54 protein-coding genes and 3 tRNA genes (2 of these 57 running past the window's edge) are annotated in these 55,836 nt (G+C 69.6%); 40 read left to right on the plus strand and 17 right to left on the minus strand.

Annotated features, from left to right (window positions below):
* The 6 genes from ABD658_RS10195 to ABD658_RS10220 form a co-directional block, all read left to right on the plus strand.
* Positions 1-3, plus strand: partial view of a tetratricopeptide repeat protein gene (locus tag ABD658_RS10195; RefSeq protein WP_311024855.1) — the end only. 984 nt of this gene lie to the left of the window's left edge; only the last 3 of its 987 coding nucleotides appear in the window; its start codon lies off the left edge, out of view; its stop codon occupies positions 1-3.
* Between the two features lie 83 nt (positions 4-86).
* Complete coding sequence (locus ABD658_RS10200) at positions 87-899, plus strand: ABC transporter ATP-binding protein (RefSeq protein WP_344681836.1); 813 nt, start codon at positions 87-89, stop codon at positions 897-899.
* Positions 884-2,473, plus strand: a complete 1,590-nt coding sequence (locus tag ABD658_RS10205) for a hypothetical protein (protein WP_344681834.1) — start codon at positions 884-886, stop codon at positions 2,471-2,473. Before ABD658_RS10200 ends, ABD658_RS10205 begins: the two co-directional genes overlap by 16 nt.
* A complete protein-coding gene (locus ABD658_RS10210; RefSeq protein ID WP_344681832.1) occupies positions 2,466-3,254 on the plus strand; it encodes a tyrosine-protein phosphatase in 789 nt (262 codons plus the stop codon). Before ABD658_RS10205 ends, ABD658_RS10210 begins: the two co-directional genes overlap by 8 nt.
* 56 nt (positions 3,255-3,310) lie before the next feature.
* Positions 3,311-3,718 (plus strand): DUF3039 domain-containing protein, encoded by a 408-nt coding sequence (locus ABD658_RS10215; RefSeq protein WP_396954347.1) that lies wholly within the window; start codon positions 3,311-3,313, stop codon positions 3,716-3,718.
* Between the two features lie 285 nt (positions 3,719-4,003).
* Positions 4,004-5,740 carry a DEAD/DEAH box helicase gene (locus ABD658_RS10220; protein WP_344681918.1) on the plus strand — a complete coding sequence of 579 codons (1,737 nt, stop codon included), beginning with the start codon at positions 4,004-4,006 and terminating at the stop codon, positions 5,738-5,740.
* A 55-nt stretch (positions 5,741-5,795) separates the two neighbouring features.
* On the opposite strand, the gene ABD658_RS10225 is transcribed toward ABD658_RS10220, so the two are convergent.
* Positions 5,796-6,440 carry an isochorismatase family protein gene (locus ABD658_RS10225; RefSeq protein ID WP_070162094.1) on the minus strand — a complete coding sequence of 215 codons (645 nt, stop codon included), beginning with the start codon at positions 6,438-6,440 and terminating at the stop codon, positions 5,796-5,798.
* A gap of 73 nt (positions 6,441-6,513) precedes the next feature.
* Positions 6,514-7,566, minus strand: coding sequence for an NAD(P)/FAD-dependent oxidoreductase (locus ABD658_RS10230; protein WP_344681828.1), 1,053 nt, complete (start codon positions 7,564-7,566; stop codon positions 6,514-6,516).
* A 109-nt stretch (positions 7,567-7,675) separates the two neighbouring features.
* Between ABD658_RS10230 and ABD658_RS10235 the strand changes: the two genes are divergently transcribed.
* Positions 7,676-8,236, plus strand: coding sequence for a helix-turn-helix domain-containing protein (locus ABD658_RS10235; RefSeq protein WP_344681826.1), 561 nt, complete (start codon positions 7,676-7,678; stop codon positions 8,234-8,236).
* Between the two features lie 72 nt (positions 8,237-8,308).
* Here the strand turns inward: ABD658_RS10235 and ABD658_RS10240 are convergent, their stop codons facing one another.
* On the minus strand, positions 8,309-9,568 hold the full coding sequence (locus ABD658_RS10240) for a nicotinate phosphoribosyltransferase (RefSeq protein WP_425574504.1): 1,260 nt from the start codon (positions 9,566-9,568) through the stop codon (positions 8,309-8,311).
* Positions 9,569-9,682: 114 nt separating this feature from the next.
* On the opposite strand from ABD658_RS10240, the gene clpS reads away from it, so the two are divergent.
* Genes clpS through ABD658_RS10275 form a run of 7 tightly spaced genes read left to right on the plus strand, consistent with a single transcriptional unit; the run spans position 9,683 to position 14,974 of the window.
* The gene (gene clpS, locus ABD658_RS10245; protein ID WP_070162090.1) at positions 9,683-9,991 is read left to right on the plus strand and encodes an ATP-dependent Clp protease adapter ClpS; all 309 of its coding nucleotides are present in this window, start codon (positions 9,683-9,685) and stop codon (positions 9,989-9,991) included.
* A gap of 3 nt (positions 9,992-9,994) precedes the next feature.
* The gene (locus ABD658_RS10250) at positions 9,995-10,702 is read left to right on the plus strand and encodes a DUF2017 domain-containing protein (RefSeq protein WP_344681821.1); all 708 of its coding nucleotides are present in this window, start codon (positions 9,995-9,997) and stop codon (positions 10,700-10,702) included.
* Positions 10,699-11,646, plus strand: coding sequence for a glutamate racemase (gene murI / locus ABD658_RS10255; protein ID WP_070162086.1), 948 nt, complete (start codon positions 10,699-10,701; stop codon positions 11,644-11,646). The genes ABD658_RS10250 and murI overlap by 4 nt, the downstream gene beginning before the upstream one ends.
* A 16-nt stretch (positions 11,647-11,662) precedes the next feature.
* Entirely contained in the window at positions 11,663-12,514 is an 852-nt protein-coding gene (locus tag ABD658_RS10260; protein WP_344681819.1) for an MBL fold metallo-hydrolase, read from the plus strand.
* Positions 12,511-13,251 carry a ribonuclease PH gene (gene rph, locus ABD658_RS10265; RefSeq protein WP_344681817.1) on the plus strand — a complete coding sequence of 247 codons (741 nt, stop codon included), beginning with the start codon at positions 12,511-12,513 and terminating at the stop codon, positions 13,249-13,251. The genes ABD658_RS10260 and rph overlap by 4 nt, the downstream gene beginning before the upstream one ends.
* Complete coding sequence (rdgB, locus tag ABD658_RS10270) at positions 13,248-13,904, plus strand: RdgB/HAM1 family non-canonical purine NTP pyrophosphatase (RefSeq protein ID WP_344681815.1); 657 nt, start codon at positions 13,248-13,250, stop codon at positions 13,902-13,904. Before rph ends, rdgB begins: the two co-directional genes overlap by 4 nt.
* Positions 13,901-14,974, plus strand: coding sequence for a 3'-5' exonuclease (locus ABD658_RS10275; protein WP_344681813.1), 1,074 nt, complete (start codon positions 13,901-13,903; stop codon positions 14,972-14,974). The genes rdgB and ABD658_RS10275 overlap by 4 nt, the downstream gene beginning before the upstream one ends.
* On the opposite strand, the gene ABD658_RS10280 is transcribed toward ABD658_RS10275, so the two are convergent.
* Positions 14,958-15,917 carry an ADP-ribosylglycohydrolase family protein gene (locus tag ABD658_RS10280; protein WP_344681811.1) on the minus strand — a complete coding sequence of 320 codons (960 nt, stop codon included), beginning with the start codon at positions 15,915-15,917 and terminating at the stop codon, positions 14,958-14,960. The two genes, ABD658_RS10275 and ABD658_RS10280, sit on opposite strands and share 17 nt — an antisense overlap.
* Before the next feature lie 139 nt (positions 15,918-16,056).
* Here ABD658_RS10280 and ABD658_RS10285 point away from each other — a divergent pair, with 139 nt between their 5' ends.
* Genes ABD658_RS10285 through ABD658_RS10295 form a run of 3 tightly spaced genes read left to right on the plus strand, consistent with a single transcriptional unit; the run spans position 16,057 to position 22,095 of the window.
* Positions 16,057-17,298, plus strand: coding sequence for an exonuclease SbcCD subunit D (locus ABD658_RS10285; RefSeq protein WP_344681809.1), 1,242 nt, complete (start codon positions 16,057-16,059; stop codon positions 17,296-17,298).
* Complete coding sequence (locus tag ABD658_RS10290) at positions 17,295-20,621, plus strand: AAA family ATPase (protein WP_344681807.1); 3,327 nt, start codon at positions 17,295-17,297, stop codon at positions 20,619-20,621. Before ABD658_RS10285 ends, ABD658_RS10290 begins: the two co-directional genes overlap by 4 nt.
* Complete coding sequence (locus tag ABD658_RS10295; protein WP_344681805.1) at positions 20,614-22,095, plus strand: hypothetical protein; 1,482 nt, start codon at positions 20,614-20,616, stop codon at positions 22,093-22,095. Before ABD658_RS10290 ends, ABD658_RS10295 begins: the two co-directional genes overlap by 8 nt.
* Here the strand turns inward: ABD658_RS10295 and ABD658_RS10300 are convergent.
* The 4 genes from ABD658_RS10300 to ABD658_RS10315 form a co-directional block, all read right to left on the minus strand.
* Positions 22,062-22,859, minus strand: coding sequence for an alpha/beta fold hydrolase (locus tag ABD658_RS10300; RefSeq protein ID WP_344681803.1), 798 nt, complete (start codon positions 22,857-22,859; stop codon positions 22,062-22,064). The two genes, ABD658_RS10295 and ABD658_RS10300, sit on opposite strands and share 34 nt — an antisense overlap.
* 60 nt (positions 22,860-22,919) lie before the next feature.
* Entirely contained in the window at positions 22,920-24,416 is a 1,497-nt protein-coding gene (locus ABD658_RS10305) for a malate:quinone oxidoreductase (protein ID WP_344681916.1), read from the minus strand.
* A 171-nt stretch (positions 24,417-24,587) separates the two neighbouring features.
* The gene (locus ABD658_RS10310; RefSeq protein WP_344744474.1) at positions 24,588-26,276 is read right to left on the minus strand and encodes an ABC transporter substrate-binding protein; all 1,689 of its coding nucleotides are present in this window, start codon (positions 26,274-26,276) and stop codon (positions 24,588-24,590) included.
* A gap of 156 nt (positions 26,277-26,432) precedes the next feature.
* Positions 26,433-27,329 (minus strand): LysR family transcriptional regulator, encoded by an 897-nt coding sequence (locus ABD658_RS10315; protein WP_344681801.1) that lies wholly within the window; start codon positions 27,327-27,329, stop codon positions 26,433-26,435.
* Between the two features lie 71 nt (positions 27,330-27,400).
* On the opposite strand from ABD658_RS10315, the gene ABD658_RS10320 reads away from it, so the two are divergent.
* Entirely contained in the window at positions 27,401-28,279 is an 879-nt protein-coding gene (locus tag ABD658_RS10320; RefSeq protein ID WP_344681799.1) for an EamA family transporter, read from the plus strand.
* Between the two features lies 1 nt (position 28,280).
* Here ABD658_RS10320 and ABD658_RS10325 read toward each other — a convergent pair.
* Together ABD658_RS10325 and bcp are read right to left on the minus strand one after the other, a co-directional pair.
* Positions 28,281-28,361, minus strand: a tRNA-Leu gene (locus ABD658_RS10325).
* A 106-nt stretch (positions 28,362-28,467) separates the two neighbouring features.
* Complete coding sequence (bcp, locus tag ABD658_RS10330; RefSeq protein ID WP_311024839.1) at positions 28,468-28,935, minus strand: thioredoxin-dependent thiol peroxidase; 468 nt, start codon at positions 28,933-28,935, stop codon at positions 28,468-28,470.
* A 211-nt stretch (positions 28,936-29,146) separates the two neighbouring features.
* On the opposite strand from bcp, the gene ABD658_RS10335 reads away from it, so the two are divergent.
* The gene (locus ABD658_RS10335) at positions 29,147-29,701 is read left to right on the plus strand and encodes a hypothetical protein (RefSeq protein ID WP_344681796.1); all 555 of its coding nucleotides are present in this window, start codon (positions 29,147-29,149) and stop codon (positions 29,699-29,701) included.
* A gap of 120 nt (positions 29,702-29,821) precedes the next feature.
* On the opposite strand, the gene ABD658_RS10340 is transcribed toward ABD658_RS10335, so the two are convergent.
* Positions 29,822-29,894: transfer RNA gene (locus tag ABD658_RS10340), tRNA-Lys, on the minus strand.
* Positions 29,895-30,084: 190 nt separating this feature from the next.
* The gene (locus ABD658_RS10345) at positions 30,085-30,564 is read right to left on the minus strand and encodes a hypothetical protein (protein WP_344681794.1); all 480 of its coding nucleotides are present in this window, start codon (positions 30,562-30,564) and stop codon (positions 30,085-30,087) included.
* A gap of 120 nt (positions 30,565-30,684) precedes the next feature.
* Here ABD658_RS10345 and ABD658_RS10350 point away from each other — a divergent pair, with 120 nt between their 5' ends.
* Entirely contained in the window at positions 30,685-31,440 is a 756-nt protein-coding gene (locus ABD658_RS10350) for a Crp/Fnr family transcriptional regulator (protein ID WP_344681792.1), read from the plus strand.
* A 17-nt stretch (positions 31,441-31,457) separates the two neighbouring features.
* On the opposite strand, the gene ABD658_RS10355 is transcribed toward ABD658_RS10350, so the two are convergent.
* Complete coding sequence (locus ABD658_RS10355; protein ID WP_070160476.1) at positions 31,458-31,694, minus strand: NINE protein; 237 nt, start codon at positions 31,692-31,694, stop codon at positions 31,458-31,460.
* A gap of 222 nt (positions 31,695-31,916) precedes the next feature.
* Between ABD658_RS10355 and ligD the strand changes: the two genes are divergently transcribed.
* Both ligD and ABD658_RS10365 read left to right on the plus strand, forming a co-directional pair.
* Positions 31,917-32,792, plus strand: a complete 876-nt coding sequence (gene ligD, locus ABD658_RS10360) for a non-homologous end-joining DNA ligase (protein WP_344681789.1) — start codon at positions 31,917-31,919, stop codon at positions 32,790-32,792.
* A gap of 299 nt (positions 32,793-33,091) precedes the next feature.
* The gene (locus ABD658_RS10365; protein ID WP_344681787.1) at positions 33,092-33,922 is read left to right on the plus strand and encodes a hypothetical protein; all 831 of its coding nucleotides are present in this window, start codon (positions 33,092-33,094) and stop codon (positions 33,920-33,922) included.
* Between the two features lie 29 nt (positions 33,923-33,951).
* On the opposite strand, the gene ABD658_RS10370 is transcribed toward ABD658_RS10365, so the two are convergent.
* Entirely contained in the window at positions 33,952-34,233 is a 282-nt protein-coding gene (locus ABD658_RS10370; RefSeq protein WP_085437085.1) for a DUF1540 domain-containing protein, read from the minus strand.
* Positions 34,234-34,811: 578 nt separating this feature from the next.
* Between ABD658_RS10370 and ABD658_RS10375 the strand changes: the two genes are divergently transcribed.
* Positions 34,812-36,434: an AbgT family transporter gene (locus tag ABD658_RS10375; protein ID WP_344681783.1), complete on the plus strand. Its 1,623-nt coding sequence runs from the start codon at positions 34,812-34,814 to the stop codon at positions 36,432-36,434.
* A gap of 45 nt (positions 36,435-36,479) precedes the next feature.
* Here the strand turns inward: ABD658_RS10375 and ABD658_RS10380 are convergent, their stop codons facing one another.
* Entirely contained in the window at positions 36,480-37,145 is a 666-nt protein-coding gene (locus ABD658_RS10380) for a TetR/AcrR family transcriptional regulator (RefSeq protein ID WP_344681781.1), read from the minus strand.
* Positions 37,146-37,367: 222 nt separating this feature from the next.
* Between ABD658_RS10380 and ABD658_RS10385 the strand changes: the two genes are divergently transcribed.
* The 11 genes from ABD658_RS10385 to ABD658_RS10435 all read left to right on the plus strand — a co-directional run bounded on the left by ABD658_RS10385 (position 37,368) and on the right by ABD658_RS10435 (position 49,708).
* Positions 37,368-38,822, plus strand: coding sequence for a purine-cytosine permease family protein (locus ABD658_RS10385; RefSeq protein WP_344681779.1), 1,455 nt, complete (start codon positions 37,368-37,370; stop codon positions 38,820-38,822).
* Positions 38,819-40,042, plus strand: coding sequence for a serine hydrolase domain-containing protein (locus ABD658_RS10390; RefSeq protein ID WP_344681777.1), 1,224 nt, complete (start codon positions 38,819-38,821; stop codon positions 40,040-40,042). Before ABD658_RS10385 ends, ABD658_RS10390 begins: the two co-directional genes overlap by 4 nt.
* 96 nt (positions 40,043-40,138) lie before the next feature.
* Positions 40,139-40,212 (plus strand) — tRNA-Pro (locus ABD658_RS10395).
* A gap of 122 nt (positions 40,213-40,334) precedes the next feature.
* Positions 40,335-41,744, plus strand: a complete 1,410-nt coding sequence (tig, locus tag ABD658_RS10400) for a trigger factor (protein WP_344681775.1) — start codon at positions 40,335-40,337, stop codon at positions 41,742-41,744.
* Between the two features lie 333 nt (positions 41,745-42,077).
* Positions 42,078-42,665: a ClpP family protease gene (locus ABD658_RS10405; protein ID WP_070160513.1), complete on the plus strand. Its 588-nt coding sequence runs from the start codon at positions 42,078-42,080 to the stop codon at positions 42,663-42,665.
* A 62-nt stretch (positions 42,666-42,727) separates the two neighbouring features.
* Positions 42,728-43,384 (plus strand): ATP-dependent Clp protease proteolytic subunit, encoded by a 657-nt coding sequence (locus tag ABD658_RS10410; protein WP_070160464.1) that lies wholly within the window; start codon positions 42,728-42,730, stop codon positions 43,382-43,384.
* 189 nt (positions 43,385-43,573) lie between these two features.
* Complete coding sequence (gene clpX / locus ABD658_RS10415; protein WP_070160462.1) at positions 43,574-44,866, plus strand: ATP-dependent Clp protease ATP-binding subunit ClpX; 1,293 nt, start codon at positions 43,574-43,576, stop codon at positions 44,864-44,866.
* A 274-nt stretch (positions 44,867-45,140) separates the two neighbouring features.
* Positions 45,141-46,511, plus strand: coding sequence for an extracellular solute-binding protein (locus ABD658_RS10420; RefSeq protein WP_344681770.1), 1,371 nt, complete (start codon positions 45,141-45,143; stop codon positions 46,509-46,511).
* A complete protein-coding gene (locus ABD658_RS10425) occupies positions 46,508-47,491 on the plus strand; it encodes a carbohydrate ABC transporter permease (protein WP_344681768.1) in 984 nt (327 codons plus the stop codon). The genes ABD658_RS10420 and ABD658_RS10425 overlap by 4 nt, the downstream gene beginning before the upstream one ends.
* On the plus strand, positions 47,491-48,342 hold the full coding sequence (locus ABD658_RS10430) for a carbohydrate ABC transporter permease (RefSeq protein ID WP_070160512.1): 852 nt from the start codon (positions 47,491-47,493) through the stop codon (positions 48,340-48,342). The genes ABD658_RS10425 and ABD658_RS10430 overlap by 1 nt, the downstream gene beginning before the upstream one ends.
* Before the next feature lie 115 nt (positions 48,343-48,457).
* Positions 48,458-49,708 (plus strand): ABC transporter ATP-binding protein, encoded by a 1,251-nt coding sequence (locus ABD658_RS10435; RefSeq protein ID WP_070160460.1) that lies wholly within the window; start codon positions 48,458-48,460, stop codon positions 49,706-49,708.
* An 88-nt stretch (positions 49,709-49,796) separates the two neighbouring features.
* Here ABD658_RS10435 and ABD658_RS10440 read toward each other — a convergent pair whose 3' ends face one another.
* A complete protein-coding gene (locus ABD658_RS10440) occupies positions 49,797-50,600 on the minus strand; it encodes an ABC transporter permease (protein ID WP_344681762.1) in 804 nt (267 codons plus the stop codon).
* A complete protein-coding gene (locus tag ABD658_RS10445; RefSeq protein ID WP_344681760.1) occupies positions 50,597-51,352 on the minus strand; it encodes an ABC transporter ATP-binding protein in 756 nt (251 codons plus the stop codon). The genes ABD658_RS10440 and ABD658_RS10445 overlap by 4 nt, the downstream gene beginning before the upstream one ends.
* Before the next feature lie 110 nt (positions 51,353-51,462).
* On the opposite strand from ABD658_RS10445, the gene ABD658_RS10450 reads away from it, so the two are divergent.
* From ABD658_RS10450 to ABD658_RS10475, 6 genes are all read left to right on the plus strand, one after another.
* The gene (locus ABD658_RS10450) at positions 51,463-52,641 is read left to right on the plus strand and encodes a sensor histidine kinase (RefSeq protein WP_344681758.1); all 1,179 of its coding nucleotides are present in this window, start codon (positions 51,463-51,465) and stop codon (positions 52,639-52,641) included.
* On the plus strand, positions 52,638-53,342 hold the full coding sequence (locus ABD658_RS10455; RefSeq protein ID WP_344681756.1) for a response regulator: 705 nt from the start codon (positions 52,638-52,640) through the stop codon (positions 53,340-53,342). The genes ABD658_RS10450 and ABD658_RS10455 overlap by 4 nt, the downstream gene beginning before the upstream one ends.
* A gap of 94 nt (positions 53,343-53,436) precedes the next feature.
* Complete coding sequence (gcvH, locus tag ABD658_RS10460) at positions 53,437-53,823, plus strand: glycine cleavage system protein GcvH (protein ID WP_070160450.1); 387 nt, start codon at positions 53,437-53,439, stop codon at positions 53,821-53,823.
* Between the two features lie 31 nt (positions 53,824-53,854).
* Positions 53,855-54,292 (plus strand): FHA domain-containing protein, encoded by a 438-nt coding sequence (locus ABD658_RS10465; protein ID WP_070160448.1) that lies wholly within the window; start codon positions 53,855-53,857, stop codon positions 54,290-54,292.
* A gap of 92 nt (positions 54,293-54,384) precedes the next feature.
* Positions 54,385-55,128 carry a transcriptional regulator FtsR gene (gene ftsR, locus ABD658_RS10470; protein WP_070160446.1) on the plus strand — a complete coding sequence of 248 codons (744 nt, stop codon included), beginning with the start codon at positions 54,385-54,387 and terminating at the stop codon, positions 55,126-55,128.
* A 154-nt stretch (positions 55,129-55,282) separates the two neighbouring features.
* A protein-coding gene (locus ABD658_RS10475; RefSeq protein ID WP_344681754.1) for a bifunctional nuclease family protein crosses the window boundary here: on the plus strand, positions 55,283-55,836 show its 5' portion. The gene runs 46 nt beyond the window's last position; only the first 554 of its 600 coding nucleotides appear in the window; it begins with the start codon at positions 55,283-55,285; its stop codon lies beyond the right edge, outside the window.

A 55,836-nucleotide genomic window follows, 5' to 3' on the forward strand; every position in this document is an offset into this window, starting at 1 on the left:
TGAGCCCGTCGCCGGCGGACACCGACCTCCTGGATCATCCCGAGGGTGGATGCTCGACATCCGATCGGGCCAGTAGCCTGTGGCCCATGGCAGACATCGCTGAGACACCGTTCCCCGCTCCGGCCGGCTCGCCCCGCCAGGACGCCGGCGTCGCGGCCCTGCGGCTGCGAGGCCTCACCAAGCGTTTCGGCGAGAAGCTCGCGGTGGCCGGCCTGGACCTGGAGGTCCCCCGCGGATCCTTCTACGGCTTCGTGGGTCCCAACGGCGCCGGCAAAACGACGTCGCTCTCCATGGCGACCGGGCTGCTGCGCCCGGACCAGGGCGCGGCGGAGGTCGGCGGCATCGACGTCTGGGAGCGACCTCTGGCGGCCAAGAGGCGCATGGGCGTGCTGGCCGACGGCGTCGTGCTGTTCAATCGGCTCACCGGTGAGCAGCTGGTGACCTATGCGGGGCTGCTGCGCGGCATGGATCGGGAGACCGTGGCTCAGCGCTCCGCTGACCTGCTGCGCGTGCTGGGCCTCGCCGACGCCGCGGACACGCTGGTCGCCGACTACTCGGCAGGCATGACCAAGAAGATCGCCCTGGCCTCCGCGATGATCCACGCCCCGGAGCTTCTGGTGCTCGACGAACCGTTCGAAGCGGTCGACCCGGTCTCCGCCCGCACCATTCGAGGGCTGCTCGACAGCTATGTGGCCTCCGGCGGCACCGTGATCCTCTCCAGCCACGTGATGGACCTGGTCGAGCGCATGTGCACGCATGTGGGCGTCATCGCCGAGGGACGGCTTCTGGCCTCCGGCACGGTCGAGCAGGTCCGCGACGGCCAGGACCTGGAGAGCCGCTTCGTGGAGCTCGTCGGGCTCGAAGGTGGCGAACAGGAGCTGTCATGGTTGCGACTCTGATCCGGCTCAAGCTCACGCTGTCCGCCAACAGCTTCAAGCGATCCGCCTGGCAGGTGGTCGGCACCCTCTTCGCCCTGCTCTACGGGGTGGGCATCACGGGACTGGTGGTCGCCGGGATGGTGGCCGGCGGGTCACCTCTGGTGGGCCTGGAGCCGGAGCTGCGCCAGACGTACTCGGTGCTGCTCGGTGCGGGCGTGATGCTCCTCTGGCTGCTGGTCCCGCTCTTCCTGACCGGCGGAGACACGGTGATGGATCCGAAGCAGCTGGTGACCTACGGGCTGCCGCGGCGCACCCTGGTGGTGGGTCTGCTGCTGTGCGGGCTGGTCTCGATCGGGTCGGTCCTGACGCTGCTGTGGCTGATCGGCTACATCCTCTACTGGCGGGCGGAGCCTGCCGCCCTGGTCGTCGCGTTGGTCAGCGCGCCCGTGCTGCTGCTGACGTTCTCCCTGGTCAGCCAGGCCGCGGTGACGGCGGCCAGCGCCTGGCTCGACGGGCGCCGGTTCCGGGACCTCATGGCGATCCTGGGCCTGGGGCTCGCCATGCTCATCTGGCCGGCGATCACCATGGTGCAGAACACCGCCGGAGGTCTCGCCGAGGCGATGCCGACGATCGCCGGTGTGGTGTCCTACACCCCGCTCGGCGCAGGGGCGGCGCTGCCCGGGGACGTCGCCGCCGGTCGCTGGGGAGCCCTCGCGCTGCACCTGTTGGTGCTCGCTGCGACGATCGCGGCGGCCCTGCTGGTGGTCCGGGCCGGTCTCGTCACGCTCACCGAACGACCGCCGGCACCGAAGACACGACGACGATCCGCTCAGCAGGGCAGGCTGGGTCTCTTCGCGATCTTCCCCGACCGCCCGTGGGGCGCAGTCGCGGCCCGGTCGCTGACGTACTGGCTCAAGGACCCGCGGTATGGGGGATCGCTGGTGGTGGTCCCCGGGCTGGTGATCCTGGCGATCTTCCTGCATCTGCAGACCGGCCAGACGGTCTTCCTCTACGGCCTTGGACCGTTCCTCGCCTTCACCCTCGGCTATGCGATCTCCGCGGACGTCTCCTATGACCACACGGCCTTCAGCCTGCATGTGACCGCCGGGATCCGCGGCATCGACGATCGCGCGGGTCGGGCTGTCGCCCTGCTGACCTTCGCCCTTCCGGCGACGCTGCTCGCCGCGATGGTCCCTTCCTGGATCGCCGGTGGGCCGATGCCGATGGTGCTGACGGCGACGGTCAGCGTCGGGATGCTGCTGACCGCTGTGGGCGTCTCCTCCCTGGTCTCGGCGCGCTTCACCTACCCGGTGCCCAAGCCGGGGGACAGCCCGTTCAAACAGCCGCAGGGCGCGCTGGGGCGGGTCATGGTGATCCAGCTCCTCTCCATGGCGGCCATCGGACTGCTCATGGTCCCGGAGCTGGTGGGCTGGATCGTCTGGACGTTCACCGGCATCGGCTGGGTGGGCGCGGTGACGGCGACGGTCGCCGTGCTCAAGGGAGCTGGCCTCCTGGGGGCGGGACTCCTCCTGGGCGCACGGGTCTTCGACCGCAGCCAGCCGGAGCTGTTCCAGCAGGTGCAGGCCCATGCCTGAGTCCTCACCCGCGCAGTCGGGCTCCCGGCCCCGTCTGCGGCTGTCCCGGCTCGAGAACCTGCGGGACCTCGGGGGGCTGCCCGTCCGTGGAGGGAGACTGCGTCCGGCGCGGCTGTGGCGCGCCGACGACGTCGCCCTCGCCTCGGCGGACCAGCTGGCAGAGCTGACCGCCACTGGTCTGCGGAGGATCATCGACCTGCGCTCGGACCAGGAGCTGCGGGCCACGGGCCCGGGTCTGGCGGCCGACTATGGCATGCGCAGGCATCATCTTCCGCTGACCCAGGAGGTGGCCGACCCCGAGGTGATGGCGGCGGTGTTCGAGCAGACGACGAGCCCTGAGGGCGCCGGCCGCTGGTACGCCTCGCTGGTGGACGGACGGGCCGCCGATCTGGTGCAGGCGGTGCGGCACGTCGCGGAGCATCCGGGAGGTGCCCTGGTCCACTGCGCGGCGGGCAAGGACCGCACCGGTGTGGTGGTGGCCGCCGTGCTGGCAGCTCTGGGGGCCCGGACCGAGGACATCGTCGCCGACTACACCGCCACCGATGCCAGAGTTCCCGCCGTGCTGACCCGGCTGAGGTCGGCAGGCCATGTCGCGGCCCCTGACGGGCGCATGCGGGACGTCGACCGGAACCACGCGATGCTGCGGGCCCCGGCGGCCACGATGCAGGCGATGCTGGAGCAGCTGGGCGGCCCGGAGGGACTGCGTGACCGACTGGAACGCGCCGGCCTCGACGTCGCCCTGCACCGGCGACTGCGCGCCCACCTTGTGGATCCGGGGTGAGCGACGCCGACGTCGCCTGCTCCCCTCTGTCAGGGTGGACCGGTAGAATGGCGGCCATGATGGTTCACCAGCACAGCCTCCGCCCGTCCCGTGAGGAGGACCTCGCCGCTGCCGCGGCCCGGGTCCCCTTCGGCATGCACACTGCGGACCCGTCCTCGGCTCCGTCGCCCGGCGGCGCGGCGACGATCGAGCGGGAGCACCAGGAGCAGCTGTCCGAGCCGGGCGACCACGAGCGCTTCTCCCACTACGTGAAGAAGGACCGGATCATGGAGTCCGCCCTGGAGGGCGGCGCCGTCGTGGCCCTCTGTGGGAAGGTGTGGGTTCCGTCCCGGGACCCTAAGAAGTTCCCGGTCTGCCCCGAGTGCCAGGAGATCTACGAAGGACTTCAGGGCGGCGGCGACGGCGACGGTGAGTCCGGCGGTCGTCGAGGCGGCGGCTTCTTCGGCTTCGGCCGGAATCGCTGAGCCTGCCCCATCAGCGCGGCTCCTGGTGCACTGATCCGATCTCGCCCCGGTGTGCGTGCCTGTCGGGGCATCGTCAGCGTGTGGCCTTCACCGGGCCGCCGGGTGCGCAGTGCGCCGGCGCCATGAGCAGATCCTTCGCGGCGCAGACCCGCGCCTGCGGCCGTCCTAGCCGCCTCTCGTCATCACCGGAACTCGACCATCAAGGGTGCAAGTACAGCCGTGACTGATTCCTCAGGCGTTCAGACCGAGTCGCTGTTCGACGTCGGCACCGACGTCGGGGCCTCGATGCCGCCGGTCTATCCGCACCGTGCCGCCCGCGGCACCGCGCCGAAGCTGCGACAATGGCAGCAGGAGGCCCTCGACCTCTACATCCAGAAGTCTCCGCAGGACTTCATGGCGGTCGCCACGCCCGGGGCCGGCAAGACGACCTTCGCTCTGCGTGTGGCGAAGCTGCTGGTGGACTCCGGGGAGATCAATCGCATCTGTGTGGTGGCGCCCACCGAGCACCTCAAGCATCAGTGGGCCGATGCTGCCTCCCGCATCGGCCTGGCCATCGACCCGAACTTCAAGAACTCCGACGGCCGTCACGGCCGGCAGTACATCGGAGTCGCGGTGACGTATGCCCAGGTGGCGAACAAGCCGGCCCTGCATCGGAACAAGACCGAAGCAGGACGCACCCTGGTGATCCTGGACGAGATCCACCATGCCGGGGACGCACTCTCCTGGGGCGACGGCATCCGCGAGGCCTTCATCCCCGCCAGGCGCCGGCTCGCCCTGACCGGCACACCGTTCCGCTCGGACACCTCACCCATCCCGTTCGTCGACTACGTGGAGGATGCCGATGGTGTGCGACGCTCGAAGGCGGACTACTCGTACGGCTACGGACCTGCGCTGAAGGACAAGGTCGTGCGGCCCGTGGTCTTCATGGCCTACTCGGGCAACATGCGCTGGCGCACCTCCGCCGGTGAGGAGATGGAGGCCCAGCTCGGGGCGGCCGCCACCAAGGACATCACCAATCACGCCTGGCGCACGGCGCTGAATCCCGAGGGTGAGTGGATCCCCGCTGTGCTCTCGGCCGCCCATCGGCGGCTGCTGAACGTGCGGGAGAAGGTGGAGGACGCTGGGGGGCTGGTCATCGCGACCGACCACGAGACGGCACGTGCCTATGCCGCCCAGTTGGACCAGCTCACCGGTCTGAAGACGACGATCGTCCTCTCGGATGACAAGGAGGCCTCGCAACGCATCGAGGACTTCTCCGCGGACGGCTCGCGGATGTGGATGGTCGCGGTCCGGATGGTCTCCGAAGGCGTGGACGTGCCTCGGCTGTGCGTGGGAGTCTATGCGACCTCGACGTCGACGCCGCTGTTCTTCGCCCAGGCGATCGGTCGCTTCGTGCGTCGCCGCCAGGCCAACGAGGTCGCCAGCGTCTTCCTGCCCTCCGTGCCGGTGCTCACCGAGCTGGCCAACGAGATGGAGGAGGAGCGGGACCACGCCCTGGAGGTGCCGCAGGCCCACGATGAGGAGGGCGAGATCCCGGAGCAGGACCTCCTGGACGAGGCGGAGAAGGAGGACCGCGCCTCCGAGGAGCTGACCAAGGGGAAGTTCGCCGCGCTCCACTCGAACGCCGCCTTCGACAAGGTCCTCTTCGACGGTGACGAGTTCGGCCTCGGAGGGGCCGTGGGCTCCGAGGAGGAGATGGACTTCCTGGGCATCCCCGGGCTTCTCGAGCCGGAGCAGGTCTCCACCCTGCTGAAGCAGCACCAGGCCCAGCAGCTCAAGCGCCGACCGGAGGCGGCCCGGGAGCGGCCGGCCGACGTGGTGGACCACCGGCAGCTCAAGAAGCTGCGCAGCCAGCTCAACTCCTCGGTCTCGGCCTACTCGGCCAAGACGGGCATGCACCAGGGCACGGTGCACAACAAGCTCCGGGAGGCCTGCGGCGGGCCTCAGGTGGGCCAGGCCACCCAGGCGCAGCTGGAGGCTCGGCTGAAGAAGCTGCAGAACTGGTTCGTCGGCCGGAGATGAGCAGACTGCGGCACCGTGCATCCCGCCGGTGCCGGCAGGGCCGGCCGTGCGGGGCTCACAGGTCGTCGAGGCTGAGGATCTCCACGTCCGCCTCGGCGAACTCCTCCCAGGCCTCTGCGGTCCTGTCCGGGTCCACCCCTGCGGTCAGCTCACGGATCACCCGGACCTGATACCCGTTCTCCACGGCGTCCAGGACCGTGGCGCGCACACAGTGGTCGGTGGCCAGCCCCACCACGGTGACGGTGTCGATCTCCTGCTCCGTCAGCCAGGCGTGCAGGTCCGGCGCGTCCTCGGCCACGGCGTCGCCCGGGGTGACCTTGACGCCCTTCTCGCCCTCCAGGGTGCCGACCCGCTCCGGGTCTCCCAACATCCCTTCGAAGCCCGAGTAGCCGTCGGAGTACAGCCCCTTGAGGAAGCGGGCCCCGACGTGCTCGGTGTCCAGGTCGTCGTGCAGCTCGGCTCCGCGCTCGCCCGCCACACAGTGGACCGGCCAGCTGGTCCGGAAGTCCGGGTCGGCGGAGAAGTGGCCGCCCGGGTCGATGTGCCAGTCCTGAGTGGTGGCCACGGCGTCATAGTCCGCGTGGGCGACTTCCAGGTGCTCGCTGATCTCGCCGGCCACCTGGGCGCCGCCCTGCACGGCGAGCGCGCCGCCTTCACAGAAATCTTGCTGGACGTCGACGATGATCAGAGCGTCGGCCATGGAACTCCTCCTTCGACGGTGGGCGTGGGATCGTCCACGTGGTGACCACGCTACTGCACCGCCGAGGGAGGGGTCACGTGCGCGATGCGAGGGCTCCTGGCGTGCCGTCGAGCGCGGCGCCCTGCTGCTGGGCGGTCTGCTGGGCGAGGTCGAAGTCTTCGGTCACCAGCGCCATGTTGGCCCCGGCGCCGGCCATGGTGCCCCCGCTCATCGACACCACCACATTGGCTGCCGGGCTGGCCACGTTCCCGGCGGCCCAGATGCGTGGGTGGCTGGTGCGGCCGGTGGCGTCGACGGCGAGGACGTCACCCATGGGGCTCGGGGTTCGGTCCAGCTCGAAGCCGGCGAGGAAGCCGTCATGGGGGCGCGGCGCCCCGAGGGTGAACAGCGCGTCCACCGGCACGTGGCGCCCGTCGGCCAGGATCACCCCGGAGAGCGCATCACCTGCCCCCTCGACCTCCGTGACCTCGACAGGCTCGATCCTCACGCCCCGTGAGCTCAGGCGGGCGGCGGTCTCCTCGGAGAGCTCTCCGGCGCCGGCGCTGAAAAAGGTGATCCGGTCGGTCCACTGGCGCAGCAGCTCGGCGTGGTGGAGGGCGAACGGGCTCGTGGCCAGCACGCCGATGCGCTGTCCCCGGACCTCCCAGCCGTGGCAGTAGGGGCAGTGGAGCACGGAACGGCCCCAGCGCTCGGCCAGGCCGGGAATCTCCGGGAGCTGGTCGGCCAGGCCTGCGGCGGCGATGACGACGCGGCCGAAGACGGTCCGGCCGTCCTCCAGGGCGGCGACCATGGACGCGGGGCCGGCACCGGTGGCCTCGGCCAGCCGGGTGACGCGCCCGGAGATGATGTCGGCCCCGTAGCTCAGCGCCTCCTGGCGGCCGCGACGCAGCAGCTCGGCGGGATCGATCCCTTCGTGGCCGAGCACCGTGTGCATATGGGAGGCGAAGCGATTGCGCGGGGCTCCGGCGTCGATGATCAGCACCCGCCGCAGGGAGCGTCCCAGGGAGACGGCGGCGCTGAGCCCGGCGGGGCCGCCGCCGATGACGAGGGCGTCATACTGCTCTCCCTCGGCGGTGGAGGGGGAGTGGTCGGTGGACGGAGTGATGTGAGGAGTGTCTGTGGTCATGGCTCCATGGTCCTCCTGCGACACGTTCTCAGAAAGACATCTTGCAGAAACGGCAAAAACGGGGCAGGATCGAGGGGACAGGACGTGTCGTCGGAGAGGATGGCCGCAGATGAAGGAACTCGCCCAGGTCGGCATCAGGCTGCGGGCCGCCCGGACGGGACGCGGCTGGACCCTGGACCGACTGGCCCGTGCCTCGGGGATCTCCGCCTCGACGATCTCGCGGCTGGAGTCCGGAAAGCGGCAGGCCAGCCTCGAGCTGCTGCTGCCTCTGACGCGTGAGCTCGGGATCGCCGTCGACGACCTGCTGGTCCTCCAGACGCCGGACCCACGGGTATGTCGCCCCGGCTGGCGCACCGAGGACATGGTCGTCCAGCCGCTGTCCGAGGAGCGGTCCCCGGTCAACGCGTTCCGGATCACCTACGCGGAACGTCCCCGGCAGGAGCAGCTGCACACCCATCCGGGCTATGAGTGGTTCTATGTGGCCTCCGGCCGACTGCGGCTGCAGCTCGGCGACGAGGAGCTGATCCTCGGCCGCGGAGAGGCCGCCGAGTTCGACACGCTCATCCCGCACAACCTCAGCGCGGCCGGCCCGGGAGAGGCCGAGATCATCAGCCTCTTCAGCGAAGAGGGTGTGGCACCGCACACGGCCGCCGAGGGGGCCGACCAGTGACGGCTCCGGGCCGGTCAGCTGCGGGCCGGTCAGCTGCGGGCCGGTCAGCTGCGGGTCGGTGAGCCCCGGGCCTCACGAGAAGATCGTGGGCAGGACCGGCTCGCCGTCCTGCAGCCGGGCGGCCGCGGGCGGCAGCTCCGCCACCGAAGCCCGGTGACGCTCGCGGGCGCGCTCGACCCCCGGCGCGCCGGTGTGCTCAGTGCGGATCTTGCCGTCGACGACCAGCGGCACCATCAGCTCGCGGAACGAGTCCGTCTCCAGCTGCGGGGCGTGGCCCACGCCGATCACCTCGGCGTCGGCCACACCGTCGCCGTCATAGGTCCGCACCGGATGCTTCGTGCCGCCCACACTGCGTTTGCCCACCGCCGTCTTGGCGACCGGAACCGGGGCGCCGTCGTCGTCGGTGCGCTCCACCAGCTTGTAGACCATCGAGGCGGTGGGAGCCCCCGATCCGGTCACCAGCTGGGTGCCCACCCCGTAGGAGTCCACCGGAGCGGACTGCAGACGGGCGATCGCGTACTCGTCGAGATCCGAGGTGACGATGATGCGGGTCTCGGTGTTGCCCAGCGAGTCCAGCAGGGCGCGGACCTGATGGGCCTGCTCCACGAGGTCGCCCGAGTCCAGGCGGACCGCGCCCAGCTCCCGGCCGGCGATCTCCACCGCCCGCCGCACCGCCGCCTCGACGTCATAGGTGTCCACCAGCAGCGAGGTGCCCGCGCCGAAGGCCTCCACCTGGGCGGCGAAGGCCTGCTCCTCGGAATCATGCAGCAGGGTGAAGGCGTGCGCCGCGGTGCCCAATGTGGGCAGCTGCCACCGGCGTCCGGCCTCCAGGTTCGAGGTCGCGGAGAATCCGGTGATCACGGCTGCGCGCGCCGCGGCGACCGCTGAGGACTCCTGGGTGCGGCGGGAACCCATCTCCACACAGGGTCGATCGCCCGCGGCCATGGTCATGCGGGACGCGGCCGAGGCCACCGCCGAGTCATGGTTGAGCACCGAGAGCACATAGGTCTCCAGCAGGGTCGCCTCGGCGAAGGTGGACTCCACGCGCAGCACCGGCGAATGCGGCAGGAAGATCTCACCCTCGGCGTAGCCGTGGATGCTGCCGCTGAAGCGGTAGCCGCGCAGGAAGTCCAGCGTCGCGTCGTCGACGATCCGATGGTCCGCCAGGAAGCCCAGCTCCTCGTCCCCGAAGCGGAAGTCCGCCAGTCCCTCGAGCAGACGACCCGTGCCGGCGACGACGCCGTAGCGGCGCCCGGCAGGCAGGCTGCGGGTGAAGACCTCGAAGGTGCAGCGCCGGTGCGCCGCGCCCGAGTGCAGCGCGGCCTGGAGCATGGTCAGCTCGTACTGGTCGGTCAGCAGGGCGGTGGACGAGCTCGGGGCCGGGGACGGGCCGGAGGCCTCGCGGCGGAATGAATCTGTCACGCCCTCCAGCGTAGAATACTCGCCATGAGCTCCGTGGAAGGGTCGACGCTCACCCGTGAGGAGACCGATCTCGAGGCCGAGTTCTCGTCGCTCCCTGAGGTGCAGCGTCCGTATCAGGTCGTCGTCTGGAACGACCCCGTCAATCTCATGTCCTACGTCGCCTGGGTGTTCCGCACCTACTTCGGCCATCCGCGGGAGCGGGCCCACCAGCTGATGCTGCAGGTCCACGAGCAGGGGCGCGCCGTGGTGGCCACCGGAACCCGCGAGCAGGCCGAACGGGACGTCACTGCCATGCATCACTACGGCCTGCAGGCCACCCTCGAGGAGTCCTGACCCGTGGCCACCGCATTCCGCGCCTCATCCCGCGGCTACCGCGCCGATCTGGACGCCCATGAGCGACGCCTGCTCAGCTCGCTGTGCGCCGACGTCATCGAGCTCCTGGAGGCGCGCACCGCCGAGCTCGCCGACGCCTCCGATCCAGCCGGTTCGGGACCCCCGCTCAGCGAGGACCGGGCTGAGAGCACCGAGGAGGCCTCCGTCTTCGCGCACTTCCGCGCCGAGCTGGCCGGACTCGACTCCTCCGAGAGCCTGGAGGCGCCCCAGGACGAGGTCCTGGCCAGACTCCTGCCGGACGCCTCCGGCGACCCCGAGCAGGCCGCGCAGCTGCGCCGGCTCTCCGAGGGCTCGCTGCGGGAGTCGAAGATCTCCGACCTGCGCACCGCCCGCATGCTGCTGGAGACCTCCCCGGTCCACGTGACCGAGGAGCAGGCCCCGCCGTTCGGACGGGCACTCAACGACGTCCGGCTCACCCTGGCCACCCGCCTCGGGATCCGCACCGAAGCCGACGCCGAGACCGTCCACCAGTCCGCCGTCTCCTCCCGGGCCAAGACCACCGAGACGTTCATGGCCGAGATCTACACCTTCATCACCTGGCTGCAGGAGACGCTCTTCACCGCCATGGTCGAGCTCCTCCCCGAGGAAGATGAGCAGGACGAGCAGGACCCCGGCGGGACCCCCGACGCCGACGGCGGGGACCGACGGTGACGGCCCCGCCGCGACCGGAGGCTCCCATCGGCATCTTCGACTCGGGTGTCGGAGGGCTCACCGTGGCGCGCGCCGTGCTCGACCAGCTGCCCGGCGAGTCTGTGCTCTACATCGGCGACACCGCCCGCGGGCCCTATGGCCCCCTGCCCATCGCCAAGGTGCGGGCGCAGTCGCTGGGCGTGATGGACGAACTCGTCGACTCCGGCGTCAAAGCCCTGGTCATCGCGTGCAACTCCGCCTCGTCGGCGGTGCTGCGGGACGCCCGCGAACGGTACACCGCGCGGTACGGCATCCCGGTGGTGGAGGTCATCCAGCCGGCGGTCCGCCGGGCGGTGGCCGCCACTCGGACCGGACGCATCGGTGTCATCGGCACCGAAGCGACCATCGGATCCCGGGCCTACGAGGACACCTTCGCCGCGGCCCCGCACCTGCAGATCACCTCGGCGGCCTGCCCCCGGTTCGTGGAGTTCGTCGAAGGAGGCATCACCGCCTCGCCCGAACTGATCACCCTCGCCGAGGGCTACACGGCACCGTTGCGTGAAGCTCACGTTGACACGCTCGTCCTGGGCTGCACGCACTACCCGCTGCTCACCGGCGTGCTGTCCTATGTGATGGGAGACGCCGTGACCTTGGTCTCCTCGGCGGAGGAGACCGCCAAGGATCTGTTCCGGGCGCTGACCCGCCACGGCCTGCTCAGAGACGACTCCGCCGGCGCGGGGGAGCACGTCTTCCTCTCCACCGGGTCGGCGGCGTCCTTCCACCGGCTGGCCCGCCGCTTCCTGGGGCCCGAGGTCGGGGACGTCCGTCAGCTCGACGACGTGACGGAGACCTATCCGACCGGTGTGATTCCGCAGGTCACCGACGCTATGCTGGCCCGTGCGGCCGCGCAGGCCGGTCCATCGACACCGGCCGCGTCGCCCACCGTCGGCGGAGACACGACCTGAGGGGACGGGGCAGGACATGGAACTGACGATCATCGGATGCAGCGGCTCATTCCCCGGGCCGGAGTCCCCGGCGTCGTGCTATCTGCTCAGCGCCGAGCACGACGGGCGCACGTGGCGGATCATCCTGGACCTCGGCAACGGCGCCCTGGGCAAGCCGCAGCAGCACATCGCCCTGGAGGACCTGGATGCGGTGTGCCTGAGCCACCTGCACCCGGACCACTACATGGACCTGTGCGGCCTCCACGTGGCCATCCGCTGGCGCCCCGGGGGCTGGCCGGGCCCCCACCTTCCGGTGTTCGGGCCGCTGAACACCGATCAGCGCATCGCCAACGCCTACGGCATGGAGCCCGACCCTGGCATGCACCCGGACTTCGACTTCCACAGCTGGAACCCGTGGCAAGTCGAGCAGATCGGGCCCTTCCGCATCACGGCGATCCCGGTGCGGCATCCCATCGACGAGGCCTATGCCCTGCGCGTCGAGGCTCCGGGAGCCGATGGTCGCCTGAGGACGCTGACCTATTCCGGCGACACCGACGCCTGCGACAACCTCGTAGAGGCTGCGCGCGGCACGGACCTGTTCCTGTGCGAGGCCGCCTTCGAGGACGGCCGTGACGACCACATCGAGGGCGTCCACCTCAACGGCCGACGCGCCGGTGAGATGGCCTCCGCCGCCGAGGCGGGGCGCCTGCTGCTGACCCACATCCCCGTATGGACCTCCAAGAAGGTCCTGCTGGAGCACGCGGCCGCCACCTACGACGGCGACATCGCCGTCGCAGTCGGCGGCGTCACCTATCAGGTGGGCGCGCCGACCCCGGCCGTCACCACATCCGTCGCATCATCCCGAGAGGACCGTGAGACCACAGCGTGACTGAGAACCTCCTGCGAGCCGACGGCCGCGCACCCGACCAGCTGCGTGAGATCACCATCACCCGAGGCTGGTCCGGACATGCCGAGGGATCCGCCCTCATCGAGTTCGGTGACACCCGCGTGCTGTGCACCGCCTCCTTCGAGTCGAACGTCCCTCGATGGCTCAAGGGCCGCGGCACCGGGTGGGTCACCGCCGAGTACGCGATGCTGCCGCGGGCCACCAACACCCGCTCCTCCCGCGAATCCGTGAAGGGGAAGATCGGCGGCCGCACCCACGAGATCTCGCGACTGATCGGACGGTCCCTGCGGGCAGTGGTGGACACGGCCGCACTGGGGGAGAACATGATCACCCTGGACTGCGACGTCCTCCAGGCCGACGGCGGCACGCGCACCGCCGCCATCACCGGCGCCTATGTGGCGCTCGCCGACGCGGTGGCGTGGGCTCGGGAGCAGGGCCACGTGGCGGGTCGCGCCGAAGTCCTGACCGGATCCGTGGCCGCGATCTCGGTGGGGATCCTGCCAGACGGCACGCCGGTGCTCGACCTGCCCTACTCGGAGGACTCCACGGCGCAGACCGACATGAACGTGGTCGCCACGGGCGACGGAGAGTTCGTGGAGGTCCAGGGCACTGCTGAAGGAGCCCCGTTCCGCCGGGACGAGCTGGACTCCCTGCTGGACCTGGCTCTGACCGGCACTGCGCGGCTGACTCGACTGCAGCAGGAGGCGCTGGCCTCGTGAGCACCACCTCCGCCCCTCATGGAGCCCGCCTCGTGCTGGCCACCCACAACGCCGGGAAGGTCCGTGAGCTGCGTGCCCTGCTCGCCGACGCCCCCGGGCTGCAGGGTCTCGACCTGGAGGCCGCTGTCCGCGACGCCGCGGCCGCCGGCTGCCCCGTCGTCGCGGAGACGGGCGTGACCTTCGAGGAGAACGCCCTGATCAAGGCCCGGGCCGTGGCCGACGCGACCGGCCTGCCGGCAGTGGCCGATGATTCCGGGCTCGCCGTCGACGTCCTGGGAGGAGCGCCGGGGATCTTCTCCGCCCGATGGGCCGGGGCGCAGTCCTCCGATGCGCGGAACCTGCACCTGCTGCTCGAACAGCTGGCCGACATCACCGCGGAACACCGCGGCGCGGCGTTCGTCTGTGCGGCGGCCCTGGTGACCCCCGATGGCCAGGAGACCACGCGCATCGGCCGCCTCGAGGGGACGCTGCTGGGCGCGCCGCGAGGCGAAGGCGGCTTCGGCTATGACCCCATCCTCCAGCCGACGGGGGAGACCCGCAGCTGCGCGGAGCTGACGATGGCGGAGAAGAACGCGATCTCTCACCGGGGGCAGGCCTTCGCCGCCCTGCGTGAGCACATCGCGGCGGCCCTCCAGGGGGCCGGCCAGCGGTGAGCCTGAACTTCACCGCGGTCGACTTCGAGACGGCCAACGGGTTCCGGGGATCGCCCTGCTCCGTGGGGCTGGTGCGGATCCGCGACGGTGCCGAGGCGCAGACACTGTACCGCGAGCTGAGACCGCCGGAGGGCTACGACCGCTTCGATCCCAAGAACGTCGCTGTGCACGGGATCACCGCCGAGGCCGTAGCCTCTGCGCCGCGCTTCTCCGAGGTGTTCCCCGAGGTCATCGACTTCATCGGCGATGACACCGTGGTGGCGCACAACGCCTCCTTCGACGTCGAGGTGTTCCAGGCCGCCCTGGAGGTCAGCGGCATGGACTCCCCGGGTCTGGAGTCCTGGTGCTCCGTGCAGCTGTCCCGAGCGGTCTACGACCTGCCCTCCCACGCCTTGCCTCGCGCCGCGGCCGAAGCGGGGCATGTGCTCAGCCGTCACCATCATGCGCTCGAGGACGCTCGCGCCTCGGCGGCGATCGTCTGCGACATCGCCTCGCGGACCGGGGCCGCGGACCTCGAGGAGCTCTTCCTCGCCCAGGGCTTGGAGCGGCTGCGGCTTCCTGCCTGGTCTGGGGCACCGGACCGTGTCTCCCGTGCCACCACGCAGGTGCGGGCCATGGGGCCGATCTTCGACTCTCGACTGCGCACGGTGCCGGACGAGGCGCTGCCCGACCTGCTGCGCTGGCAGGACGAGGGCCGCAACCTCCCGCCCGCCGCGGACGCGGATCCCCGGCATCCGCTCTACGGCCAGCACGTGGTCTTCACCGGCGGACTCAGCATTCCCCGACCTGAGGCGAAGCGGCTCGTGGCCGCCCACGGCGGTCAGACGACGTCCCGGGTGACCGCCGGCACCACGATCGTCGTGGTCGGTGACGGGTACACCGTACAGGGGCCCGCGGATCAGGAGCAGCTGCACACGAACAAGGCCCGGGACGCGCTGCGCCGGCGGGATCTCGGGCAGCCACTCCGGGTGCTCGACGAGTCCGAGTTCAGTGGCATGCTGGGACGCGCGTGGCCCGCCGCGACCGAGCCGCCGCCGACGGCGGCCGTGCGGCTCACGCCGGAGCGGTGACCTGCTCCCAGTCCGTGAGCAGAGATGTCCTCAGAACGTCCTCGAGCTCCTGAGGGAGCACCGGAGCTGATGCGGCACCGACGCGGGCGGCACTGTCCTCCGGGCTGTTCTGCTCCACCGGCTTGTCCTGCTCCATCGGCTTGTTCTGCTCCATCGGCTTGTCCTGCTGCATCGAGGCGGCTGTCGCGGCGACCTGGGCCCGCACGACGGCGCGGGCGCCGTCGTCGGCACCGGCCATCAGGTCATCGGCCCGCCGCACGGCCGCCTGTCGCTCGGCCTCGGGCATGTGCGGACGCTGAGCGATGCTCCGGATCAGGCTGATCAGCTCGCGCGCGGCGCTGAGGACCTCGGGATGCCCCTGGGTCAGGGCCAGTGCCTGCTCCGCCCAGCTGAGCAGCATCTGCTCCTCCACATAGGGCACCAGTGCCAGCGGCACCAGACGCACCAGTCCAGCGGCATCGCGGGCGGAGGGCTGGGAGGGCGCCGAGAGGTAGGCCATCTCGCCGTCGGCGAGACCCGCCAGGGAGACCCCACCGGTGTCTGCCTGCAGGCGCAGGCGCGGATGCGGTTCCTGCAGCAGAGCGGCCAGACCGGCGTCGAGCGGTCGTCGCGGAGGCTCAGGGGCTCCATCGGGGAAGGCCCCGGTCAGCAGCCGGTGCCACCGCAGGGAGCTGAGCCACAGGCAGGCCAACGGGTCGGCGGGGACACCCTGGCGCGTCCAGTCCAGCAGCTCCAGGAGGCCGTCCGCGAGGCACAGCTGATGGGCGGCCTCCGCGTGCAGGAGGTGCGTCTCCCGGTCGGGAGCCAGTGCGGCGCTGAGGCCCGCCCGCAGCACCGGGCCCAGACGGCGGATCAGCAGGGCATCGGGGGAGGGTGCGGCGTCTGCCGCGGCAGGACCAGCGGTGGACGGGCTCTGTGCTGACGGGCTCTGATCACTGCTCACGCCCCTACTCTATCGACCCTGCGCTGTCGATCCTGTGCTGTCGATCCTGTGCTGTCGACCCTCCGCTGGCGACCCTGCGCTGGCGAGCTGGTGCGCGCCGTGCGGCGGACGGGTCACACCGTGCGGATACCGTGGTGGCATGCGATGGCTCCACACCTCCGACTGGCACCTGGGACGCGGATTCCACGGCACTTCGCTGCACGACGCGCAGCAGGAGATGCTGGACACCGTCTGCCGCACCGTGGAGGAGCACAGCGTGGACGTGCTGCTCGTGGCCGGCGACGTCTACGACCGGGCCCTGCCTCCCGAGTGGGCGGTCAGCATGCTGGAGTGTTGCCTGCTGCGTCTCGCCGAGGCCGGGACCACGGTGATCATCACCTCCGGCAACCATGACTCCGCTCAGCGGCTGGGCTTCGGCCGGGGGCTGATGGCGGCCTCAGGTGTGCATCTGCGCACGGCGCTCGACGACGCCTGGTCCCCGGTGGTGCTCGAGGACGGATCCGAGACCGTGCTCGTCTACGGCGTGCCGTATCTGGAGCCTCAGCTCGTCAGCTCCCGGCTCGAGCTGCGGCGCGCCACCCACACGGCGGTGATGACCGAGGTCATCGCACGGATCCGTCAGGACGTCGAGCGTCGCCGACGGGAGCTGACGGAGTCAGGGCAGGTGAGGACCGTGCTCATGGCGCACCTGTTCGCCGCCCGGGGAGTGGGATCGGATTCAGAACGGGTGATCGGCGTGGAAGCGCCAGCCGGGGAGCCCGTGGAGCACTCCGAGGAGAGCTCCGGAGGGCTGGCCGTGGTGCCGCTCGAGCTCTTCGACGAGTTCGACTACACGGCCCTGGGGCACCTCCACGGTCGCCAGAGGCTGGCCCCGCGGGTCAGATACAGCGGTTCTCCGCTGCGCTACTCCTTCTCCGAGTCGCGCCAGGCCAAGGGGGCCTGGCTGTGGGACAGCGCGGACTGGGAGGCTATCACCGCGGTGGACTGGGCCATCGGGCGGGGACTCGCCCAGCTGAGCGGGCCCTTGGAGGAGATCCTCGACGAGGAGATGGTCCGCCGCCATCGGGAAGACTTCGTCCAGGTCACCGTCACCGACCCGCAGCGCCCCGAACGCGCCTTCCAACGGACCCAGGAGGCCTATCCGTATCTGGCGACGTTCGTGCATCGGCCTCCGGAGCGTCAGGGCGCGGCCCTGACCTATGCCGAGGCGATGCACCGGGCCGAGACGCCGGGGCAGGTGGTGGAGTCGTTCCTGGAGCACGTGCGGGGTCGCGGGGCCGATGGACAGGAACGGGAGATCCTCGACGACGCCGTGGCGGCGGTGCGGAGGGAGCTCGCCCGCAGCGGGACCGCTGCACCGGGGAAGGAGATTCAGCCATGAGGCTCCACCGACTGACCCTGACGGCCTTCGGCCCGTTCCCGGGCACCGAGGAGATCGACTTCGACGCGTTGAGCGCCGACGGCCTGTTCCTCCTCCACGGACGGACTGGATCCGGCAAGACGACGGTGCTGGACGCCATCACATTCGCCCTCTACGGCGACGTCCCCGGCCAGCGTGACGTCAATGGGCTCCACAGCCACCATGCGCCGCCGGAGCGCGAGCCGGCGGTCGAGCTCGAGTTCACCCAGGCAGACCGACGGTGGCTGATCCGCCGCACCCCGCCGCACCGACGGCCCAGCCGCCGGGCGAAGTCCGGATTCGTCGCCCAGAACCAGACAGTCGTGCTGAAGGTCCACGACGGTGCTCTGTGGCGCGAGGTGACCAGCGGCGTCCAAGCCGCCTCCCAGGAGATCCAGGACATCCTGCCGCTGGACCGCCACCAGTTCACCAAGGTCATCCTGCTGCCGCAGGGAGAGTTCGCACACTTCCTCCATGCGACCAGTACGGAGAAGCAGAAGCTGCTGCAGAAGCTCTTCGACACCAACCTCTACCAGCGTCTCGAAGCTGAGCTCAGCGATCGTGCCAAGACTCTGCGCCAACGCATCGTGGAGGCTGAGCATCGGGTGGAGGTGACCGCAGACACCGTGCGGGCACAGGCCGAGTCCATGCTCGAGCCGGTGCTGGGAGCGGAACTCGCCCGCTTCACCAGCGTGCCGCCCGAAGACCTCGAGGAAGCCGTCCGACTGCTGGGGGCGTGGATGTCCCGGGATCTCGAGCAGCGCGTCGAGCTGGCCTCAGCGGCCGCGGAGAGCGCCTCCGAGCGGGCTGCGGACCTGCAGCGCCGCCGTCGTCTGCTGACTCTGCTGAGCGACCATGAGCAGCGCCAGGCCGACCATGAGGCCCGGCGCGAGGCGGTGGACCAGATCCGTGACCAGCTGGAGCAGCACCAGAAGGCCACCGAAGTGCGCCGGTGGTTCCAACACGCTCAGCAGCTCGCGGAGCACACCGAAGACGTACGGCGCAGGTCGCTGGATCAGCTCCGCGACCTGCGGGACCGGCTGGCCGATCAGGACGACGTCGACGCGTCGTCCACGGCCGCCTCGACACTGACCACCGAGGCCGGCGACCCCGCCCCCTACGCACTGCGGGACCTCATCTCCGAGGTGACGGCCCTACGGGGAGGGTTGGAAGACCAGGACGCCGCCCGTCTCGAATCCCAGCGGCGTCAGACGGCGACTGCACTGACCGCCGCTGAACGTCGGCGTGACGAGCAGAGAGCCGTCCGGCAGGCCGCCGAGGAGGCGATCGCCGCGCTGCAGGAGCAGGAGACGGCGCTGAACGCCCAGTGGCAGGATGCGGAGGAGCTGGACTCCCATCGCGCCGCGTGCGAGAACCTCATGGAGCTCACTCGGCGACGGGTGGAGCTGGTGGACCAGCTGGAGGGCCGGCGGGCCGCCGTCCGCCAGGCGCAGGAGGCGGCCCACCGTGCGGAGCAGGCGGAGCAGATGGCGGAGTCCCGGCGTCGGGAGCTGCTGGCGGATCATCTCCAGGCGGTGGCGCGGCGACTGGCCGCCGACCTGCGTCCCGGCGTCCCGTGCATGGTCTGCGGAGCCACCGAGCACCCCGCGGCAGCCGCGCCGGCCATGCGCCGCACGGCCGCCCTGCCGAGCACGGAGACGGAGGCCGGGCAGCCGGGCGGCGACAGCGTCCCCGAGCCGGGTCCCCACGACGAGCCGGCGAGTGAGGAGACGGCGAGTGAGGAGGACGTGGAGGCGGCGACCGCCCGGGTGCACGAGGCCGCCCGGGAGCGCGCCCGCTCAGAGTCCCTCCTGGAGGCGGCCGAAGCGAGCATGACGGAGATCGAGGACCGTCTGGCCGCGGCCGAGGCCGAGATCCGGGCGGCCGCACCGGAGCAGTCCCTCGGGGAGGGCGGCGCCGCCGTGCGTCGTGATGAGGCGGAGGCCTCCTTCGCCGACGCGCGGCGCAGGCGGGACGCCGCGGACCAGGCGTGGCGCGATCAGCGCCGGCGCGAGGCTTCCAGGACGGCGCTGCGGGAGGACTTGGCCGAGCAGCGGCGTCTCCACGAAGCGGCCGGGCTCGCGGTCGGGCACGCCGCCCAGGAGGTCGAACGGCTCACCGCGGAGCTCGCAGACCGTGATGAGATGCTCGGCCGACTGCGCGGCTCCCACAGCAGCGTCGCCGCTCGGTTGGACGCTCTCGACACCCTGCACCAGACGTGCCGGTCCGCCTCCGAGGGGATCGAGACCTGGCGATCGGCCCAGAAGACGGCGCAGGAGGCCCACAGCGAGGCGCACCGACAGCTGGTGGACTCTGGGCTGGGCACGCGGGAGGCGCTGGACGGCGCGATCCTGGACCCTGCGCTGCGGCGGCAGCACCACCAGCAGGTGGAGGAGTGGGACCGACAGGCCGGACGTCTGGCGCTCGCCGAGGAGTCCGAGGACATCTCCGCGGCGCGGGAGGTCCGTCGCCGCGAGCCGACGACCCCCGCAGAAGATGCGGTCACCGAAGCGGTCGAGGAGGCGAAGGCGGCGTCGACGCGGCGCGACGCTGAGCGGACGGCGCGGGACCGGGCCGCCGACCGTCGGGACGCCGTGGCCGAGGCCGCCGAGAGGCTCCGTGCGGCTCTCGCCTCACGGGACTCCGAGCTGATCGAGCACCGGCGTCTCGCCGAGCTGGCGGAGACGCTCGGTGGAGGCGGGCCGGACAACCCCCGGCGGATGACGCTGACCAGCTACGTCCTGGCTGCCCGCCTCGAGAAGGTGGCTGCGGCGGCCACCCGGCACCTGCAGACCATGTCCGAAGGTCGCTACCGTCTCCTCCATGACGACGCCGAGGGGCCGGGCCGCCGCCACGGGCTGGAGCTGAAGGTCCACGATGAGCACAGCGACCACCAGCGCCCCACCTCCTCCCTGTCCGGAGGCGAGACCTTCATGGCATCCCTGGCCATGGCGCTGGGGCTCGCCGAGGTCGTCCAGTCGGAGGCCGGCGGGATCGGCCTCGAGAGCCTGTTCATCGATGAGGGCTTCGGTTCTCTGGACGAAGAGAGCCTCGACCACGTGATGGTGGCCCTGCACCGGCTCCAGGGCGAGGGGCGCCGGGTGGGGGTGGTCAGTCATGTCACGGAGATGCACCGGGCGATCCCCACCCAGCTGCGCGTCATCCGGCGGCGCACCGGCTCCACTGCGCGGATGGTGCTCCCCGGTGCCATAGACTCCCCGGAACACCCGGTGGGAGGTCCGGCGGACGACGGGCCTGAGGCCGGGACGGAGGTGCTCTCGAGACTGGGAGGCATGGATGCGTAGTCCGGGGCCGGTCGAGTGGCTCGGTGTCGCCGCGCGGGCACCGGCGGCCCTGCTTCCGGCCGGGATGCTCTTGGCCGCGGCGGGCACCGGCTCTCCGATGACGGCCGCGCTGATGACCAGCTTCGCCCTGATCGGCCTGGCCCTGTCGGTGCCGATCGCCGGCGCAGCCGCTGACCGCCACGGTCAACGGCCTGTGCTGCTCGCCACCGCTGGAGCGCACGTCATCCTGCTCGTCCTCGTCCTGGCGGTGCTGCCTCGCCTCCAGCTGACCGCCGCCGGGTCCACCCCGGTCGCGACGGATGCGGCGGACGGTCCCTCATCCCTGGTGGTCTCCGTCGCCGTGATCTTCGCCCTCGGGGCCGGACTGACCGCCCCATCGGCCAGTGCGATGAGCCGGGCCCGCGGGTGGCACCTCCATCATCACCGCCCTGACCTCGGTGTCGGGCTCGGCGCCTGGATGCGCCGCGAAGCGGCCGTGGACGAGCTGCTGCTGGTGCTGGCTCCGGTGCTCGCGGCGCTGCTCAGCGGCGGGCTGGGGCCAGGGGCCGGGCTCATGATGGCGGCGCTGCTGGGAGCGCTCGCAGTCCCTGCCTACGCCATGGACCCTGTGGCGGACCCGCTCTCCGACCCTGGGGATGCGGGCAGGACTGCGGCGGGGGGCTCGGCGGAGGTCCCCGAAGGACCTCTGGAGCCGCTGCGCGTGCCATGGCCGGCGGTGGAGCACGGCCAGCAGATGGTGGCCGGGGCCCGGGGGATGTGTCCGGAACGGCCTGGGGACCCGACCCGGGCCGTGCAGCCTCGTCGTGCAGGGGCCGGCCCCAGCGTCGTCGGAGCTCTCCTCGTCAGCCTGGGGCTCGGTGTGGCGATCGGCGGCTCCGCGATCTCGGCTCTGGTCCTCTCCTCCCAGTCCCACCGTCCGGAGGCCCTGGGCCTCCTCCTGGGACTGTGCGCCGCAGCGGCGATGCTCAGCTCCCGGCGCCTGCCTCGGCGCCTGCGCGCCCTCGACGTCCTGCGGCGGCGCCGGCTCTTCGCGCTGCTGCAGCTGCTGACGGCGGGGCTGCTGACGGCGCTGCTCGCCGTGGGGCCGGCCGAGGGCGGCTCCTGGGTGGGGACGCTGCTGCGGGCCAGCGCGGCGGTCGGGCTCTACCTGATGCTCGGAGCCTCTGCCGGCGTCCTGCTGGTGGAGGTCTACCGGGTGGTCGCTCGACGGGCTCCGACGGCCGAGCTCGTCTCGACTCTCAGCAGCGTGGCCGGCTCTCTGCTCATCGGACTGGTGGTCGGGCTGATCACCGCGGGGCTTCTCGCAGAGGCAGGTGTTGGGGTCTTCAGCTCCGTCGTCGTCATCGCCGGTGCTGCCGCCCCAGCCCTCGTGGCCCTGCGCCGTGGCCAGCGGCTGCGAGGCGGCATGCGCCGCCATGCCGGGCCCCGCCCGGACGGCTCTCAGGGGAGCGCGTCGAGCACAGCGTCCTTGTAGATCCGCGAGGTGAGCACGTTGACGTGGTCGCGACCGGGGACCTCGACAAGACGTGCCGGGTGCCCCGCGGCGACCACCAGCTCTGCCAGACGTGCCGAGCCGGCGGCGATCTCGTCCCGGGCACCGGCCACCACCAGGGTCGGTGCGGCAGGCACGGCTGCTGCGGGGTCGAAGGGTGTCCGGGCGACCGCGAGGAGCAGCTCCACCACATGCGGAAGATTCTGGTCGGGCATGGCGGCGGCGACGGTCACCACCGATCGCGTCAGCGGATCCTGGGGGACGACGCCGTCGCGGGCCCACCGGCGCGCCGCCTCAGCGTCGAGCCCGGCCAGTCGATCGGCGGCCGGGGCGCCGCCGACGATCAACGAGGCCACGAGCTCCGGGTGAGCGGCCGCGAGCTGCCAGGCCAGCCGTGACCCCAGGGAATAGCCGTGGACCGCGATGGCGTCGCCCGAGGGTTCATCGGCCACCATCTCGGTGCTGAGTCCGTGGAGGTCGTCGAGCAGGTCCTGCACGCTCAGTCCGGTCGGGTCGACGTCGGCCGAGGAACCATGCCCGGGGAGATCCACGGCGAGCACGCTGCGGCCCTGGGCGGCCAACGGATCCAGCCAGCCCGTCTTGACCCAGTTGTAGAGCACGTTCGACGCATAGCCGTGCACCAGAAGCACCGGTGCCCTGTCGGCGAAGGGCCGACGCCACAGGTGCGCCGTGAGACCCGACGGGGTGCGCCAGGTCTCGGGTGCGGGATGCAGGAGTCGGGACACGTCAGCCTCTCTCAGACAGGACACCGGTCCATGGCGGCCTCCGATGGCGCGCGGGCGAACTCAGTTCTCCAGCTGCAGCGAACGGTTCGTCGCGGCGGTGACCTCGGAGAGCAGGGCGGGGTCCTCGCTGAGGAGACGCCCGTAGGAGGGGACCATGTCCTGCAGCCGCGGCTTCCAGGACTCCACCTGGGCGGGGAAGCAGCGCTCGAGCAGCTTGAGCATGATGGAGGGCGCGGTGGAGGCGCCTGGAGAGGCGCCCAGCAGGCCGGCGATCGTGCCGTCGGCGCCGGCCACCAGCTCCGTGCCGAACTGCAGCACACCCTTGCCCTGACCGTTCTTCTTCATCACCTGGACACGCTGGCCGGCGGTGATCAGCTCCCAAGAGTCCGTCTCGGCCTCAGGGTAGAAGTCCCGCAGGGTCTCGATCTTCTTCTTCGCGGACTTGGAGACCTCCTTCACCAGGTAGGTCACCAGATCGGTGTTGGCCGCGCCCACCTGCATCATGGGCAGCAGGTTGTGCGGACGCACCGAGAACGGAAGGTCGGTGATGGAGCCGTTCTTCAGGAAGTTGGTGGAGAACCCGGCGTAGGGGCCGAACATCAGCGTGCGGCGTCCCTCCACGAACCGGGTGTCCAGGTGCGGCACCGACATCGGCGGGGCGCCCACCGAGGCCAGCCCGTAGACCTTGGCGTGGTGCCGGTCGGCGACGGCGGAGTCTGTGCTGCGCAGGAACTTGCCCGAGACGGGGAAGCCGCCGAAGCCCTTGATCTCTGGGATGCCGGAGGACTGCAGCAGGCTCAGCGCCCCGCCGCCTGCGCCCACGAACACGAACCGCGCCGTGGCGGTGAACTTCTCTCCGGAGGCCGAGTTGCGCACCTTCAGCTGCCACCGGCCGTCGGAGCCGCGGGAGATGGAGGTGACCTCGTGGCCGTAGCGGACCTCCGCACCGGCCTCGTTGAGGTGGTTGGCCAGCTGCCGGGTGAGCGAGCCGAAGTCGACGTCGGTGCCGGAGTCGATCTTCGACGCCGCCACGCGCTGTCGGGGATCGCGGCCCTCGGCGAGCAGCGGGGCCCAGGAGGCGATCTCGTCGAGGTCCTCGGTGTGCTCGATGTCTGAGAACAGCGGCTCGGCCTTCATGGCCTCGTAGCGGTCCTTGAGGTAGCGGGCGTTGTCCTCGCCCCAGACGAAGCTGATGTGCGGCAGGGCATTGATGAAGGTCCGTGGCGAGCCCAGCGTGCCGGACTCCACCCAGTGGGACCACAGCTGCCGGGAGACCTGGTACTGCTCGTTGATGCCGCGGGCCTTGGTCAGGGAGATGCTGCCGTCGGCGTCGCGCGGGGTGTAGTTCAGCTCGCACAGTGCGGCGTGGCCGGTGCCGGCGTTGTTCCAGGGGTCCGAAGACTCCTGACCCGACTGGTCGAGAGTCTCGTACAGGGCGATCGACCAGTTCGGCTCGAGCTCCTGGAGGATGCTCCCCAGGGTGGTGGACATGATGCCACCTCCGATGAGAATGACATCGAACCGTTTGTCCGCGCTGGTCGACGTTGACGTGGCCACAGAACTCTCCTTGAGGTTGTCCGGCGGGTGGGGGTGGGCCAGCCGGGTGCTGGCCACGCAGGTCAGCCGGTTCACCGGGGGCGGCTGAACTCGGACGGGCTCCGAGGAGACTTTACCGCCGGGGAACTCGAGCCATGAAATCTGGGCGGGCAGTGTGACGGACGGATCAGCTCAGCTCATGCGGATCTGCCGGAAAGGCTCGAACAGCACCGGAGACATGGGGTAGTCGGCCACGCGTCGTCCCAGGGCGAGACCGGAGATCGGATGCACCAGCGGGAGCGCGGGAAGGTCCTCGGCCACGACGTCGGCCACCTCGCGGTAGAGCGTCGCGCGCTGCTCATCGTCCGTCTCGGAACGCGCCTGGTGCAGCAGATCCTGGACGTCGTCGGAGTCATAGCCGAACTCTCGGGAGGAGCGTTGGAACAGCGGACCGAAGAAGGAGTGCGGGGACCGGTAGCCTCCGTTGCGCCCCAGCAGGTGCATCGCTCGGTCGTCGTCCTCGAGGAGCTCCTCCAGGTAGCCGGCGTCCCAGGGGACGGGGCGGGGCTCGATCACGAAGCCGGCCTGGGTGAGATCGCGAGCCAGCGAGGCGTAGACGGCCTCGGGGCGGGGAAGGTAGCTGCGGGTCGCGGTCATCGGATAGTAGAAGCGCAGCGGCTCCCCGTCATAGCCGGCGTCGTCCAGGAGATCCTGGGCCTCCTGGAGGTCACGGCCGTACCGTTCCGCGGTCTCGGACTGCACGCCCAGGGCAGCCGGGGTGAACTGGTGCGCCGGGCGCGTCCCCTCCAGGAAGTGCTCGCTCACCAGGTCGGAGCGGTTGATCGCCCGCGCGGCGGCCTCGCGGACCCGATGGTCCTCCATCACGGGATGGGCCAGGTTGAACCCCAGATAGAGCACGGAGAACGGATCACGCTGCAGGATCAGGCGCCCGGACTGCACCAGCGGGCGCAGATTGTCCGCGGTGATGTAGTCGTAGACGTCGACCTGGCCCCGCTGCAGATCCCGCAGCCGATCGAAGGACCGAGGGATGGCGCGGATCTCCACGCGCTCGGGGGCCGGACCGTCCGGAGTCTCCTCGGCGGAGGCCGTGACCGGGCCGTTCCAGTAGTCGGGGAAGGCCTCCAAGGTGACGTCCCCCTCATGGGTCTCCATCACGCGGTAGGCTCCGGTCCCCACCGGGGAGCGGGCCACCAGGCCCGGGTCATCGTCGGAGAGGACTGCAGGAGAGACGATCCCGAAGGCGGGCAGGGTCAGTGCCTGGTGGAGGAACACGATCGGCTCGCTCAACGTGAGGACCACCGTGGACGGATCCTCGGCCTCGACCGATTCCAGGACGCAGTCCTCGTCTCCCAGGTAGCCGCCGAAGATGGCCTCGAACGGCAGGGTTGCGGTGCGGCGGAGATTGCCGGAGCCATGCAGCTCGGGAAGCCGCCCCCACCGCTCCACGTTGGCGACCACGGCGTCGGCGTCAAGGGCCGTAGCGTCGTGGAAGAGGACTCCCTCACGCAGGGTGAAACGGTGGACGAGCCCGGCCTCGTCGACATCCACGTCACGGGCCAGCAGCGGCTCGGTGGCGCCGGTCTCCTGGTCCACGCCCAGCAGGCCCTCGTACACCTGCCGGCAGACCCGTTCGGTCTCCGTGTCGACGGCGAGCGACGGATCCAGGGAGGTGACGGCCGACACCCCTGCGATGACGGCGGTGCGGTCACGACGCTCATCCCGGGAGGCGTCGACGTGGGAGGGCGCCGTCGACGATGCTGAGGCCGCGGGTGAGGCGGCGGTCGGCCCGAGGAGCAGCCCGGCGGCGGCCGCCGCCGTCGATGCTCCCAGCATCTGCCGGCGGTTCAGCTCTTCGGCCATGCGGGCAGGTCTCCTCGTGACAGTCGCGGACGGACCTGACAATGCTACCGCCTGTGCGGTCGGACGCCGGCACGATGCAGGCGCCGCATCTCCGCGCGCACGGCCTGAAATGCACAGCCTGAAGCGCCCGGGAGGGGCCGGTCGGTGCGGGGGGAGTCAGCGCGGGGGAGTCAGCCGTCGTCCGATCCTCTCGAGCTCCGCCAGCACGGTGCGCACCGCCTGGCGGGCATGCCTCTCCGGTCGGCTCAGGGCGATGATGGTCCGTTCGGCCGGGACGCCGCGCAGGGGCCGGAGAGTCACTCCCGGGCCGATGCGGGAGGAGAACCGCGGCAGGACGCCCACTCCCGCTCCACGGGCCACCAGAGCCTCCACGAGGTGGTTGTCCCGCAGGCGCACTGCTCGGTGGACCGCCCGCCCCGTGGCCTGCTCGACTGCCGCAGGGACGGCATCGAAGGGGTAGCCGGTGGGCACCCCGATCCACGGAAGGTCCACGAGCTGGCGGGGATGCAGATGCTCCTCGGCTGCCAGGGGGTGGTCGCTCGGCAGTGCCATGTCCAGAGGCTCCCGAGCCAGCACGGTCGTGATGAGGTCGGAGGCGTCGTCCTGCTGCGGCACAGTCCGGTGACCGACCACGACGTCCGCGTCCCGAGCGAAGTCTGCGAAGCGGTCCATGGACAGGAAGTCACTGAGCTCGACGGTGATGGCGGTCTCGGAGAACCTCTGCACGAGGTCCGGAAGCAGCGCGGCGCCGGCACTGGGGAGAGCCTGCACGGCGACGGTGCCGCGGGGCTCCCCGGTGGTGGCGTCGAGCTGAGCCCGCAGGGCCGCCAGGCGGTGCAGGATGTCGCCGGCGCCGTCGGCGAGGAGCTGACCGGCAGAGGTGAGGCGGATCCCTCGGGAGACCGGTTCGACCAGCTTCACCCCCAGGTCCCGCTCGGCCGTGCGCAGCTGTTGGGACAGTGCGGCGGGGGTGCGGTGGGTGGCGCGTGCGACGGCTGCGAGGCTGCCCCGTGCGGAGAGTTCGCGCAGCAGTTCCAGGTGACGGATCTCCATTCAGTCAGCCTAAATGATCGCGTAAGAAGTATTAGGTAGACCTGAGGGGTCAAGGCTTCGAGGATGGAGCCGTGACCCTGACCCACCGTGCTCTCGCTGTCCTGGCCTCGCTGTGCTGGGGACTGAACGTCATCGCCATCCACATCTCCCTGGAGCACTTCCCGCCGTTGTTCCTCGCCGGAGCGCGCTTCCTGCTGCTGGCGCTTCCCGCGGTGATCTTCGTCCCGTGGCCGGGGGTGCGGCTCCGGCACCTGCTGGGCTTCGGACTGGGCACCGGCACTGTGCAGTTCGTGGGACTGTATCTCGGCATGGCGGCGGGACTCCCCGCGGGCGTCGCCTCGCTGGTGCTCACCTGCGCGGCCCCGTTGACCCTGGTGCTCGGGGTGATCCTGCTGCGCGAGCCGACGAGCGGCAGCGCCGCCGCCGGTGCCGGTCTGGCGCTGGGGGGCCTGGCGCTGGCCGGTTGGGCGCGCGGCGGTGGCGGCGGAGAGTGGGCACCGTTCCTTCTCGTCCTGCTCGGTGCGGTGGGCTGGGCTGCGGGCACCCTGGCCTCCCGGCGGGCTCAGGCCGAGGATCCCCTGGCCCTGGTGCTATGGATGGCCGTGGTGCCTCCTGTCCCATTGCTGGGACTGTCCCTCGTGGTCGAAGGGCCTGAGGAGATCCGAGACGCCCTGGCCGCTTCGATCTCCTGGCAGGCGGCCCCGGCGTGGGCGGGACTGACCTATACGGTACTGGTCGGTTCGCTGCTGGCGCCGGTGGTGTGGGTCTGGCTGCTGAGGCGGCATCCGGCCGGGACGGTGGCGCCCTACTCGATGCTGGTGCCGGTGGTGGGTCTCGTCGCCGCCTGGGCGCTGCTGGGGGAGCGACCGGCAGGGCTGGAGCTGGTCGGGGCCGTGCTGGTGGTGGTCGGGGTGCTCGTCGGCGGACGACGGCGCCCCCGGACCGAGTGAGTGCGGGCGGGGGGACTTGAACCCCCACGTCAAAGACACTGGAACCTAAATCCAGCGCGTCTACCAATTCCGCCACGCCCGCCGATGCCGCGGCGCGCCGTCGAGGCTGTGGCGGCCGCGGCCCATCAGTCTACAAGAGCCGCCCCGCCGGGCCGGCGGTGCGGCTCACGCCAGCGCGGTGCGGCGTCTCAGGCCCCGAGCTTGTCGCGCAGCCGTGCCACGTGGCCGGTGGCCTTCACGTTGTACTGGGCGAGCTCCACCGCGCCGTCCTCGTCGACGACGATCGTTGAGCGGATCAGCCCTTCGGTCACGCGGCCGTAGTTCTTCTTCTCGCCCCAGGCGCCGTAGGCCTCCGCGACCTGGTGGTCCTCATCGCTGAGCAGCGGGAAGTTCAGCGACTCGTTCGCGGTGAACTTCTCCAGTGCGGAGACCGGGTCGGGGGAGAGGCCGAGCACGGCGTATCCGGAAGACTGCAGCGACGCCAGCGAGTCACGGAAGTCGCAGGCCTCCTTGGTGCAGCCCGGGGTGGAGGCCTTCGGGTAGAAGTAGACGATGACCTTCTGTCCGCGGAGGTCGCCGAGGCTGACGGTGCCTCCGCCGACCGCGGGCAGGGTGAACTCGGGTGCTGCGTCACCAGGTGCTAGTCGCTGTGCCATGCAGGGAACCTTTCGACGTGGGGGTGCCGCCGGGGGCGGCGCAGTACGGGCGTCTCCTCGGGCGGGCTCGAGATGTCCTCGGGTCGCCGTGGAGCACCTCCCAGCCTATCGATCGTCGGCCTGTCGATCGTCGGCCTGGGGGACGCGGCGGTGGGGGAAACGGTGTGTAGGGTCCTGGGCGCGGTCCGCCGTGGTCCGTAGACTGGCCGCCATGGTGGAGCAGCCGAACCGCGGAGAGCAGGAGCAGCGCCTGGTCGCGGCCCTGCGCGGGACCTTCGACGTCTCGGTGATGAACTTCGGCTCCTACAACATCCTCTACGCCGCCAATCTCGAGGCGAATGATGCTCGTGCCGTCCTTCCCGGGGAGAGCGCCGACTCGGTCCAGGACGCCGTGAGCATGGCCGAGCACCTGTTGGTCGGCTACCGGCGCCAGCCCACTGAGATCGTGCTGTGCCCGGTGGATCTCGCCGAAGCGATGCCACGGATCACCGGGGCGGCCGCGGATCCGGCGGACGACGCGACGCCGAGGGTGCCCCTGCCGGTGAACATGACGAACCTGGCGGGCATGGCCGCTGAGGGCGACGCCGAGCGGGCGTCTGTGACCATCGCCCTGTCCACCGGTCACCGCGTGGTCCTGGACGTCCGGGGTCGCGTGAGCTTCGACGAGCTGCCCGAGGTCACGCTGGACCAGCGGCGGGACGTCCGGGACTTCACGGAGTTCGTGGACTTCTTCCTGGACCGGCTCGAGGACATGAATCCCGTGTGAGCCCGGGCCCTGCGCACGGCGACGGCCCGAGTCGACATGGCCCCGGCGCAGACGCGGGAAGCCCCGTCTCCAGCTGGAGACGGGGCTTCCCGCGGAGGCGACGACCTGCACTCGTCAGAGTGGGCCCCCCGGGACTCGAACCCGGAACCTGCAGATTAAGAGTCTGATGCTCTGCCAGTTGAGCTAGAGGCCCTCGGCTGCAGGTCGTCGCTTCCGCGATCCGTTGCTCAGTCATCTGCGCAACGACATGAAACTCTAGCACCGGCTTCGTGGCCCTGCCAACTTGAGGAGTCCTCTCTGCCTGTGATCCTCATCGCACCAGCTCAGCACCGTGCCGACGGAACCGTGAGGCACCCGTCGGCACGGTGCTGAGGACCTGACGGTCAGGCGGGCTGGGCCCGCATGTCCCCGAGGTCCAGGCTCCCGGCGTGACGGCGCAGCAGCCAGACGGCGGTCGCCGCCACGAGCCCGAAGATCAGGTGCCCGACGAGGCTCTGCAGGGTCATGGCGTTGATCATGAACACCGGCATGCCGAGCATGGCGGGCATGATCAGCAGGGCACCGACGCCCCACAGCACGACGCCGTAGCCGGCACCGAGCAGCAGCAGCGGTGCAGGCCGAGCGCTGGTGATCACGACGCCGAACGCGACGCCGAACAGCAGCGAGATGCCCATGTGGACCAGGCCTCCGACGGCGGCGCTCTCGACACCGACCAGGGCGCCGACCATGGGCAACATCCCCATCGCCGCCATCATCATGCCGAAGACGACGCCGCCGGCCAGTCCTCCCAGGCCGCCATGGACGGCACGGCGTGTCAGCGTTCCCGCCGCTCCGGCGGCGTGGGCTCCCTGAGTGGAAGTCATGTCCCTCTCCTCTCCACATGCCGCAGGTGCGGCACCGGGGCGTTTCCCCGGTGATTCCATTCCACGGCGCCGAACGCGAGGTGCTGACCCGAATGTCAGCCTGATGACATAATCGATGCCATGGCGCCCTCACGATTCCTCACCCTTCCCTGGCAGCAGGTGACGGCCGAGACGGCGGGCCCCGACGCCGAGATGGCCGCTCTGCGGCAGGCCGCTTGGGTGGCGCGCTGCGTGGGCCGTGGTGCGTCGGCGCCCCTGAGCGCCACCGATGTCTCCGCCATCGCGACCTACCTGACCACTCGCCAGTTCGAGCCGGGGCAGAAGCTCTTCGCCGACGGGATGGCCCCCGGAGCCGAGCCCGAGTCGGCGGGAGTGTGGATCATCCGCAGCGGGCGGGTCGAGCTCATCGCGGGGGCGGGGGAGCGTCGCTCCGTGGTCCACGTGCTCCATCCGGGGGACGTCGACGGCGACGTGCAGTTGCTCCTGGACATGCCGTTCCCGTACACGGGCCGAGCACTGGAGGAGGTCACCGCGCTGCACTTGGAGGCCGACGGCTTCGAGCGCCTCCTGGGGCACCATCCGGCGATCGCCCGCCGATGGCTCGCCTCGATCGCCGAGCGCCTGGCGATGAGCCAGAACCGCATCATCGGCCTGCTGGGTCGGTCATTGCCCGCCCAGATCTCCCAGGTGCTGCTGGATGAGGCAGTGCAGGGGGAGGTGCTGCTGCCTCAGCGCACCGTGGCCGCGATGATCGGCGTGCAGCGGCCCTCGCTGAACAAGGTGCTCAAGGACCTGGAGCGGCGCGGCGTGATCGGTGTCGGCTACGGGGTCATCACGCTGCGCGACGCAGAGGCGCTCGCTGAGCTGGCCCGGTGATGTTGTGAGGCAGCGCCTCAGCGCAGGCCGAACAGGCGCTGCCTGTTGACCCGCCGGGTCTCGCCCCGGATGGTGAACAGCGAGATGATGGTGCCGATGTAGAAGAATCCCAGGGTCAGCAGGAAGAGGATCCCTTTGAGGATCTTCCCCAGGTAGAAGTACTGCAGCCCTGCCACGAAGAAGAAGCCCAGGATGGTGAGCACCAGGGCGATCCCGGGATCCTTCTGCGGGCCGTCGAACGCACGAGAAGCCATAGCGCCATCCTACGCCTGGCTCAGGCCCACCTCTTCTCCTGGCCCTGGCCGACCCTGTCGTACCTGTGTAGGACCGTTCCCTGGAGCCTCCTACGGCCTTGCGAGGCGCCGCAGCGGTTCCGCCGGGAACGGAGGTGCCTGACACTGGTGATCGGAACGGCCGTCGGAGACAGGAGGTTCCCGATGTCGACAGGCTCGTCAGCACAGCGCAGGCGCGTCACGGTGGCAGGGAGACGACTCAGCCTGTCCAATCTGGACAAGCAGATGTATCCGGCCACCGGTATGACCAAGGCCGACGTGCAGGAGTACCTGCGGGCTGTCGCTCCGGTGATGGTGCCGCACCTTCGTGGCCGCCCGGTCACCCGCAAGAGGTGGCCCGACGGTGTCGGCACGGCGGAGAGCCCGATGAAGCCCTTCTTCCGCAAAGCCCTCGAAGACTCCGCCCCGGACTGGGTGCCGCGGATCGATCAGCAGCACCAGGATCACACCACCACCTACCCTCTGGTGGACGATGAGGCGGTGCTGGCATGGTTCGGTCAGGTGGCGGCCCTCGAGCTGCACGTCCCCCAGTGGCGTGTCGACGACGCCGGCGACCCGCAGCCACCGGACCGCATGGTCCTCGACCTCGACCCCGGAGACGGCTCGGACCTGCGTGACTGTGCCCAGGTGGCCCGCTGGTGCGCCGAGCTGCTGGACGGCATGGCGCTGACCGGCATCCCGGTGACCTCCGGCTCGGCGGGGGTCCACCTGTATGCGGCGCTTGACGGCTCACGCACTTCTCCCGAGGTGTCCGCCGTGGCCCAGGGGCTCGCGCAGGCGCTTGAGAAGGAGCATCCTGACCAGGTGGTCAGTCGGATGGACCGGTCCGCCCGACGGGGCAAGGTGTTCATCGACTGGAGCCAGAACAGCCGAAGCAAGACCACCGTGGCCCCCTACTCCCTGCGAGGACGTCCGCGTCCGACCGTCGCGGCGCCTCGTACCTGGGAGGAGCTGGAGGATCCTGATCTGCGGCAGCTCGAATGCGATGAGGTCCTGCGGCGCGTGGCAGACGGGCTGGACCCGCTGCAGGGCCTGAGCGACAGCGACGCCGTGGCCTAGAGCTCTCCCGGCCAGACGGCCGCCTCCCTGAGTCGGGCCGTGTGGAGGGGTCTGCGGGGTGACAAGTCGCCCGATGACATCCGCTGGGAGTGATCGAGCTTTCTCGGAGACCGTCACCAGCCGGAAGGCTGACCTGCACTGATCGTGAGCCGGCGTGGCGCACGGGAGCCCTGCGAGGGATCGAGGGCGTGAATTACCTCATGATTGTGTGTCCTAAAGGTCTGTGGCTGTGCTTCAATGGATGAGGATCTGTTGCGGAGCGGGCGTCCGGCTCCTCCGACCCATCCGAGGGAGACGCTATGGCCGGTGAGAAGGCAGGCACTGCGCGCGATGTGGCGCGCCTGGTCGACGGGGTGGCGCTGCGCCGTCGGTGCGCGACGTCGACGGCCCAGCGGCTGCTGGCGGGCGCCGGTCGGCTGAGTCTCGTGGCATATCGGGAGGAGCCACAGCGGGAGCTTGCGGTCCTCGCCCACGGGATGACCGACGTCGGCGCCTGGCTCGTCGTCCTGGGATCAGAGGGCACGCCGACCGCTGCCGAAGGAGATGAGGCCGACGTCCGGCTGCAGATCGACCAGTTCGGTGCGCAGGCGGATGTCCGGGTGCAGGTCGCGAGTCTCCATGCGCTGGGTCGCGTGCACATGCTCAGTCCCGATGCCGCCCACCATGCGCTCACCGAGCACGCCCTGTCAGACGAGCTGGTCGCAGCCGCCGCGGCGCCATTCGCGCGGGTGGCCATGGTGCAGAGCGACAGCGTTCTGGTCCACGCCCGCGAGGACGTGGAGAAGCTTCCGTGGGACCAGGTGGCGCAGCCAGGGGCATGGCCGCTGGGCATCGATGAATGGAGCGCGCTGGACACCGCCGCTGCACTCGCCCCCGAGGTCGTGGCGCGGCTGATGGAAGAACTCGCGCACGGTGTGCGGCGCGGCATCCTCGGGCGGACCCTGCCGGCTCCGCGGGAGCTCGACGGGTCAGTGGAGCAGATGCTGCTCGACGTCGACGCCGAGGGGTGCACGTGGCTGGTGCGCGAGGGCGATCAGGTGCGGGCCGTCTTGATCGCGTTCGACCAGCCGGTCACGGATGCGGCCGGATTCGAGGCCGCGCTGCGGGCCTGGTGCGTGCAGGTGGCCTGAGGCCCCGAGCCCTCGGGCGCCCCGTCAGCTCACTCCTGTGAGTAGGTGAGACAGTTCGCGGTGTCACCACCGACAGTGACGGCCTCGGCGGAGCACATCAGGTCGGTGTTGTGGACGCACTCCAAGCGCTGGCACGCCCCCACGTGTCCTTCAGCGGTCGGCAGACCGCCGCGGACATCCAGGGCGATGAAGGTCCCACAGCTGGGGGAGCCGGCGGAACCGGTGATGGTGACGGCATCAGCGCGGCAGGCGCCATCGTTGAAGGCGCACGACGTGGCGGCGCAGGACGTGACAGTGGCGAGACTGGTCATGACAGGACTCCTCAGTGCTCTGCCCGCTCGGCGGTTCCTGAGCGGATGCCGCCAGAGTATGCCTCGATGACAGGGCCCACAAGACCAGCGCGCCTCACCGGATTCCACGAGATCTCGGGGCCGGAACCGGCACCGACCGAGGCAGGCGCGCCTGGCAGGATGACAGCACACCAGTGTGATCGAACCAGGTCTGACCTGGAGTGACGCAATCGTCAGGCATGGTCGTCGGGCGGGACCATCGACCGCTCAGGAGAAGCCGGCCTCGCGGATGCGCCCGTGCGCGCCGTCGAGACCCACAGGAGGTGACGGAGTTCCCTGCCGGGAGGAGGGGCGGCCCGCCGCATGGAGCGGACTCCAGCCGGTCCGGCGCGCCGAGACACTCGGGCGTTCCGGGGAGGCTCGGAGGCACATCACTGCTGGTCACTGACCTCGGAAGACGCCTGTGACAGTGCTCACGGGTGCGTCAGAGTTGACGCACATCACAAGTCGACGCAATATGGTGTGCCTCAGCGCCCGCCGGCCGACCCGCCGTCGGGTGTCTTGTCTTGTGCACAACAATCCGAGGGGACACCCACCCGATGAGCACCACCACTCAGGAGCCGGAACCCGGCTCAAGCGCGTCAGGACCCGAGGGCGAGGACGCCCCGCGCGGACCCATCACCGGTTCGGGGAAGCGACACGGCCTCTTCCAGCGCTTCCTCGACATCGTCGAGCTCCTCGGCAACAAGCTGCCGCACCCGGCCACGCTGTTCGCTCTGCTCGCGGCCTTCGTCGTCGTGCTGTCCTGGGCTCTCTCGCAGGCCGGGATCAGCGTCATCGACCCCTTGGAGGGCGAGGAGGTCGAGGTCTTCAACCTGCTCTCCGCGGAGGGCATCGAATGGATGTTCACCTCAGCGGTGGACAACTTCATCAACTTCGCGCCGCTGGGTGTGGTCCTGGCGACCATGATCGGCATCGGCATGGCCGAGCAGAGCGGGCTGATCGGCACGGCGCTGAAGACGTTCATCCTGTCCATCCCGCGGTTCCTCGTGACCTTCGGCATCGTCTTCGCAGGCATCATGTCCTCGGTCGCCTCCGACGCCGGCTACGTGGTGCTGCCCCCGCTGGCGGCCATCCTGTTCATCGCCGTGGGGCGCCACCCTCTGGCCGGCATCGCCGCCGCCTTCGCAGGCGTCTCGGCAGGGTTCAGCGCGAATCTGCTGCTCTCGGCCACCGACGTCATGCTCGGTGAGCTCACGATCGAGGCCGCCGCGACCGTGGACCCGGCCTATGCCGAGCAGATGAATCTCGCCATGAACTACTGGTTCATCATCGCCTCCACCGCGCTGCTGGCCGTCGTCGGCACCCTGGTGAGCCAGTTCGTGGTCGAGCCGCGCCTCGGCTCCTGGCACGGCGAAGGCGTCCTGGCGGATCAGGACCGCTCGGCCCTGAAGATCACCGCCGTGGAGAAGAAGGGCATGATCGCCGCCGGCATCTCGTTGGTGATCACCGTGGGTCTGCTCCTGCTGCTCATCGTCCCGGAGAACGGTGTGCTGCGCGGCGAGGACGGCGCGGTCGTCCAATCGCCGTTCATGAGCTCCCTGGTGGTGGTCATCATCATCGCGTTCTTCGTGCCAGGGCTCGTCTACGGAATCGTCACGAAGGTGGTCCGCAATGACACGGACGTGATCAACCATGTCTCCAAGACGCTGGCCGGGATGGCCATGTTCCTGGTCCTGGCCTTCACCGCTGGCCAGTTCATCGCCTACTTCAACCAGTCGAACATCGGCCTGCTGGTCTCGGTCGGCGGAGCCGACCTCCTGGAGTCCATCAACCTCACCGGGCTGCCGCTGATCCTGCTGTTCATGGGCTTCGTGGCCGTGGTGAACCTGCTGGTCGGGTCGGCCTCGGCGAAATGGGCCATGCTCGCCCCGGTCATGGTGCCGATCCTGATGCATCTGGGCATCTCTCCGGAGTTCACCCAGGCGGCCTACCGGGTCTCGGACTCGGCCACCAACATCCTCAGCCCGCTGATGACTTACTTCGCCATCGTCATCGCGGTGGCACAGAAGTATGACAAGCGCATCGGGATCGGCTCTCTGATCTCGGTGATGCTGCCGTACTCGCTGGCCTTCATGGCGGCCTGGACGGTGATGACCACGGGGTGGATGTGGCTGGACCTGCCGCTGGGGCCGAACGCGCCGATCCACTACGAGCCCTGAGTCCGGCCTCACCGTGCATCCTCGGTCATCCCGCTGTCGGTGGCCTCATGGCCCGGAGAGCTCCGCGACGACGAGGTCGACCTTCTCGCGGAGGCGGTCGGGAGGGAGTCCCAGAGCCCACTGGGCGACATCGGTGATGAATCGACGGTACGCCGCATGGTGGGCTGCAGAGTCACCGGCCAGCGATGAGTTGACATAGGCCCCGGCGCCGTCGACCGCGACGAAGATGCGCACGCAAGCGGTCAACGGATCCTGTGCGGGAAAGGTGCCCTCGGCGATGCCATCCTCGATCAGTGCGATCAGGCGTTCCCGATCCAGCTCCTCCTGCGCGACGAGGGTCTCTGCGAGGCGTGGGTGGTGCCGGGAGAGATGTCGCGCATTGAGCCACAGCCGGGAGAGGTCATCGGCATGCCCGCCCTCCAGCCGGGCGATCATCTGAGCGAGCCGCATCAGGGGGGTTCCCTCGGCGGGGATCAGTCGGGAGCGCTCGTCGGAGAGCGCACGTTCGCAGGCGGCCACCAGCAGATCGTCGACCGTGGGGAAGTAGTGGCTGATCAGCCCGGGTCTGACGTTGATGCCGGCCGCCACTGCGCGCAGGGTGATTCTCTCCAGGCCGACGGCGACGGCGAGCCGTGCGGCCTCCGCGATGATCTCGTGCCGTCGTTCTTCCGGGTCTTTGCGGGAAGCTGTGGATGTGATCCTTGACACCATGCCCTCCATCCTATTGGGTAGGTGACCAACAGCGTATTGGTCATAAGGCCAATAGTCGGGTCGCAGGGGTGACGCGACACTCGAACAGGGGGAGAGGCCATGGAAGAACGCAGGCATCGGGCCAGCGGGGAGTCCGCGACACCCGACCCGGGAAGGTTGGACAGCGGTCCAGCCCCGGCACGAGCGCGAGAAGCACACCCGGCGGCGGATCCGGCGGGCTCCGTGGCGGTGCAGGACGCGGCGCATGCCCCGGAGAAGGCGCCCGTCGAGCTCGAGACGCGAGGCATCGGCCTGGTGCCGCAGCAGGAGCGCAGAGGTCGGCCGCGCGACCTGTTCTTCATATGGGCCGCGCCCATGGTCAGCGTGCTCAACTTCACCATCGGTGCCTCCCTGGTCTTCATGGGGCTCGAGCTGTGGCAGGCGATGACCCTCATCGTGGTGGGCAGCCTGCCGTGGATCTTCACCGGCATCGCTGCTGCGGCCGGTCCCGCGGCCGGGACGGCGAGTTCCGCGATCACGCGAGCCGTCTACGGCATCCGCGGGAACTCCGGCGTCATGGTCGTCTATGGGGGACTCATCTCCGCGGTCTTCCTGGCCCTGAACTGGCTGGCCTCGACTTTCATGGGAGCCGAAATCGTCGCCATGACCGGGCTGGCCGACTCCGGAACGGCCCGGGTGGCCGTCACCCTCGCCGTCTCCGTGATCACAGTTCTGGTGGCCGTCTACGGGCACGGGCTCATCACGCGGGCCTATGGCTGGATCACCGGGGTCCTTCTGGTGATCTTCGTGATGGTCACAGTGGTGAGCCTGACCGCGGTGGACTGGGGCTTCCGTCAGCCGGAGCCGCTGCAGGGGATCCAGCTGTGGGTGGTGCTGAGCATCGGCTTCGCTGTGCTGGCCTCGACCCCGCTGTCCTTCTCAAACAGCCCCGACATGGCGCGGTACCTTCCCCAGGACACCCCACGATGGCGCATCGCCACGGCCACCGCCGCCGGCGGCGCACTGCCATGCATCGTCTTCACCGCCGTCGGGGCGCTGCTGGCGACCGCCATGAGCCCGGTGGCTCTCGAGATCGGGGTGGAGCATGCCCTGTTGGGGCTGCTGCCTGCCTGGCTGGGAGTGCTGTTCGTCCTGGGTGTGGTCCTGAACACGGTGGCGCTGAACGCCATGACCACCTACACGGCATCCATGGTGCTGCAGGCGATCGGACTGCCGATCAGGAGGATCACCGCGGCAGTGGTGGTGGGTGTGATGGCGACCGTCCTGACCCTCGTGCTGGTGTTCTCCACTGGCCTGCTCGAAGCGGTGAACCTGCTGCTGCAGCTCCTGATCGTGATTTCGGCGCCCACGATGACTCTGCTGTGCATGGACGCACTCATGCGTCGATACCGCTATGACGGGCCGGGACTGCTGGACGCGACGCCCTCGAGCCCGTACTGGGGCGTGGCAGGGTGCAGCCCGGCCGGGCTGACGGCCCTCCTGGCGGGGATGGCTTCCGGCGCGCTGGCCCTCACCACGGACCTGGGCACCGGCCCGCTCTCCGCGGCGCTGGGTCACCTGGACCTTTCGGTCCCGGTCTCCATGGTCGTCGCAGGCACGGTATATGCCGTCATGACCCGCGGAGGTCGCAGGATGCATCGTCCAGTCACCTGCGACGTGCGAGGAGGGTCGCGATGACCGCCGACGGCCACTCCCTCCAGGTCGACTTGCCGACGTCGGCCGACCCGTCGGGGGAGGAGGTCTCGCCGCGTCCCGGGGTCGACACCTGGCAGGAGCCTCCGCACGTCCGTTGGGCCTTCACCCACCTCTCGGAGGTCCTGCCCTCAGCGCGCATCCCTCGCCGCGGGAGCCGCTCCCACACTGCCGTGGGGCAGCAGGCCGGGGAGGTGCCCGCTGCGCTGCAGAGGGTTCCGGACCTGGCGCGTCGGCTCGACGAGACCCACACGGATGCGCTGCTCGTCGTCCGTGGAGGAGAGGTGTGCGCCCAGTGGTACGCCCCTGGCTGCGGGCCGGACGACCTGCACCTGGTGATGAGCGTGTCGAAGTCGCTGTGCGGGCTCGTGGCCGGGTCGTTGGTCATGGACGGCCTCTGGCGCCTGGACGATCCGGTGGTCAGTTTCGTGCCGGAGCTCGCCGACGGGGCCTACGCCCGAGCGACCATCGGCGACCTGCTGGACATGACGGTGAGTGTGGACTACGACGAGGACTATCTGAATCCCCGTTCCGAGCTACAGCGCCATGACCGCAGCGCCGGCTGGCGCACCGCCCGTCCGGGTGACCCCGCGGACACTCCGGGCTTCCTGCGTACGCTCACCGGGGCGGGTCCTCAGGGGCGCTTCCAGTACTGCTCGGCCACCACCGATGTGCTGGCGTGGGCGATCGAGCGGGCCACCGGGGCCCGCTACGTAGACCAGCTGGCTGATCGTGTGTGGTCCAGACTTCGCCCGGATCATGATGCCATGGTGACGGTGGATCGATCGGGATTCGCCCATGCCGACGGCGGAGTCTCTTGCACGGCGCGCGACCTCGCCCGGGTAGGAGAGATGGTGCTGGCCGGCGGACGAGCGCCCGGAGGGCGCGTGGTCGCGGCGCAGTGGGCCGAGAGCATCCTGGCTGGCGGAGATCCCCGCCAGATGGTCGACCAGGGCTGGACCTCGGTCTACCCCGGCGGCTCCTATACGCGGCAGTGGTGGTGCACGGGAAACCGGCGCGGCAACGTCACCGGCCTCGGCATCCATGGTCAGCACCTCTGGTTGGATCCGCAGTCGTCCACGGTCATCGTCAAACTGTCCAGCTGGCCTCAGCCAGACGCCGAGCAGGACCAACGGACGCAGGCGCTGTTGATGGAAGACCTGACGCGGGCTCTTGCCGCAGAGTGCGGCGCGGATTCGCCGTGACCGACGGCGGCGCGCTATTGTGTATCGGTCCGTGCCGTCTGTCGGGCGCCGTCTCCTCCGCGCTGCGGGGGCCGCGCAGTCCGGGTGGCGGGCGATCGGGGTGTAGCTCAGCTTGGCAGAGCGCGCGCTTTGGGAGCGTGAGGCCGCAGGTTCAAATCCTGTCACCCCGACGGCGGCCGAGGCGCAGCGGGAGCATCGAAGCTCGCGGCGCCGCTCGGCCGCGGCCGACGCTGCGGGTTCTGCCAGAGCTCGCATCAGACATGATCAGTCGTCATCTATCAGGAGCCCCCACGTGGTCAAGAGCACCGTTGAAAATCTGAACCCGACTCGAGTCAAGCTCACCGTCGAGGTGACCTCTGAGGAGCTTGAGCCCAAGATCAAGGCCGCATACAAGAGCATCGCGGAGCAGGTTCAGATCCCCGGCTTCCGCAAGGGCAAGGTTCCCGCGCCGATCATCGACCAGCGCGTCGGCCGCGAGTACGTCGTCCAGACCGCCATCAACGACGGCCTCAACGAGTTCTACCAGCAGGGCCTGGCCGAGGCCGAGATCGCTCCGCTGTCCCGCCCCGAGGTGGAGATCGAGGAGATCCCGGACCCCAAGACCAACGAGGGCGTTCTGAAGTTCACCGGTGAGCTGGACGTCAAGCCGGAGGTGGAGCTGCCCGAGTACTCAGGCCTCGAGGTCGAGGTCGAGGCCCGCGCCGCTGACGAGGACGCCGTGCAGGAGCAGCTCGACGAGCTGCGCTCGCGCTTCGGCACCCTCAAGGACGTCGAGCGGCCCGCGGCGACCGACGACTTCGTGACCCTCGACCTGGCCGCCAGCATCGACGGCGAAGAGGTCGACAACGCGACCGGCCTGTCCTACCAGGTCGGTGCCGGCACCATGCTGGAGGGTCTCGACGAGGCCCTCGAAGGACTCTCCGCCGGCGAGGACGCGACCTTCGAGACCACCCTGGCCGGAGGTGAGCACTCCGGCGAGGAGGCCTCCGTGAAGGTGACCCTGCAGGCCGTCAAGGAGCGCGAGCTGCCTGAGGCCGACGATGAGTTCGCCCAGATGGCCTCGGAGTTCGACACCATCGAGGAGCTCCGCGCAGACCTGCGGACCAAGGCCGAGGAGAACCTCGTCGTGGAGCAGGGCGTCGAGGCCCGCGACAAGGTCCTGGAGAAGCTCATGGAGCTCGTCGAGGTCCCCGTCCCCGCCTCCGTGGTGGAGGGACAGGTGGAGCAGCACTTCAGCCAGGGCGGCCACGCCGAGGGCGACGACCACGACACCGAGGAGCACCGCGAGGAGATCGAGAAGCAGACCCGCGAGGCATTCCGCAACGAGATCGTGCTGGACCTGATCGCCGACAAGGAAGAGATCGGCGTCGACCAGGGCGAGCTCATCGAGTACATCGTCTCCACGGCTTCCCAGTACGGCATGGAACCCAACCAGTTCGCGCAGATGCTGGACCAGGCCGGCCAGGTGCCGATGATCATGGGCGAGGTCCGCCGCCGCAAGGCGCTGGCCAAGGTCCTCGAGCTCGCCGTCGTGAAGGACTCCGAGGGCAAAGACGTCGACCTGTCCGACTTCGTGACCCCGCAGGGTGACGACGAGGAGGAGGGCGCCGCCGAGGAGGTCGCCGAGGTCGCTGAGACCGAGACGGCCGCCGACGAGCAGGACGCCGACTCGGCGGACGAGGAGTCCGACGAGCAGAAGTGAGCAGCCGCCGGACCGGAGCGAGTCCGTGTCCGTGACGCGCTGAACCGGTGCTGACCCAGCACTGAGCCCGACGACGGCGGGCCGCTGTGCCGAGAGGCCCGGCGGCCCGCCGTCGTCGTGAGCAGGGGGTGCGTCAAAGCACGGAGCTCCGCACCCTGCGCCAACAGCGAACGACGTCGCGGCGCGCCTCGGGCCGGGACGGTCACCAGGTAATGTCGGGGACAGCACGGACGGCCCTGCGCGGCGCGCGACGATCTCGCAGCGCCGCTCGACCGTCCTGACGTGAGAGAACACTGGAGTGGAGGAACGTCCATGTCTGAGAGCCTGCCCAGCATGTCGACCGTGGACCCGGCGTCCCGCGACGACTACATCTACAACCGTCTGCTCAAGGAGCGGATCATCTGGCTGGGGTCGGAGGTCCGTGACGAGAACGCCAACGCCATCTGCTCCCAGATGCTGCTGCTCTCGGCCGAGGACCCCGAGCGGGACATCTACCTCTACATCAACTCGCCGGGCGGCTCGGTGACCGCCGGGATGGCCATCTACGACACGATGCAGTTCATCCCCAACGACGTCGTCACCGTCGCCACCGGCCTGGCCGCCTCGATGGGGCAGTTCCTGCTCTCCTCGGGCACTCCCGGCAAGCGGTTCGCCACTCCGCACGCGCGCATCCTGATGCACCAGCCCTCCGGCGGCATCGGTGGCACTGAGTCCGACGTGCGGATCCAGGCGGAGCTGATCAAGCACATGAAGCAGGTCATGGCCGAGCTCACCGCTGAGCAGACCGGCCAGTCGGTGGAGACCATCCTCAACGACAACGCCCGTGACAAGTGGTTCACCGCGGAGGAGGGGCTGGAGTACGGCTTCTTCGACAAGATCGCCCAGCGCTCCTCGACCGTCTCCGGCGGCGGCGGAGTCTGAGACCTCCCGGACGACACAGGCCACGACGAGACCGGCCACCAGGACACTTCAGGAGAATTTCGATGAACCACGACGTCACCCAGATCCCGCAGGCGATGCCGCACATGCCCGCCCCGGAGTCCCGTTACATCCTTCCACAGTTCGAGGAGCGCACCCCCTACGGCTTCAAGCGTCAGGACCCCTACGCGAAGCTGTTCGAGGACCGGATCGTCTTCCTCGGCAGCCAGGTGGACGACGCTTCGGCCGATGACATCATGGCCCAGCTGCTGGTGCTGGAGTCCATGGACTCCGAGCGGGACATCACCCTCTACATCAACTCGCCCGGCGGCTCCTTCACTGCGATGACCGCCATCTACGACACGATGCAGTTCATCCGTCCGCACGTGCAGACCGTCTGCCTGGGGCAGGCGGCCTCCGCGGCGGCGGTGCTGCTGGCCGCAGGCACCCCGGGCAAGCGCCTGGCGCTGCCCAACGCCCGTGTGCTGATCCACCAGCCCTCCATGGGCGGCCAGCGGGGTACGGCCACCGACCTGGCCATCCAGGCCGACGAGGTCCGTCGCATCCGCACCTGGATGGAAGAGGTGCTGGCCCAGCACACCGATAAGTCCGCTGAGCAGGTCAGCGAGGACATCGACCGGGACAAGTTCCTCTCCGCGGACGCGGCGAAGGACTACGGCCTGGTGGACGAGGTCCTCACCTCCCGCAAGCTGCCCGTCTGAGCGCTGCGTGTGTGTGCCGGGTCCTCCGCCGAGCGGCGGAGGACCCGGCACACACGGCGAGTCATGGTCGCCAAGGATGTCACCGCGGTGACGTAGTCTTGATCCGTACCGCCTTGGGAGGGCGGTCACCGTTCCGACGGCACAGGCCCCGGGACGACCGGACCCGATGATCTGAGGGGATTGCGAGGCATGGCACGAATCGGAGAGAGCGCCGATCTGCTCAAGTGCTCCTTCTGCGGGAAGAGTCAGAAGCAGGTGCGGTACAAGCTCATCGCAGGCCCCGGAGTGTACATCTGCGACGAGTGCATCGAGCTCTGCAACGAGATCATCGAGGAGTACCTCAACGAGGTTCAGGAGCCTGATGACTTCGAGCTCCCCACTCCCCGGGAGATCCACGACTTCCTCGACGAGTATGTCATCGGTCAGGACAAGGCCAAGCGGCTCCTGGCGGTGGCGGTGCACAACCATTACAAGCGCATTCAGGCGCTCGGCACGGCGAAGAAGACCGCCTCGCTCGAGAAGGGGCCCCTCGACGACGTCGAGATCGGGAAGTCCAACATCCTGCTGGTCGGGCCCACCGGATCGGGCAAGACCTACCTCGCACAGTCGCTGGCCCGGAAGCTGCAGGTGCCGTTCGTCGTCGCCGACGCCACCTCGCTGACCGAGGCCGGCTACGTGGGCGAGGACGTGGAGAACATCCTGCTCAAGCTGATCCAGGCCGCCGACGGGGACATCAAGAAGGCCGAGCAGGGCATCATCTACATCGACGAGATCGACAAGATCTCGCGGAAGTCTGAGAACCCCTCGATCACCCGCGACGTCTCCGGAGAAGGCGTCCAGCAGGCGCTGCTGAAGATCCTCGAGGGCACAGTGGCCTCCGTCCCCCCGCAGGGCGGGAGGAAGCACCCGCAGCAGGAGTTCATGCAGATCGACACCTCCAACGTGCTGTTCATCGTGGCCGGCGCCTTCGCCGGGCTGGAGGAGATCATCGGCTCGCGCGCGGGTCGGAAGGGCATCGGTTTCGGCGCGCCGCTGAACACGATCAGCCGGGACGACATCACCTACGCCGACGTCGAACCCGAGGATCTGCACAAGTTCGGCCTCATCCCTGAGTTCATCGGACGCCTACCTGTGGTCGCCACGGTCGAGGACCTCGACCAGGAGGCCCTGATCCGCATCCTCACCGAGCCGCGCAATGCGCTGCTGAAGCAGTATCAGAAGATCTTCGCCCTCGACGGCATCGACCTGGAGTTCGAACAGGGCGCGCTGACCGCCGTCGTGGAGCAGGCCGAAGCCCGGGGGACCGGGGCCCGCGGACTGCGGTCGATCCTGGAGGCGGTGCTGAATCCTGTGATGTTCGACCTGCCGAGTCGTGACGATGTCGCGCAGGTGACCGTCACCGAGGAGGTCGTCCGAGAGGGTGCCGAGCCTGTGCTGCTCACTCATGCCGAGGTCAAGAAGCTGCGCAGGAAGTCTGCCTAACCGAAGCCGTCGCAGGCGGGCCACAGCGCCCCCACCTCAGGAATCCCCCGCCGGACCGTTCCGGCGGGGAATTCCTGCATCCGCGGCCCGTCCCCGTCGAGCCGCCCAGGGCCGTCTGCCGCGTGAGCCGTGCTTGAGGCAGGTATGTCACCCCTCTGATCAGGGATTCTCGGGGTATATAGTGAGGGCACTCACAGAACGATCGCCGGGGGCGCACCTGTTCCTGGCCCTTTCCTCGGCGATGCCACCCCGACTTGAGAGAGGTGGACGGTCCATGCCCGATTCATCGATTCCCGGAGGCCCTGCGAGGGTCGCGGGCGGTCCGCGGAGGAGGAGATCCGCGACGTCGGCCCGCCGCTCGCGATCACGCCCGGCCCGCGCGGCGGCCGCGATCCTCGCCGGAGGGCTTCTCCTCTCCGCCTGCGGTGACGGAGACGCCACCCCTGTCCTGACCTGGTACATCAACCCCGACGACGGCGGCCAGCAGGTGATCGCGGAAAGATGCACCGACCAGTCCGACGGCGCCTACCGGATCCAGACCTCGCTGCTGCCCAATGATGCCCCGTCCCAGCGTGAGCAGCTCGCCCGACGCCTCGCGGCAGGGGACACCTCGCTGGACATCATGAGCCTCGACCCGCCGTTCATCCCCGAGCTCGCAGAGCCCGGATTCCTCGCCCCGGTGCCCGAGGACGTGGCAGAACGCACCACTTCCGACACGTTGGACGGCGCGCTGGCCGGCGCGATGTGGGGCGACGAACTGGTCACCATCCCGTTCTGGGCGAACACCCAGCTCCTCTGGTACCGCGAATCCGTGGTGGAGGAGGCCGGGCTCGACATGGACGAGCCGGTCACCTGGGAACAGATCATGGACGTCGCCGAGGAGCAGGACAAGCACCTCGCCGTCCAGGGCATCCGTGCCGAGTCGATGACGGTATGGCTCAACGCCCTGATCGAGTCCCAGGGCGAGTCGATCATCACCGACCCGACCGCACCGGCCGACGAGCTGGAGACCGCATTGGACTCCGACGCGGGTCGAGCGGCGGCCGAGGTGCTGCATCGCATCGGTGCAGAAGGGCTCGGCGGCCCCGGCATCGCGTCGATGGACGAGGGCCAGTCGATGCTGCTCTTCCAGCGGGACGCCGGCTCCTTCATGGTCAACTGGCCGTTCGTCTGGGCGGCCACCAACGCGGCCGCCGAGGACGGGACGGTCGATGCGGAGCTGCCCGACGACATCGGGTGGGCGCAATATCCGCGTATGGATGCCGACACCCCGTCGGCACCTCCGCTGGGCGGGATCAACCTCGGGGTGGGGTCCCAGTCCGAGCACCCCGAGCTGGCCTATGAGGCGATCGAATGCATCGTCGCCCCCGAGAACCAGACCGAGTACTTCGTCACCAACGGGAACCCGCCCTCTTCGGAGGCGGCCTTCGACGACCCTCAGGTCGAAGAGGACTTCCCGATGGCCGACGACATCCGCGAGGCCCTGGACAATGCCGCTCCGCGACCTCAGACGCCCTACTACAACGAGATCTCGACCACGATCCAGCTGAACTACACCCCGCTGAGCGGTGTCGACCCCGAGCGGACCCCCGCGGAGGCCGACACCACCGTGGGTGAAGTGCTGAGAGGGGAGCGTCTCCTGTGACCACCACCGCTGACGACAGCCGCCGAGCCCGGCGGGAGGCTGCGGTGCAGCACCACGCCGCGAAGTCCGACCGGGCCAAGGCGGAGGCGCGCCTCGGCTGGCTGCTGGCCGGACCCGCCTTCGTCATCATGCTCGCCGTGACCGCCTACCCGATCGGTCAGGCGGTCTTCGACTCGCTCTTCTCCTTCCGGCTCACCGCCCCGGACGAGCGACACTTCGTGTTCCTGTCCAACTACGCCACGATCTTCACCGACGGCGTCTTCTGGCGCGCCCTGCTGGTCACGGTGCTCATCACGGTGGTCACCGTGGCCGTCGAACTGGTGCTCGGCTTCGCGTTGGCCCTGGTGATGCACCGGGCCCTGAAGCGCCTGCGGGGCATGCTCCGGACCGCGATCCTGGTGCCCTACGGCATCATCACCGTGGTCTCGGCCTTCGCCTGGTACTACATGTTCGACATCAACTCCGGGTTCGTGAACAGCTGGTTCGGCTTCGTGCCGGGTATCGGGGGAGACCTCGACTGGTTTGCGAACTTCGGCACCGCGATCACCGTGATCATGGCCTCGGAGATCTGGAAGACCACCCCGTTCATCGCGCTGCTGCTGCTGGCCGGACTGGCTCAGGTCCCGGATGAGCTCCTGGAGGCCGCCCGGGTGGACGGGGCCACCTGGTGGCAGCAGATGTCCCGGGTGACGATTCCCAACATGAAGGCCGCCATCATGGTGGCGGTGCTCTTCCGTGCACTGGACGCGTTCCGGATCTTCGACAACGTGTTCATCATGACCGGAGGCGATGCGGGCACCGAGGTGCTCTCGCTGTTGGCCTACCGGACGTCGATCGGACGGTTGGAGATCGGGCTCGGCTCGGCCATCTCGGTGGTGCTGTTCCTGTGTGTGCTGCTGATCTGCTTCGTCGCGATCAAGTTCTTCAAAGTCGATCTCGCCAGCGGCACGGACGCCGGCGGCAAGGGAGGGAAGAAGTGATGGCTGCTTCCGGAACGCTCACCGGCCGCCAGCGCCTGGCCTGGACCGTGCTGACTGTCGTGGTGCTGGGCTACGCACTGTTCCCCGTCGCCGCGATCCTGGCGACGAGCTTCAAGACGCCCGGAGACCTCGGCAACAACACGTTCCTCCCGACGGTGTGGACGTGGCAGAACTACGAGATGATCTTCTTCGGCAACGCGCAGGAGCTGTTCCTGACGGCGCTGCGGAACTCCATCGGCATCACGCTGATCGCCACGTTCGTCGCCGTGGTGCTCGCTACGTTGTGCGCCTATGCGATCGCCCGGCTGGACTTCCCCGGCAAGAAGGTCATCCTGGCCTCGGCCCTGGCGGTCTCGATCTTCCCGGTGATCTCTGTGGTCACACCGCTGTTCAACGTGTGGCGCGTCATCGGGCTCTACGACACGTGGCTCGGCCTGATCATCCCCTACCTGTCGCTGACCCTGCCGATCTCCATCTGGACGCTGGCCGCGTTCTTCCGGCAGATCCCGTGGGAGCTGGAGCAGGCGGCGCAGGTGGACGGCGCCACCCAGTGGCAGGCTTTCCGTCGGGCGATCGTCCCGCTGGCGATGCCCGGGGTGTTCACCACCGCGATCATCGCCTTCTTCATCGCGTGGAACGACTTCGTCTACGGGATCTCGCTGACCTCCACTGAGGCGGCACGCCCCGTCCCGGCGGCGCTGGCGTTCTTCACCGGAGCCTCCCAGTTCGAGGAGCCCACCGGTGCGATCTCCGCGGCGGCGATCGTGGTGACCATCCCCGTGGTGGTCCTCGTGCTGCTGTTCCAGCGTCAGATCGTCTCCGGCCTGACGCAGGGGGCGGTGAAGGGATGACCGTACCCGCACCGACCGGCGTCGCCGGCTCACTCAGCATCCCGCAGGGCGGGAGTCCCAGACCTGAAGACCCGGACGCTGCGCGCAGCGTCGAGACCGTGGAGGAGACGTCAGCATGGCATCCATCACCCTGAAGAACATCGTGAAGAAGTACGACGACGGCTTCCCCGCCGTCAACGACGTCTCGATCGACATCGAGGACGGCGAGTTCGTCATTCTGGTCGGTCCGTCCGGCTGCGGAAAGTCCACGTTGCTGCGGATGATCGTGGGCCTGGAGGACATCACCTCCGGCGATCTGCTGATCGACGGGGAGAGGGTCAACGAGAAGGCTCCCCGGGACCGCAACCTGGCGATGGTCTTCCAGAACTATGCTCTGTACCCGCATCTGACCGTCTATGAGAACATCGCCTTCCCGATGCGGCTGACGAAGGGGAAGTTCTCCGACCAGGAGGTGGACGACCGAGTCCGGCAGGCGGCACACATGCTGGAGCTCACGGATCATCTCGAACGGAAGCCGGCGAACCTCTCCGGCGGTCAGCGGCAGCGGGTGGCGATGGGTCGGGCGATCGTCCGGCACGCCAATGCGTTCCTCTTCGACGAGCCGCTGTCCAACCTGGACGCCAAGCTGCGCGGCCAGATGCGTGCAGAGATCTCGCAGCTGCAGCGCAGCCTGAACACCACCAGCGTCTACGTCACCCACGACCAGACGGAAGCCATGACCCTCGGCGACCGGGTGGCCGTGCTGAAGAAGGGGGTCCTGCAGCAGATAGCCTCCCCGCGGGAGCTCTACGAGCAGCCGGCCAACCTCTTCGTGGCCGGCTTCATCGGGGCCCCGTCCATGAACTTCCTGCCCGGCACGGTGGAGGGAGACGTCCTGCAGACACCGTTGGGGGAGATCCAGCTGCCCGAGGGGACGGCCGACGCGGGACGGGGCAAGGAGATCGTGCTGGCCGGCATCCGGCCGGACTTCTTCGAGGATGCCGCCACGCTCACGGAGACGCAGCTCGCCAAGGGCACGACGTTCGAGGCGACGCTCACCCACACCGAGTGGCTCGGCAACGAGCAGTACGTATACGTCTCCTATGAGAACGACCCCCGGGTGGCCGAGGTCCTCCAGACGCTGGCTGAGGAGATGGACGCCGACGAGCTGCGCACCCAGCTGGTGGTCTCTGTGGATGCCACGTCCCGGCTGCGCGGTGGAGACGCCGCCACGCTGTGGGTGGACTCCCGGAGGATCCATCTGTTCGATCCGGCGACCGGGGAGAACCTCACCCGGGACGCCGAGGCCGGCGCTGAGCTGACCCGGATGGCAAGGGAGGACCGCCAGCGCGACGCCGAGCGGGCCGCCGCCCAGCGGGAGTCCTGAGGGCACCGCACTCGTGAGGCGGGCGCCTCACCCCTGACCAGGGGTGAGGCGCCCGCCTCGCTCTGGTGTCCCAGGGAGGGCGTGGGGCTCATTCCCAGCGGAACAGCAGCGCCGCCGCGCCGCCGCCCACGGCGGTCCACAGTGCCAACGCCACCCAGATCTGGCCGTCCACGGTCTGCCCCAGCCAGGCCTGCTGCAGGCCCTCGACGGCGGCGCCGAAGGGCAGCCACACTCCGATGCTCTGCAGGGTCTCCGGCAGGTTCTGCATCCCACCGAAGAGACCGCCGAGGGCGGCCAGCCCGAAGAAGGCGATCAGCCCGAGCGCGAGGGAGGCGTTCGGAGTGGGCGAGACGGCCGCGACCAGCATGCCGATGGCGTACAGCGAGGCGATCGCGGCGCCCATCACCGCCAGCGCCACGACTACGTCTGTGGGCAGGCTCGCGTCGAAGAAGACGCTGGCCACGGTGAAGGCGAGGACGATGCCCACCACGATCTGCACCACGCTCACCACGGCCTGGGCGACCAGGACCATCGCCGGTGACGCGGGGGTGACGGCAAGACGCCGCAGGATGTGCGTCTTGCGATAGGTGGCCAGGAAGCTGGGCATGTTGACCACCGCGACCGAGGCGACCACCATCAGCAGCATCAGCGGCAGCACATAGACGTCGAGGACGGACAGCTCATCCGTCAGGGCCTCGTCACCGAACGCCAGCGCCTGCATCACCAGGATCAGCACCGGCATGCCCAGGGGCAGGATCAGTCCTGCCGTGTCCCGGACGACCATCTTCGCCTCGGCGACGGTCATCCGCCACCAGGCGCGGGGGCCCGGACTGTGGGGTCGGACGGCGGCCAGCTCCTTCTGGAGCTCCCGCTGCGGGTGGGTGCTGCTCATGAGGTCTCCTCCTCGTCGTCGGTGTCGAACGCCCGGCCGGTCAGCGCCACGAAGGCGTCCTCCAGTGTCGAGGCGCCGGCCTGGCGCCTCAGGTCCTCCGGGGTTCCCTGCGCGATGACCCGCCCGCCGTTGATCAGTGCGACTCGGTCGCAGAGTCTCTCGACCTCATCCATCGCGTGGCTCACCAGGATCACGGTCTGCCGCCGCAGCGCCTCCAACGCCGACCAGACCCGGCGGCGGGCGCTCGGGTCCAGACCGGTGGTCAGTTCATCGAGGATGACGACCTCCGGGCGGCCCACCAGCGCCAGAGCGATGGAGAGTCTCTGCTGCTGGCCCCCGGAGAGCTTGGAGAAGCGGGTGCGTGCCCTGCTCCGCAGCTCGACCATCTCGAGCACCTCCTCGGTGCCCAGCGGGTCCGGATAGAAGCTGCGATAGAGGTCCACCAGCTCCTCGCAGGTGAGGGCGTCATGCAGGGACGCCTCCTGGAGCTGGACGCCCAGGACCTTTCGCACCTTGGTGCGGTCGCGCCAGGGGTCGAGCCCCAGGATGCGGACCTGTCCGGACGTGGGACGGCGCAGTCCGGCGATCATCTCGACCGTGGAGGTCTTGCCCGCTCCGTTGGCGCCCAGGATCCCGAAGGTCTCCCCGGCACGGATGCTCAGGCTGATGTCGTCGACGGCGTTGGTCGTGGTTCTGCGGTATCGCTTGGTCAGATGCTCGGCATCCACCGCGAGCGTCGGTGTGTTCGTCATGTCTCCAGCCTCGCCCGGGGCGCGACGGCGCGGCAGTGCCGGCGGTCATGGAGTCGGACATGACTTTCGGCACTGGAGAGGGATCAGCCCCGACGCGCTAGTCTCGCCCTATGGGCCCCCACCAGAGACGGACGTCGGCGTCGCATCAGCGGCGCGCAGAATTCAGCGCCGGTGCGGCGATCCTCGCGCTGTGCCTCGGGGTCGGGGTAGTGGTCCTGCTGACCGGCATGCGTCCCTACATCCCGGTCCTCGCCTGGTCCGCTCTGCTGGTCGCATGCCTCGCCGGCGTGTTCTTCGCCGCCGCTCCGGTGACGGACCGCAGGATCCAGCTGGCCAGCTACGCGCTCGCCGTGCTGAGCTCGTGGGCCCTGCTGCTCACGCTGCCCGGACAGGGCATGCTGGTGGTCATCCTCGTGGTGGTCGCTGCGGTGGGCACCTATGTGGTGCCGATGGCCGCCGTCGTGGGTGTCGTCGCACTGAACACCGTGGTGATCGCCGTGCATGCCTGGGCCCATGGGGCGGGCGTGGTGGACTACGTGGCCACACCGATCTTCTACCTGTTCATCCACCTGGCGGCGGTGCTGTCCACCTGGAGCCTGCAGCAGGAGGCCCGCATGCGGGCCGCCCTGGAGCAGAAGACGGTGGAGCTCACGGCCGCCTCGGTGCTGCTGGAGGACTCCGCGAAGACCGCCGAGAGGCTACGCATCTCGCGGGACCTGCATGACCTGCTCGGGCATCAGCTGACGGTGCTGAACCTCGAGCTGGAGGCGGCGCGCCATCGCAGCGCCGATTCTGCGGCGGAACACGTCGAGCGGGCGAGCGGGCTCGCCAAGAAGCTGCTGGGGGACGTCCGCAGCACGGTCGGAGAGATGCGCGCCGCCGACCACGGTGACCTCGCGGAGGCGCTCCAGCGTGTGGCCGCGGCGGTGCCCAGCCTCGACATCTGGATCCGGGTGGAGACCGACGTCGAGGTCGATGAGCAGCAGCAGGACGTTCTGGTGCGGGCGGCCCAGGAGATCATGACCAACACCATCAAGCATTCGGAGGCCTGGACGCTGCGTCTGGACGTCGCGCGCCAGGAGGACAGGATCGTCCTCACCGGGGTCAACGACGGCACCACTCCCTCCAGCGTCACGCCGGGGCACGGGCTGACCGGCCTGCGTGAGCGCGTCGAGCTGCTCGGCGGAACGCTGACCGTCACCCCCCGACGCCGGTTCACCGTCCAGGTGGACCTCCCGGCGCACGGACGACGCGCCGGATCGACGCTCGAGGAGGCGGACAGAGCATGAGCACCGAACCGTCGGGTACCCCCGAACTCGGCCACCGGGAGGACCCTCGCGTCGTCGTGGTCGACGACCAGACCCTGGTGCGCCAAGGCGTCCGCACCCTGTTGGAGCTGGGACGGACCACAGTGGTCGGTGAGGCCGGAGACGGAGCCGAGGCCCTCGACGTCGTCGCGCGCACCCGCCCGGACGTGGTGCTGCTGGACCTGCGCATGCCTCGCCACGACGGCCTGTGGTTCCTGGAGCAGCTGGAGGCCGGTGCCTTGGGGGAGCTGGGCTCCGAGCTGCCGGTGCTGGTGCTGACCACCTTCGACGACGACGCCCTCGTCCTGGAGGCCCTGCGGCACGGCGCCCGCGGCTACCTGCTCAAGGACGTGACGGTCGAACAGCTCGCCCGGGCGGTGCGCACCTTGGCCGAGGGCGGCACCCTCATCGCCCCCTCCATCACCGACCGACTCCTGCGCGCGATCCGCTCCGGCCCTCCTCCGGTCGGGGCCGCCGACGTCGGGGTCGAGGAGCTCACGTCGCGTGAGCTCGAAGTCCTTCGCCTGGTGGCCGAAGGGTATCCGAACCGGCAGATCGCGGAGCTGGTCCACCTGGCCGAGGGCACGGTGAAGAACCACATCTCCGTCATCCTGCAGAAGCTCGGGGCCCGGGACCGCACCAATGCGGTGCTGCGCGCGCTCCATGAGGGGATCCTCGGCTGACCTGGCCCGGAACAGGTGCTAAGTTGTCCATGGATCGTCCGTCCCGCTGCACCAGCGGTGCACGGATCCTGCCCGATGACGAGCGGAGTTGAACATGAGCACCATCCCGGCCGAGCTGAAGTACAGCGCGGAGCATGAGTGGGTCGCCACCACGGACACCGACGGCGTGGTCCGCGTGGGGATCACCGACTTCGCCCAGGACGCCCTGGGCGACGTCGTCTATGTCGAGCACCCTGAGACCGGCAGCACGGTGGCCGCCGGTGACGTGGTCGGAGAGGTCGAGTCGACCAAGTCCGTCTCGGACATCTACGCCCCGGTGGCGGGCGAGATCGTGGCCGTCAACGAGGCCCTGGAGGCCGATCCGGGCTCGGTCAACTCCGACCCCTACGGCGCCGGCTGGCTCTTCGAGGTCAAGCTCTCCGCCGCGGACGCGCTGGACGGCCTGCTGTCTGCCGAAGACTATGAAAGCCAGGTAGGCTGAGACGACATCGTCGAAGGGAAGGGAGGCCGCCGTGTCCACGACTTCTGGCGCACCGGATGAGCGAGAGAACATCGCTGAGACCACGAGCATCTCGTTGCCGCCTGCCGAGGCGCGTGCCGCACAGCCGCGCCTGACCGACGACGACAGGGAGGCCATCGCGGCGCTCCCGCAGGGGTCCGCGCTGCTGGTGGCCCACTCCGGCGCTAATCAGGGGGCCCGGTTCCTTCTGGACAAGGACGTGACCACCGTGGGCCGTCACCCTGAGGCGGAGATCTTCCTGGACGACGTCACGGTGTCTCGTCGGCATCTGACCTTCCGTCGGATCGCCGGCGGGTTCGAGCTGGAGGACCTCGGCAGCCTCAACGGCACCTACGTCAACCATGACCGCGTGGACCACTACACGCTCAAGGCGGGGGACGAGGTGCAGATCGGCAAATTCCGGCTCACCTACTACGCAGGAAGCAAATGAGCCGCGTTTGCTGCTGAGCACGTTATCCTGAGGCTGTTCTCCTCTACCTTCCCCCTGAGCCTGAAAGAGGATGCGCCGTGAGTGTCTCGCCCATGAGGAAGCCGAAGGCGTCCGCTGAGGACGTCGACCCGGCGACCACGCATGTCTTCACGATCTCCGAGGTCCTGCGGGAGCTCCAGAACGAGTTTCCGGACCTGACGGCGTCGAAGCTGCGGTTCCTCGAGGAGCGCGACCTGGTGGAGCCGGCCCGCACCCCGTCCGGGTACAGGAAGTACTGCGCCGCCGACGTCGAACGCCTCCGCTTCATCCTGGCCTTGCAGCGGGACCGCTACATGCCGTTGGACGTCATCAAGAAGACGATGGACGCCCTGGACGCGGGGGAGCAGCCCGAGGAGCTTCCCGAGGCGGCCCCTGTGGGTCCCCGCGAGGTCACCACGGAGATGGCCGCGCAGATCACCGGCCGGATCCGCCCGTTGACCCGCAAGGAGCTGCGGGCGCAGTCGGGGGCGACGCGCGGCATGCTCGACACGCTCGAGAAGTTCCGGATCATCCGGGCGGACGCGGACGGCAACTACAGCCACCATGACCTCAAGGCGGTCCGCGCTGTGCGGGTCCTGGCGCGCTACGGGCTCGAACCCAAGCACCTGGTCAACATCCGCCGCTCGGCAGACAACGAGCTGGACCTGATCGGTCGGGCGATGGCCCCCTACGCGGCCCGCAAGGACGCCGCCGCGCGGGCCCGGGTGGCCGAGTCCTCCAAGGAGATGCTGCAGTCTCTGAAGGACCTCCGAGCCTCGATGATGGATTCGGCGGTCGAGTCGCTGGACCGGAACTGAGCCGTACCGCTGTCGACGCGCTCTGACGTGCGGCCAGGTCTGGACAACTGCTCCCCGGGGCGGTGACCATGGAAGTGCACGGCCGTCGTGCGCGTCCGCGCGTGCACCGCAGTCCAGGCGACCGGCGCACCGGAGGTGGGGAGGTCGCAGTCCGATGACACAGCGGCAGATCCGTCTGAACGTGGTGGGCGTGCGCATCGAGGTGCCCTCACATCAGCCTGTGGTGATGCTCCGCGGCGCAGAGCCGGGGATGGAGGATCTCCACGTGGCCATCATGGTCGGCACCTCGGAGGCCACTGCCATTTCGATGGGCATGGACGGGCAGACGCCCCCGCGGCCCATGACCCATGACCTGCTGGTGGATGCGCTGACCGGCCTGGCCGACGGCGTCGAGTCGATCGAGATCGGACTCCTGGACAGCTCCACCTACTTCGGCACCATCCGGCTGCGTCGCGGACAGGTGCTCGATTCCCGCGCATCCGATGCGATCGCCGTGGCGGTCCGCACGGCGGCGCGGATCACCATGGCCGAGTCCACTCTCCGGGCCGTGGCCGTCACGCCGCGGTACCGGACCGCCGACGGCGGGGACTCCGGTTCCTCCGGCGCGGGTCAGCGGCCCGCCGCACCCCCGGGCGCCAGTCCCGAGGCGGCCGATGTGGCGGGGCGGGGACCGATCTCCGCGGACGAGATCAAAGAGTTCCAGAAGTT

It is taken from the genome of Nesterenkonia aethiopica (assembly GCF_039534665.1).
GTDB classification, from domain to species: Bacteria; Actinomycetota; Actinomycetes; order Actinomycetales; family Micrococcaceae; genus Nesterenkonia; species Nesterenkonia aethiopica.

Bases quoted from the DNA above. Each gene is read 5' to 3' on its own strand.
- ABD658_RS10200 (WP_344681836.1), top strand. From the start codon at position 87: ATGGCAGACATCGCTGAGACACCGTTCCCCGCTCCGGCCGGCTCGCCC.
- ABD658_RS10205 (WP_344681834.1), top strand. From the start codon at position 884: ATGGTTGCGACTCTGATCCGGCTCAAGCTCACGCTGTCCGCCAACAGC.
- ABD658_RS10210 (WP_344681832.1), top strand. From the start codon at position 2,466: ATGCCTGAGTCCTCACCCGCGCAGTCGGGCTCCCGGCCCCGTCTGCGG.
- ABD658_RS10215 (WP_396954347.1), top strand. From the start codon at position 3,311: ATGATGGTTCACCAGCACAGCCTCCGCCCGTCCCGTGAGGAGGACCTC.
- ABD658_RS10220 (WP_344681918.1), top strand. From the start codon at position 4,004: ATGCCGCCGGTCTATCCGCACCGTGCCGCCCGCGGCACCGCGCCGAAG.
- ABD658_RS10225 (WP_070162094.1), bottom strand. From the start codon at position 6,440: ATGGCCGACGCTCTGATCATCGTCGACGTCCAGCAAGATTTCTGTGAA.
- ABD658_RS10230 (WP_344681828.1), bottom strand. From the start codon at position 7,566: ATGACCACAGACACTCCTCACATCACTCCGTCCACCGACCACTCCCCC.
- ABD658_RS10235 (WP_344681826.1), top strand. From the start codon at position 7,676: ATGAAGGAACTCGCCCAGGTCGGCATCAGGCTGCGGGCCGCCCGGACG.
- ABD658_RS10240 (WP_425574504.1), bottom strand. From the start codon at position 9,568: ATGCTCCAGGCCGCGCTGCACTCGGGCGCGGCGCACCGGCGCTGCACC.
- clpS (WP_070162090.1), top strand. From the start codon at position 9,683: ATGAGCTCCGTGGAAGGGTCGACGCTCACCCGTGAGGAGACCGATCTC.
- ABD658_RS10260 (WP_344681819.1), top strand. From the start codon at position 11,663: ATGGAACTGACGATCATCGGATGCAGCGGCTCATTCCCCGGGCCGGAG.
- ABD658_RS10285 (WP_344681809.1), top strand. From the start codon at position 16,057: ATGCGATGGCTCCACACCTCCGACTGGCACCTGGGACGCGGATTCCAC.
- ABD658_RS10290 (WP_344681807.1), top strand. From the start codon at position 17,295: ATGAGGCTCCACCGACTGACCCTGACGGCCTTCGGCCCGTTCCCGGGC.
- ABD658_RS10295 (WP_344681805.1), top strand. From the start codon at position 20,614: ATGCGTAGTCCGGGGCCGGTCGAGTGGCTCGGTGTCGCCGCGCGGGCA.
- ABD658_RS10310 (WP_344744474.1), bottom strand. From the start codon at position 26,276: ATGGCCGAAGAGCTGAACCGCCGGCAGATGCTGGGAGCATCGACGGCG.
- ABD658_RS10315 (WP_344681801.1), bottom strand. From the start codon at position 27,329: ATGGAGATCCGTCACCTGGAACTGCTGCGCGAACTCTCCGCACGGGGC.
- bcp (WP_311024839.1), bottom strand. From the start codon at position 28,935: ATGGCACAGCGACTAGCACCTGGTGACGCAGCACCCGAGTTCACCCTG.
- ABD658_RS10335 (WP_344681796.1), top strand. From the start codon at position 29,147: ATGGTGGAGCAGCCGAACCGCGGAGAGCAGGAGCAGCGCCTGGTCGCG.
- ABD658_RS10345 (WP_344681794.1), bottom strand. From the start codon at position 30,564: ATGACTTCCACTCAGGGAGCCCACGCCGCCGGAGCGGCGGGAACGCTG.
- ABD658_RS10350 (WP_344681792.1), top strand. From the start codon at position 30,685: ATGGCGCCCTCACGATTCCTCACCCTTCCCTGGCAGCAGGTGACGGCC.
- ABD658_RS10355 (WP_070160476.1), bottom strand. From the start codon at position 31,694: ATGGCTTCTCGTGCGTTCGACGGCCCGCAGAAGGATCCCGGGATCGCC.
- ABD658_RS10365 (WP_344681787.1), top strand. From the start codon at position 33,092: ATGGCCGGTGAGAAGGCAGGCACTGCGCGCGATGTGGCGCGCCTGGTC.
- ABD658_RS10370 (WP_085437085.1), bottom strand. From the start codon at position 34,233: ATGACCAGTCTCGCCACTGTCACGTCCTGCGCCGCCACGTCGTGCGCC.
- ABD658_RS10375 (WP_344681783.1), top strand. From the start codon at position 34,812: ATGAGCACCACCACTCAGGAGCCGGAACCCGGCTCAAGCGCGTCAGGA.
- ABD658_RS10380 (WP_344681781.1), bottom strand. From the start codon at position 37,145: ATGGTGTCAAGGATCACATCCACAGCTTCCCGCAAAGACCCGGAAGAA.
- ABD658_RS10390 (WP_344681777.1), top strand. From the start codon at position 38,819: ATGACCGCCGACGGCCACTCCCTCCAGGTCGACTTGCCGACGTCGGCC.
- ABD658_RS10405 (WP_070160513.1), top strand. From the start codon at position 42,078: ATGTCGACCGTGGACCCGGCGTCCCGCGACGACTACATCTACAACCGT.
- ABD658_RS10410 (WP_070160464.1), top strand. From the start codon at position 42,728: ATGAACCACGACGTCACCCAGATCCCGCAGGCGATGCCGCACATGCCC.
- clpX (WP_070160462.1), top strand. From the start codon at position 43,574: ATGGCACGAATCGGAGAGAGCGCCGATCTGCTCAAGTGCTCCTTCTGC.
- ABD658_RS10420 (WP_344681770.1), top strand. From the start codon at position 45,141: ATGCCCGATTCATCGATTCCCGGAGGCCCTGCGAGGGTCGCGGGCGGT.
- ABD658_RS10430 (WP_070160512.1), top strand. From the start codon at position 47,491: ATGGCTGCTTCCGGAACGCTCACCGGCCGCCAGCGCCTGGCCTGGACC.
- ABD658_RS10435 (WP_070160460.1), top strand. From the start codon at position 48,458: ATGGCATCCATCACCCTGAAGAACATCGTGAAGAAGTACGACGACGGC.
- ABD658_RS10440 (WP_344681762.1), bottom strand. From the start codon at position 50,600: ATGAGCAGCACCCACCCGCAGCGGGAGCTCCAGAAGGAGCTGGCCGCC.
- ABD658_RS10445 (WP_344681760.1), bottom strand. From the start codon at position 51,352: ATGACGAACACACCGACGCTCGCGGTGGATGCCGAGCATCTGACCAAG.
- ABD658_RS10450 (WP_344681758.1), top strand. From the start codon at position 51,463: ATGGGCCCCCACCAGAGACGGACGTCGGCGTCGCATCAGCGGCGCGCA.
- ABD658_RS10455 (WP_344681756.1), top strand. From the start codon at position 52,638: ATGAGCACCGAACCGTCGGGTACCCCCGAACTCGGCCACCGGGAGGAC.
- gcvH (WP_070160450.1), top strand. From the start codon at position 53,437: ATGAGCACCATCCCGGCCGAGCTGAAGTACAGCGCGGAGCATGAGTGG.
- ftsR (WP_070160446.1), top strand. From the start codon at position 54,385: ATGAGGAAGCCGAAGGCGTCCGCTGAGGACGTCGACCCGGCGACCACG.